The following is a 54,070-nucleotide window of genomic DNA, read 5'->3' as shown; positions in this document are numbered from 1 at the left end:
TACCAGTGCCTGGCCGGCCGGCGTCCCTTCGAGGGCGACAACCCGCTCGAGATCGCGATGAAGCACGTCCGCGAGGCTCCCCGGCCGCTGCCCGGCGACATCCCGCCCGCGGTGAGGGCGATCGTGGAGCGGGCGCTGGCGAAGGACCCGGCGCACCGCTGGCCGAGCGCCGCCGCGCTGGCCGCGGTGGCCCGCCAGGCCAAGGCGGCCCTGTCGCAGCAGGCGCGGACCGGTGGGCAGGCCCGCCCGATCTCCGCCGCGCCGGCCTCACCGGGCGCGCCGGTGGCCCGCGCGCAGGTCCCCACGGCCCCGCACCAGCAGCCGGCCCGGCCCTCTGCGGCGGCCCACCAGCCCCGCCCGCCGGCAACCGGGCAGGCCCGACCGCCGGTGGTGGCCCGACAGCCGCAGCCGCCCGGGCTCGCGCCGCGGCCGCCGGCCCAGACCCTGCCGCAGCCTCGACCGCCGGCCGGCGCGCCGGGCCAGACCCGCGGTGCGGCCGCCGTGCCGTCGGCACCGGGGCGCCCCGTCGGGTACGCCCCGGCGGTGACGAACGCCGCTCCGGCGCGTCGTTCCAGGTCAGGGATGGTGACTATCGCCATTCTGCTGGCCGTACTGGTTCTGGTCTGCTCCGGCGTGGTTTCCTACCTTGCGCGGCAGGGCGCGCTGACCGGTGATCCCGGCGCATACCGGCCGCTGAGTGTTCCGACCGGCGCGGTGAGCGCGGGCGGACGCGACGATCTGGCCCGGACGTCGTACCGTCGGGTGGTATGGCTCCGAACGGGTGGCGGCGAGACGACGACGAGCGAAGGACGACGAACGCGATGACAGCGCAGGCCCGCCTGCTCGGTGGCCGATATCAGGTCGGCGAGCTGCTCGGCTACGGCGGCATGGCCGAGGTGCACCGCGGTCGTGACCTTCGGCTCGGGCGGGACGTCGCGATCAAGATGCTCCGCGCCGACCTCGCCCGGGACGCCACGTTCCAGATGCGGTTCCGTCGGGAGGCGCAGAACGCCGCCTCGCTGAACCACCCGGCGATCGTGGCCGTCTACGACACCGGCGAGGAGACCGCCCCGACCGGCGAGACCCTGCCGTTCATCGTGATGGAGTTCGTCAACGGGCGGACCCTGAAGGAACTCCTCGGCGTCGAGAGCCGGTTGCAGCCGCGCCGGGCGCTGGAGATCTGCGCCGACATGTGCGCGGCGCTGGAGTTCAGCCACCGGCACGGGATCATCCACCGGGACGTCAAGCCGGGCAACGTGATGCTCACCCAGACCGGTCAGGTCAAGGTGATGGACTTCGGCATCGCCCGGGCGCTGGCCAGTGGCGCCACCACGATGACCCAGACCAGCGCGGTGATCGGCACGGCCCAGTACCTCTCGCCGGAGCAGGCCCGCGGCGAGGCCGTGGACGCCCGCTCCGACGTCTACGCCGCCGGCTGCGTGCTCTTCGAGCTGGTCTGCGGGCACCCGCCGTTCGTCGGCGACAGCCCGGTCAGCGTCGCCTACCAGCACGTACGGGAAGCCCCGCCGACGCCGAGCGACATCAACCCGGACGTCAACCCGGCGGTCGACGCGATCGTGCTCAAGGCGCTGTCGAAGAACCCGCTCAACCGCTACCAGAGCGCCGGCGAGATGCGGGCCGACCTGCTCCGGGCGGCCGCGGGCCGACCGGTGATGGCCACCCCGGTCATGCCGCAGGAGGAGACCGCGCACCTGGCGCCGGCTGCCGGGGCGGGGTACCCGACCCAGGTGGCGGGTGCGCCCACCCGGCAGATCCCGGCCCGGGTCGGCGACCCGCAGCGGCGCAAGAGCTCGGGCTGGGTGATCGCGGCCTTCGCGGCGCTCGGCGTGCTCGCGGTGATCGCGTTGGTCGCGGGCCTGCTGATGCAACAGAACAAGAAGGACGTCGAGCAAGTCGCGGTGCCGAACCTTGTCGGACAGCCGCAAGCGGCCGCCTTCACCGCACTCAACGACGCCGGTCTGGTGCCCGTCGCGGGCGAGCAGGTGCGCGCGGACAACTGCACGAAGGGGGCTGTCACCGGGCTGAACCCGCCCGCCGGCGTGAAGCTCGACCCCGGCACGAAGGTGTCGGTGAATGTCTGCGCCGGCAGGGAGCCGGTCACGATTCCGCCGGGCCTGACCAATTCGCCCTACGAGAACGTGAAGCAGCAGCTGGAGAGCCTCGGCCTCAGGGTCAGGCTTGAGGAGGACGAAACCAGCGCCAAGGGTGCTGGTGTGGTGATCAGCGTGGAGCCGCGTTCCGGCACCGAGGTTCCGGCGGGCTCCGAGGTGAAGGTCACCTACTCGAAGGGCAACGTCGTCCCCGTACCGAACGTGGTCGGTCTGACCAGGGAGGAGGCGGAGCAGCGACTCAAGGAAGCCGGGTTCAGGGTGAACACCGACCTGGGTGACGAGGCCAAGCCCGGGCAGGAGCCCGGCAGGGTGCTCAGCCAGGACCCGAAGGGTGGGGCCAAGAAGGCGAAGGGTACGAAGGTGACCATCGTCGTCAGCGTGCCCGCAGCCACCCAGGAGCCGACGTCGCCGACGGCCACGCCCACCGAACCCACTCCGACTCCGACCGGCGGCACCGGTACCGGCGGCGGCTTCCCGATCCCCACCACGCCCCCGGCCCGCCTCCCCGGCGAGTAACCGGCGCATCCAGACAGACCCACCCGGTCCCTGACAAGGGGACCGGGTCGAGGTCTTCGTGAGGCGATATCAGCTGGTGGCGAAGGCGGCGCGCCGCCGGGCGTCCACCTCGGCGGCCAGCTCCGGCGCGCGCTCCAGCGCCTCCGGGTGACCGCACGCGGCCAGCCAGTTCGCCAGCATCAGGTGGCCGCCCTCGGTGAGCACCGACTCCGGGTGGAACTGGACGCCCTCGATCGGCAGCGTGCGGTGCCGCATCGCCATCACCACGCCAGAGCCGGTCCAACCGGTGACCTCCAGCTCGTCCGGGAGCGTCTCGGGGAGCACCGCCAGCGAGTGGTACCGGGTCGCGGTGAACGGGTCGGGCAGGCCGGCCAGGACGCCGACCGAGTGGTGCCGGACCTCGGAGGTCTTGCCGTGCAGCAGCTCGGGTGCCCGGGTCACGGTGGCGCCGAACGCCTCACCGATCGCCTGGTGACCGAGGCAGACCCCGAAGATCGGCAGCTCGCCGGCGTACTGCCGGATGACGTCCAGGCAGATGCCGGCCCGGTCCGGGCTGCCCGGCCCCGGCGAGAGCAGGACGCCGGCCGCGCCGACCCGGCCTACCTCGGCCACGTCGATCTCGTCGTTGCGCCGGACCTCGCAGTCGACGCCGAGCTGGCCGAGGTACTGGACCAGGTTGAAGACGAACGAGTCGTAGTTGTCGATGACCAGGACACGCATGGGGCTCACTCGTTCGGGGAGGTCGGCGGGGTGTTGTTCTCGTCGGTGTCGTACGGCAGATCGTGCTCGTCGCCCGTGGGGGCGTCCTGGTCGACGCCGGAGTCCCCGCCGGGGGTGCCCGAGTCCTGGGTGACCTGCACGTCGTCGAAGGGCAGCAGCGGCTCGGCCCACGGGAAGACCACGTACCAGAGCAGCGCCACCGTGGCGGCGGCGAGCAGTACCGAGCCGATCAGCTTGCCGGCCAGGCCGAAGGGCAGCTTGCGCCAGATCCAGGAGTACATCGGGGTCCTCAGGCTCCCAGCTCCACCGGTCGTCCCGCCGACTTCGGCTGGCTGTGGTCCAGCTCGGCGTGCACGATCAGGCGCTGGTAGTTGTCGAACTTCGGGTTGCAGGTGGTGAGGGTGAGCAGCTTCCTCGTCGGCTTGGCGCCGGGATTCATCGGCACCGGCGCGACCACCTCGACCTGGTCCGGACGGACGATCCGGCTCTTGTAGACCTTGTAGATGTACCAGTCGGTCTGGCCCTCGACCACGATCACGTCGCCGTTGTTCAGCTCGTCCAACCGCCAGAAGGTGGCCCGGTTGCGGTGTCCGGCGACGGAGAAGTTGCCGACCTTCCCGGGCAGCGCGCTCTTCGGATAGTGGCCGGGGGCGTACCGGATGTCCTTCTGGGTGACGCCCTCGACGACCACCCAGCTCTTGTCCAGCTTGGGGATGTAGAGCCCGGCGATCGGCTTGCCCTCCACCACCTTCAGCGGCTTGGCCGCCGCCGTGGGCGACGGGCCGACGGTCGGGTCTCCGGTGGGGCCCCACGCCTGCGCCAACTGCTGGCTCAGGTCGTTCTGGTGGGCGTCGACGATCGCCGACTTGCCCCAGATCTCGTAGCTGGCGAAGAGGAGCACCACCAGACCGAAGGTGATCAGCAGCTCGCCGGTGATCCGGACGCCGGTGCGGATCCGGGAGGCGATGGTGGGCCGGGTCAGCTCCGAGTAGACGCTCTTGTACCCCTCGCCGGTCTGCTCGGGGCGGAGTTGGACCACCCGTTCGCCCCGGCGGGGCTGCGGCGGCTCGGCCGGCGGGGTGGGCTGGGTGCCGTCGGGCTTGGGGGTGGGTGGGACGGCGCCCATCAGCGCCGTCGAGTCCAGCGGCGGGTGCTGCGGCTGCGGCCGCCCGGTCACCGCAGGGATCACCGCGGTGGCCGCCGGGTCCGCGGGCCGCTCCGGGCCCCGGACTCCGGCCGCCGGCTGGCCGAGGTCGGGCGCGGCCGCCCGGGGTACGCCGTCGTAGGAGGCCGCGCGCGGGGTGCCGGCGCCTTCCGGCGTGGCCGTCCGGGGTGTGCCGTCGTAGGAGGCCGAACGCGGAACGGCGACACCCTCCGGCCGGGTCGGCCGGAGCGGGGCGTCATCACGCGACGGCGTGCGGGTCGGTCCGTCGTCCGCCGTGCCGGATCGCACGCCACCCTCCGGGGCTGCCGACGACGAGCCGGGGCGGGCGGCACCGTGGGCCGGGGCGGTTGGCCGGTCGGTGACCCGGGGGATGAACGCGGTGGGCGCCTCGACGGGCGCGGCGGGGCGTACCCCGGCGGGTGGCTGCTGCTCGGCTCGGATCGGCGCGGACCCGCGACCCGGCGCAGCGGGGCGGTCGGGACCGGCCGACGGGCCCGGCGCGGCGGGCGTACGCCGGACGGCCGGCGGACCGGCGGGCGGCTGCGTGGGCGGCGTCGCGGCCGGCGCGGGAGGCTGCGTGGCCGGCGTGGCCAGCGGCGTGGTCGGTGCCGGCGGTCGGGACGCGGCGTTGCCCGGCTTGCCCGGCCACGCGGGCGGCGCGGGCCGGCTCGGTTCGGCCGGCGCGTCCGCCCGGAGGGTGCCACCGGCGCGCGACGGACCCGTCGGCTGCCCGGGACCGGAGTTCGGCGCGGTCGGGCGGCGCGTGGTGTCGGCGGGCGTCGGCGTGGGGCGCTGCGCGGGCGGCGCGTCGGCGGCCGGCGACCGGCGGGGCGGCAGTACCGGGTCGGGCCAGGGGCCGGTCGGGCCGGGGCCCCCCGGCGGGGTCGGCGCGGAGCGTTCGACCCGGGGGATGAAGGTGGTCTCGTCCTCGCTCTGGTCGCGGTGACGTGCGTCGCCGCCTTCCCGGGTCATCGGGGCACCGTCGCCGATCGCAGCGCCGTCGAGTCTTTGAAGGCGGGCACGGTCACCGTGGCGACGTTTTCCGAGTAGCCCAGCTTGTAGTGGTCGACCGCCTGCTTGAACAAACCGACTCCCTCAGAGCCGGCGAGGGCCTGCTGGAGGGCAGCGGGATCGCCGATTGCTACGATCTTGAACGGTGGGGAGTACACCCGGCCATGCAGCAGCAGGGTATTCCCGACGCAGCGTACCGCGCTGGTGGAGAGCACGCGGACGTCCATGATTGACATGGCCTCCGCGCCCCCGGCCCAGAGCGCGTTCACGACCGCCTGGACATCTCCCTGGTGGACGACCAGGTCGTCGTTGGTGGCACCTTTGGGCAGGGTCCCGTCGTCGCGTCGGGGCGCGTCGTTGAGCTCGACGATCACCCCGCGGCCGGTGAGCTCGGTGAAGCCGGCCGCCTCCTGGCTGGCCTCGGCGCGGTCCCGCTGCCCCTTGATCGGGCCGTCCGCGTCGGCCAGCGCGGCGGTCTGGCCCTCGACCTCCTCGCGCAGCCGGGCGGCCCGCAGCTCGCTCGCCGCGACCTGCTCCCGCCGGTCCTCGATGAGCTGGGTCAGGTGGGGTCGCCGGTCCTCGCGCAGGGCGGTGCCGCCGGCGGTGGTCGCGGTGGTGGTGAAGAGCAGCCCGGCCGCTGCGGCGATCATCGGCACCCCGATCGACCAGCCCGACCGTCGCTGCCGTCGACGCCGTGGCAGCAGGGCAGCGACCGCTCGCCGCATGGCCTTCTGCCAGGACGCGGCGCCGGATGTGTACTCCACCGAGCGTTCCTTCCCCGTCGTCTGGTTGCTGCCCGCCACGGCGCGGGCCGGCGTTTCCGTGCCCGCCCGGTCCACCCGTTCGGCGTCACTGCGTGCACCGGAGTGACCCCATTCGTGGCTTGGACGGCCCGTCGGGACTACGCTAGCTGTCGAACATTATTGGCCATGGACCGTCGCCCCCGCGCCCGGTTGTCAGGCCGGACGAGGTCGTCACCCCCTCTGGAGAGCGCCGTGCCCAAGTCTCAGGTCCGCAAGAAGAAGGTGTACACCCCGCCGACGGACGTGCGTCCGACGGCGACAGCGGCGACGCGCAAGCCTAGCCCGGTGTGGCTGCCGGCGACCGCCGTCGCGTTGATCGTGGGCGGCATCGGCTGGCTGGTCGTCTACTACCTCTCCGAGCAGGAGTACCCGGTCGCCTCGTGGGGCTACTGGAACCTGCTGGTCGGCTTCGGCGCGATGGTCGCCTCGCTGATCCTGCTCTCTCGCTGGCGCTGACCGCCCCCGGGCGCTGCACGGCACGATCCAGGTCACCTGACGCAACCCCTGCCCGGCGCCTCGGCGCCGGGCACCCTATGGTGTGCGCAGGGCGGCGTGGCCGGATGCGAGATGACTCACGTTACTGCTGGGTAACGTTGCGCGTAGGCTGCACTGCATGACCGAGCGGAGCGAGGTCATCGACCGGTCCGGTCACGGGTGCGGCAGCGGCGTCACGCCGGTCCCGCACTGACCCGGCCCCCGGTTGCCGAGCCGCTCGACCAGGCAGCAGACCGGGAGGCCAACTCGATGGGCAGCGTCCAGATCGTCACCACGATCCTCGCGGCCGCCATCACCGCCGTGGCGGTGTGGCTTGCGGTGCGTGCGGTCATGAAGATGACGGCAGTCATCCGACTGGGGCAACCCGCGCCGGAGCGGTTCACCGACAAGGGCGCCCGCACGAAGACCATGCTGGTGGAGACCCTCGGCCATACCCGCATGCTCAAGTGGAGCGTGGTGGGAGCGGCGCACTGGACCGTGATGGTCGGGTTCGTCGTGCTGTCGCTGCTGGTGCTCGAGGCGTACTTCGAGGTCGTCACCCCGGCCGGCGGGCTGCCGATCATCGGACACTGGACGATCTTCGGCCTGGCCACCGAGATCATCGGCGTGCTGGGCCTGGTCGGCATCCTGGTGCTGATGGCGATCCGGCTGCGCAACCGGCCGACCCGACCGGGCGGGCGCTCCCGGTTCACCGGCTCGACCATGTGGCAGGGCTACTTCGTCGAGTGGATCGTGCTGCTGGTCCTGATCTTCGGCTTCGTGATCCGGGGCTTCAAGGTCGCCACGGACCACTTCGAGTACCCGGTCTGGGCCACGCCGGTCAGCCACGCCGTGGGCGCGGTGCTGCCGGACTGGCAGGACGGCGCCAGCGTCGCCGCTCTCATCAAGATCATCATTTCGATGACCTGGCTCATCGTCATCTCGCTCAACGTCACCATGGGCGTCGCCTGGCACCGGTTCCTGGCCTTCCCCAACATCTTCTTCAAGCGCGAGCCGGCCAAGCCCGCCGGCTCCGGCCTCGGGGCGCTGCGCCCGATGATGAGCGAGGGCAAGCCGCTCGACTTCGAGGAGGCCGACCCGGAGAAGGACCAGTTCGGCGTCGCCCAGGTCGAGCAGTTCACCTGGAAGGGCCTGCTGGACTTCAGCACCTGCACCGAGTGCGGCCGCTGCCAGTCGCAGTGCCCGGCCTGGAACACCGGCAAGCCGCTCTCGCCGAAGCTGCTGATCCTGAGCCTCCGCGACCACGCGTACGCCAAGGCGCCGTACCTGCTGGCCGGCGGCGGCAAGGACCTGACCGGTGAGGAGAAGGCCACTCAGGCGCAGCTCGCCCACCTCGACGTGCTGTCGCTCGCCGAGGGTGACAAGCCGCTGATCGGCACGGCCGAGGAGGGCGGGGTCATCGACCCCGACGTGCTCTGGTCGTGCACCACCTGCGGCGCCTGCGTCGAGCAGTGCCCGGTCGACATCGAGCACGTCGACCACATCGTCGACATGCGCCGTTACCAGGTGCTGATCGAGTCGAGCTTCCCGTCCGAGGCCGGCGTCATGCTCCGCAACCTGGAGAACAAGGGCAACCCGTGGGGCGCCCCGCAGAACACCCGCGAGGACTGGACCAAGGGCCTGGACTTCGAGGTGCCCCGGGTCGGCGAGGTCGAGGACTTCGAGTACCTGTTCTGGGTCGGCTGCGCCGGCGCGTTCGAGGACCGGGCCAAGAAGACCACCCGGGCGGTGGCCACGCTGCTCAACGAGGCCGGCGTGAAGTTCGCCATTCTCGGCGAGGGTGAGACCTGCTCGGGCGACCCGGCCCGCCGGATCGGCAACGAGTTCGTCTTCCAGATGCTCGCCCAGCAGAACGTCGAGACCCTCAACGAGGCGTTCGAGGGGCGCGAGAAGGCCAAGCGCAAGATCGTCGCCACCTGCCCGCACTGCTTCAACACCCTCGGCAACGAGTACGGCCAGCTCGGCGGCGAGTTCGAGGTCGTGCACCACACCCAGCTCCTGGCCCACCTCGTCTCCACCGGCAAGCTCACCCCGGTGCAGCCGGTCGACGGTGGCGTGACCTACCACGACCCCTGCTACCTGGGCCGGCACAACCGGGTCTTCGCCGCCCCGCGCGAGGTGCTCGGCGACGCCATCGCCGGGGAGCTCACCGAGATGCCGCGCAACAGCGAGCGCTCCTTCTGCTGCGGCGCCGGCGGCGCCCGGATGTGGATGGAGGAGAAGATCGGCAAGCGGATCAACGTGGACCGGGTCGAGGAGGCCATGTCCACCGGGGCGAAGACGGTCGCCGTCGGCTGCCCGTTCTGCTCGACGATGCTCAACGACGGGGTCAACGGCAAGGGCGCCGACGAGGAGGTCGAGGTCATCGACGTGGCCAGCGTGCTGCTCCGCTCGGTCAAGCCGGACGCCCCGCAGGGCGAGAAGGAGGCCGAGCCGGTCGCCGGCTGAGGTCGTACCTTCGACGCGCGCACGCACGACGGCGGCGGCACCCACGAGGTGCCGCCGCCGTCGTCTGTCCAGGGGCGGGCGGGCGAACTTCTACCGCCGCGTGGCCCGTGGGACAATCTCGCTCATCGACGGACTCTTGCTCGGCACGCTGTTGCCCCTGGTCGGCTTCGTGCTGCTGACCGCCGGCAACGCGTTCTTCGTGGTCGCCGAGTTCGCCTTGGTCACCGTCGACCGCGCCGAGATCGACCGGCGGGCCGACGCCGGTGACAGCTCGGCGGCCACCGTACGCCGGGCGCTGCGCGAGCTTTCCTTCCAGCTCTCCGGTGCGCAGCTGGGCATCACCCTCACCGCGCTGCTCACCGGCTATCTCGCCGAGCCGGCGCTGGCCCGGCTCTTCACCCCGCTGCTGCGACCCCTGGGCGACGTCGAGCGGTTCAGCCCGCTGCTCGCCCTGGCCCTGGCCACGCTGATCTCGATGCTCTTCGGCGAGCTGGTGCCGAAGAACCTGGCGTTGGCCCGGCCGATGCCGACCGCGCTGGCCACCGCGGGGCCGATGCGGACCTTCGCCCGGACCTTCGGCTGGCTGATCCACGCCCTGAACGCCTCGGCGAACCGGCTGGTCCGCCAGCTCGGGGTGGAACCCCAGGAGGAGCTGGCCAGCGCCCGCTCCCCGGAGGAGCTGGGCCTGCTGGCGGCCATCTCGGCCCGGGCCGGGGCGCTCCCGCCGGACACCGCGATGCTGCTGCGCCGCACCATCCGCTTCGGCGACAAGCGGGCCGCCGAGGCGATGACCCCGCGGGTCGACGTGATCGCGCTGCGGGCCACCGCCACCGTCGCCGAGCTGCTGGAGGCGTCCCGGGCCACCGGGCGGACCCGCTTCCCGGTCTACGAGGAGACCCTGGACCTGGTCACCGGCGTCGCCGGGGTGCCCGACGCGCTCGGCGTGCCGCTGGCCCGCCGAGCTTCCACGACGGTCGCAGCGGTGGCCAGGGAGCCGGTGTACGTCCCGGAGAGCCTTGACCTCGACGGTGTCCTGGCCGCGCTGAAGGACGCCGGCGCCGACCTGGCCATCGTGGTCGACGAGTACGGCGGCACGGACGGCGTGGTGACCGTGGAGGACCTGGTCGAGGAGCTGGTGGGGGAGATCGCCGACGAGTTCGACCCGGCTGCCGTGGCGGACGCCGACGCGGCGGAGTTGACCGTGCCGGGCGGCGAGCGGACCGTTCTCGCCGACGGGGTGCTGCGCGAGGACGAGCTCGCCGAGCTGACCGGCTTCCGGCTGCCCGAGGGGCCGTACGAGACGCTGGCCGGGTTCCTGATGGCCCGGCTGGGTCACATCCCGGTGCCCGGCGAGACGGTCGAGGACTCCGGGTACGAGTTCACCGTCGTCGAGGTGGAGCGGCACCGGATCGAACAGGTCCGGGTGGTCCGCCCCGAGGAGCCGGACGGCGATGACTGAACTGCTCGTGGCGGTCGTCCTGCTGCTCGGCAACGGGTTCTTCGTGGGCAGCGAGTTCGCGCTGATCGCGTCCCGCCGTACGGCGGTGGAACCCCTCGCCGCGACCTCGAAGCGGGCCCGCTGGGCGCTGTCGGCGATGAACCAGATCCCGCTGATGATCGCCGGAGCGCAACTCGGCATCACCATCTGCTCGCTGGGCCTGGGCGCGATCGCCGAGCCGGCCCTGGCGCACCTGCTGGAGCCGGTCTTCCACGCGGTGGGACTGCCGGACGGCCTGGTGCACCCGATCTCCTTCCTGCTGGCCCTCGGCGTGGTGGTGTTCCTGCACACCGTGGTCGGCGAGATGGTGCCGAAGAACATCACGCTGGCCGGGCCGGAGACGTCAGCGCTCTGGCTCGGGCCGGCCATGCTGGCCTTCTGCGTGGCGACCAAGCCGCTGCTGGTGGCCATGAAGTGGGCGGCCCGGCTGGTGCTGCGGCTGTGGGGGGTGGAGGCGACGGAGGCGGTGAAGACGGTCTTCACCGCCGAGGAACTGGCCGGGCTGGTGTCCCAGGCGCGGACGGAGGGGCTGCTCGACGCGGAGGAGCACGCCCGGATCACCGGGGCGCTGGCGCTGCACCGGCGGACGGCCGCGGACGCCCTGCAACCCTGGTCCACGGTGACCACGGTGGCCGAGGACGTCTCGCCGGCGTCGCTGGAGGTGCTGGCCACCCGGACCGGCCGGTCGCGCTTCCCGGTGGTGCAGCGGTCGACCCGCCGGGTGCTGGGCTTCGTGCACGTCAAGGACGTCCTGGGGTACGCGGGGACGTCCCGCCGGGCACCGGTGCCCGCCGACGTCTACCGGCCGCTGGCGGTGGTGCCGCCGGACCGTACGCTGGCCGATCTGCTGCTGGCGATGCGCCGCGAGCGGCGGCACATGGTGCTGGTGAGCGACGGCCGGCGTCCGCTGGGTGTCGTCACGCTCGACGACGTATTGACCGCGATCGTTGGAAAATGAGCGAACACCCTTTGTGTGCAGCCGATTGCGCAGACAGGATGGAATGAAGACCCACCTTGATTCCGCTGCGTGACACCCCTAATGTTGCACCGGCCGCTGTGGGTCGTCTGCCTCCTTCTTCCCCCTAGCGAGGCGCCCGGCGGTCGGTTGCAAAGGAGTCGATGACCGGTGGCAACCATGCCCCCCCATCGTCAGCCCACCCGTCCGGCGGGCCTGCGCCGGGTCGTCCACCGCCTGCTCACCCTGGTCGCGGCGGTCGCCGTCGGCGCCGGGATGCTCGCCGTGCCGGCGCACGCCGCGCCCTCGCCGGAGGAGATCGAGGCGGCGATCGACAAGCAGTGGGAGCAGCTTGAGCCGACCATCGAGGACTACAACAAGGTCCGGGCCCAGCTCAAGGTCAACCGCAAGAAGGCCGCCGAGCTGCAGAAGAAGATCGAGCCGCTGGCGTTGCAGAGCGAGCTGGCGATGAACCAGGTCGGCGACCTTGCCTCGCGGTACTACATGACCGGCCCCTCGCAGGAGATCAGCGCGCTGCTGGTCAACACCCAGCCCGGCACGCTCGCCGAGCAGCTGACCATCCTGGACCGGCTCGCCGCGCAGCAACGCAAGCAGGTGGAGGGCGTCCTCGCGGTGCGCCGCAAGTACGACGGCGAGAAGAAGAAGCTCGACGCGCTGATCGCCGCCCAGGCCAAGCAGGAGAAGGACCTGGCGGCCAAGAAGACGAAGATCAACGCCGAGATCAAGCGGCTCCAGGCGTCGATGCCGAAGACCGTGGTCAAGGTAGCCGGCTGCCCGACCGTCGAGGGCGTGGTGAGCAGCGCCGCGCGCACCGCCATCCGGACAGCCTGCGCGCAGGTCGGCGACCCGTACGTCTGGGGCGCCACCGGGCCGAGCTCGTTCGACTGCTCCGGCCTCACCCAGTACGCCTACAAGGCGGCGGGGATCTACCTGACCCACTTCACCGGCGCCCAGTGGAGCGAGGGCAGGTCGGTGTCGCGTTCCGAGGCCCGCCCCGGCGACCTGGTCTTCTTCTTCAGCGACCTGCACCACGTCGGGTTGTACCTCGGCGACGGGCTGATGGTGCACGCGCCGCGGACCGGCAAGCCGGTCCAGGTGGCAAAGATCGCGTACATGCCCGTCGCGGGCTTCCGCCGGGTCACCTGACACCCGGTACGACGCACGAAGGGCCCCGGCACCGCCGGGGCCCTTTTCGCCATCTGCGCGTCGTCGACACGGAGTGTCACGGCCAGGCGGGTTGCGGATCGATAACGGTCGTCTCTACTCTGGTCATTCGTCGGCTGCCACAGGTCCGTCCAACCCGGGCGGTAACGGCCGGCACCGCCGAGTCGCCTCCGGGCGAGCCGGGGACCCAGGTACGCCGGGGTGAATCCGCAGCCACTGCGGTAGGGCGCTCCCTTCCCGCCCGAACCCGTCAGCTAACCCGGTAGGCGGTCACGGAAGAAGGAGCACGGAACCCGGTGGCACACCATGCCCCGCGGCCACCGTCGCGTCGGTCGACCCAGGTCGACCGGTGGACGGCTGCGCCGCGATCACGCTGGTCCCGCTTCACCACCGTCCTCGCCGCCCTGGCCGGGGTCGCGGTCGTTTTGACCGGCGGCGCCACCGCGGCGCACGCCGACCCGTCGGTCACCGAGATCGAGCGGCAGATCGACGAGGACTGGAACCGCCTCGAACCGATCATCGAGCAGCACAACGCCACCCGCCAGGACCTGGCCGTCAAGCGCCGGCAGGCCGACGCGCTGGCGCGGCGGATCGAACCCCTGCAACGCCAGGTCGACCTGGCGATGGACCAGGTCAGCGGGCTCGCCGTCGAGGCGTACAAGGGTGAGCACGTCTCCACGGTCAACGCGGTGCTGGGCAGCCGGTCGCCGAGCGACGTGGTGGCCGGCCTGGAACTGCTCGACCGGTTCGCCCGCCGCCAGCAGCAGGAGGTGCGCACCGTCGTCGAGCTGCGCGACCAGCTCGCCGCGAAGAAGAAGCCACTGGACGAGATGGTTGCCCAGCTGGCCCGGACCGAGGCGCAGCTCGCCGCCAAGAAGAAGCAGATCGACACCGAGATCGCCCGGCTCCAGAAGCTCCGGCTCAAGGTGTACGGCAGCGGTGGCGGCGGCCCGCTGCGCCCCGCCCCCTGCCCTGCCGGTTACCCGGGCGGCCCGGCCGGGATCGCGGTCAAGTTCGCCTGCGCCCAGATCGGCAAGATCTACGTCTGGGGGACCGCCGGCCCGGACCACTACGACTGCTCGGGCCTGACCATGGCCGCGTGGGCGAAGGCCGGTGTGTCGCTGCCGCACAACGCCCGGCAGCAGCGGGCGGTCACCGCGCGGATCGACCGGTCCGCGCTGCGTGCCGGCGACCTGGTCTTCTACTACGCCGACCTGCACCACGTCGGGATGTACGTCGGCGGGGGTTGGGTGGTGCACGCCTCTCAGTCCGGCGAGCCCATCAAGATGAAGCGCGTCGACGACGGCCCGATCAACAGCTACGGCCGGCCCGGCTGATCAATCGGCAAGGGGTTCCCGTCGAGCGGGGGCCCCTTGCCCGTCAGCGGGTGGGCCAGGTACGCCAGTGCTGCCAGGACCGGCTCGGGGTCGGGCCGCGCTGCCCCTGGTAGCGCGAGCCGTAGACCGCCGAACCGTACGGGTGCTCGGCCGGCGACGAGAGCCGGAAGATGCAGAGCTGGCCGATCTTCATGCCCGGCCAGAGGGTGATCGGCAGGTTCGCCACGTTCGACAGCTCCAGCGTCACGTGCCCGGAGAAGCCGGGGTCGATGAAGCCGGCGGTCGAGTGGGTGAGCAGGCCGAGCCGGCCCAGGCTGGACTTGCCCTCCAGCCGGCCCGCGAGCTGGTCGCCGAGGGAGATGACCTCCAGCGTGGAGGCGAGCACGAACTCCCCCGGGTGCAGGACGAACGGCTCGCCCTCCGGCACCTCGACCATGGAGGTCAGGTCGTCCTGCTGCACCGCCGGGTCGATGTGGGTGTAGAGGTGGTTGTTGAAGACCCGGAAGAGCCGGTCGAGGCGCACGTCGATGCTGGACGGTTGCACCAGCGTGGGCTCGAACGGCTCCAACCCGAGCGTTCCCGCCTTGATCTCGGTGACCAGGTCCCGGTCGGAGAGCAGCATCGGCACACCATATCGAAACGGTCCGGGCGATCTGCGCGTCGGACTGCGCATTCGTACACCTGTTCGATAGACTGTCCGCATGGCTTCCTGGTCCGACTTCGCCGCCGACGAGCCCCGCCTCGCCGATGGGATCCGCCTTCTCCTCCAGCAGTACGGGCCGGGCTTCGGCTACCTGGCCACCGTCCGCGCCGACGGTGGGCCCCGGGTGCACCCGGTCTGCCCGCTGATCACCGAGGACGGGCTCTACTGCTTCGTGGTCGACTCGCCCAAGCGCCGCGACCTCGAGCGCGACGGTCGTTACGCGCTCCACTCGTTCCCGCCGGAGGAGACCGACGACGAGGCGTACGTCGCCGGGCTAGCCCGGCCGGTCGTCGACCCCGTGCGGATGGCCCGGGTGGCCGAGATCGGTCGGGCCGCACCCCAGGTCGACTGGCGGCTCTTCGAGTTCAGCATCGACGTGGCGATGCTGACGCGGCGCGGCCACGGCGGCGCCTGGAGCCCCGAGGGTGGCCGGCCGGCCGTCCAGGTCTGGCTCGACCCGCGCGCCGCGCATCAGGTCGCCGACACCGGCGTACCCGATCAACGGCCGACCCGACGTGGCCGGCACGGCTTCGACACCCGCCGCACGGCCGCCTGACCCCACAAACCGCGGTGCCGGCCCCGCCGTGAGACGGAGCCGGCACCGGCGTGTTGTGGTGCTGGGTTTGTCAGGCCGCGCGGTAGGCGTTCCACGCGGTCAACATGCGGCTCGCCTGACCAGGGGTGAACTGGTACATGCACGAGTCGTAGGTGTAGTCCATGAAGTTGGTGATCGGGTCCAGGCCGGCCGCGGTGCAGGTGTCCCGACCGGTCGGGCACTGGAACGCCGCGGAACCCTCGGCCGGGGTGTCGTCGACGCTGTCACCCGAGCCGGAGCACCCACCCTGGAAGGTGTGGTAGAGGTTCAGCCAGTGGCCGATCTCGTGGGTGCCGGTGTCGCCCTGGTTGTAGTTGGTGGCGGTGCCACCGGGCAGCGACTCGCTCAGCACGACCACACCGTCCATGCTGTCGAGCTTGCGCTTCGGGAACGTGGCCCAGCCGAGCAGGTTGTCGCTGAGCTCACCCAGGTACATGTTCAAGGTGTTCTTGCCACCCTGGCGCAGCTGGGTCTTCATCGCCCGCTCGGCGCTGGAGCCCTGGACGATCGGGTACCACGCTGGGTTCGTCACCCGGTTGATGCTCTGGAGCTGGAAGCTGAAGGCGGTGGCGGCGCCGCCGGTGGCGCCGCTGTAGGCCTGGTTGAGCACGCTGATCTGGGACGTGATCAGCGAGTCCGGGATGTTGCCGCCGGCGCGGGTGCCGTCCCGCTGGATCACGTGCACCACGACCGGGACGGTCACCGTGGCGAGGGTGGTCGCGCCGGCGCCGGCGCGGAAGTTGGCCCGCTCACGAAGCGCGGTGGCGAGGTCCGCCTCGCGCTCGCGGACCTGCTTCGCGGTCAGCTCGTTGGGCTCGTGCTTGGCGATCCCGCCCTTCTTGATCCGGGCGTCCGAGTGGACGTCGGCCGGCTCGGCGCAGGAGGCTCCGCCGGGAGCGGCGGAGAAGGCGGAAGCAGCGGGAACGACGCCTACGGCAGCGGTGCTGAGCAGCAACGCGAGGGTCGTCGACGCGACACCGGCGGCACGCCGGGTCAGCAGGTTGGGACGGAGTCCCATGGGCCCACCTCTTTCTCGCGGCACGACAGGGGGTGTGTCGCACCGTGGCTGGGAACGTGGGGGTGACGTTACAACCCATCGACAGATTTGAGAACGGTCATATGTTGCCGTTGTGAAACTTTTGCACTGGGGCGGCTACCCTTCGGACTCCATCGACCACCGTGGGTCAGCGGCGGCGCGCCGGGGTACCTGGGTGCGCGGGCTCGGTGACCTCAGGTACAGTGGTGCCGCCTGCGGGTGTAGTTCAATGGCAGAACATCAGCTTCCCAAGCTGACAGTGCGGGTTCGATTCCCGTCACCCGCTCCACGATCGAGGCCCTGGTCAGGACGCGAGTCCCGGCCAGGGTCTTCGACGTTGCGCGTCGTACGCCGATGACCCCCCGGGGGCCCAGTCCTGGGCACCTACCCGGGCGGTTGACGTCGGAGACTTGGCCCGGGCCACGATGTGCGGGCTCACGGCGGAGATGGGCTTCGGGCAGAGGAGCGGTTAACCGGCAGCGCCAAGGGATACCGACAAGGACAGCGGCGACGGCAGGGCCAGCGATGAGAGCCGAGCACGGACTAACCTGACGCGGTGTCAATCGAGAGCAGCGAGTTCGAGGCCTGTCGGCGGCTTTTCACCTACCGTGCGGGCATCTGGCTCTACCGTTTGGCGATCCTCTTGACTGTTTTTCCGTTGCCGTTCCGGGCGGCGGGTGTGCGGCTGATGTCCCCACAGGGGGCGGCGACGATGGCTGCCGTTGGCGTCATCCTCGTGTTCGCCGGCCATCGTCTCGTTCTCCGCTCCCATCAACGAGCGGGGTACTTCGGCGACGGCTACGACCCGCTCCGGCCGCCGGGCGGCCTGGTTGCCCGAGACGTGTTCCGCCTGACGTTCTGGTAACCGCATCGGTGCGACCAGCCTGCGGTGGTTGTGCCGGGCTGGTGAGCCGAGCGGAACGACCTGGAACCGGTCTGCGGGCCCGTTGAGATGGGCGACGATGGCCAACTACGGTCAGCTCCCGGGCGTGGCGGCCAGCATGGCGACGCAGGTAAAACCAGGTCACTGCCGAGAGACTTCCGCCCATGTCCACACTTCCGAGACTGTCTGGCACCGTGACGGACGGGAGACCGACTGGGGGAGACATGAGCAAGAAGTGTCGATACATCGGTCCTCCCAGCGCGAAGGGGCCGTTCAGGAGTGCGCCTGAGCAGGCGGACCGCTTGACGCTGATTGACCGCTGGGGCAATTTCGTGCTGGATCATCCACCGATTTTCGTGTATCCCGGCGAGAGAATCTGGACCGAAGACGGCCGCCTCCTGGTGGTACAGCGGCTGGATGGGCGAGTGGACGCCTACCCCGGCTTCGTGAACCGCTGAACATCGCGACGTCCGGTCGTGCAGGGGGCTGCGGTGTGCCATTGGGCCAGGACGACAGTCCCAGCCGGGGCCATCGATGTTCCAGGTTCAGGGGTCATGCCGCGTGTCCTTCGCCTGCTCTTCACGGCTCCGATCAGCCAGCCCCGAAGCCCCGGAAGGTGCCAGGCTCGTCAACGCCGTTGGCGAAGCCCATGTTCGCCATGGTCAGGTTGCTGAACGTCTACGCGATCGGCAGCCGCCGCCGCTAAGCAGCGAGGCTCTTGACCATGAGGTGCTCCCGACGGATGCCGTCGGGCATGAGGTCGCCCAGCTCCCCTGTCTCCCGGAAGCCGTTCCGCCGGTAGAGCGCCCAGGCGTTCTTGTTGCCCTCCACCACGGCCAGCCGCAGCGTTCCCGCGCCCGCCTGCCGTGCCCACTGCTCGACCACACTCAGGAGATGGTCGCCCACGCCCCGGCCACGTCCCAGCGGCGCGACATACATCGAGATCAGCTCGACGACGCCCTCCTGACCGGCCGGCAGCCCACTGGCCATGCCGACGGGCTGCCCGTCGAGCATCGCCACGATGTTGTACGAGCCGGGGATGGCCAGCCGACCGCGCCAGCGTTCCTCACGGTCGCCGTCGCCCTGCCATTCCGCCAGCTGGGAACCGAATGCGTACGCCGCCTCCGTCAGCGCGGCGAGCCGCAGTTCCCGCCAGACCTTCCAGTCGCCCTCGGTGAGCACACGCGTCTCGATCACGCGGTAAGGCTGCCGCAGGTGCGGAAACCAGGCAACGCCGTTTCCGCTGATCCAGCGGGGGCCCGGCCCAGGACAGGCTTCCTCGCTGGGCCTCAGTCGTTGAGGTTGCTCCTTGCGCTCGTCGTACCCGCCCCTCAGCATCCTTGCTACGAGGCTCAGCACTGTCGGTACCTATCGGTAGCGTGCCGGCATGACGGAAATCGATGTGGAGAAGACCGCGCTGCACGAGTTTCTGACGTTTCAGCGGGCCAGCGTTCTGGCCATCCTGGCGGACCTCGACGAGGCCGCGCTACGCAAGCCCGTCCTCCCCTCGGGATGGACGCCACTGGGGCTGGTGGAACATCTCGGGTACGCGGAACGGCACTGGTTCCAGCAGATCTTCACCGGCTCGGCCGCGCCGCTGCCCTGGCCGGACGGCGATCACCCACCGCTCACCACGCCTCGCCCGCTGTCCCTCGTCTACGGCTTCTACCGCGACCAGTGCCGTATCTCGGACGAGACAATTGCCCTCACGCCGCTCACGGCCGCACCCGCCGGCAGGCATCCGGAGGAGCCACTGGCGTCGCAGACCACGGATCTGCGCCGGATCATGCTGCACATGATCGAGGAGACTGCCCGCCACGCCGGTCACCTGGACGCCGTCCGCGAGCTGATCGACGGGCGTACCGGCCTGGGGCCGCGATGATCAACGTGGAGACGCGCCGTGCCGGGGGGTCTACACCGCCTCCGCTGGACGGGGTCGCTCTCGCAGGTACTTTCGGGCACGTGGCACCGGGTCGTGTGCATACTGCGCCGGCATGCGGGAGGCGTGATCGGCACAGAATCGCCGAAGGGTCGACGTGATCGGTAGCAGCTCCCAGGGCGGGTGCGGCTCGTACTCCGCGGTGGCGCGCATCAGCTCGGGCAGCGGCGTCCAGCCGTCGTGGTCGAAGGCCCAGCGACCGTTGCTGATGATCACGTGACTGACGTAGGGCTCGCCGAGCTGACGTAGGCCCACGACGCCGAAACCGGCGGAGGCGTACCGCTCGACGGCGACAAAGGCGAGCACATGGCATGCGCCGGCGGCGAAGAACGCCTGGTCCGACCGCTGCCAGGACAGCAGTTGGTCGGCGCGTTCGGCCTGGGTGCGACGGAATTTGGCAGCAGGAGTGTAGGGCGTCCCCATGCCGGCAGTATCCGTCAAGCACCCACATCAGCGATCCTGGCCGCCGTCGCGGCGCTGACCTGTCGATGGGCGGGCGGGGGAGATTCAGCACCTACGGCGACTCCTGCAACGGCCATACCTCGACCACGCCGTGCGCGACGGCGCAGGGCGTACGCGACACGATGTCGATGGCCTCGGCCAGCGTCGCTGCTTCGACGACGGCGAACCCGGCTACGGGAAGGGAGGAGGACATGAATGGTCCGTCCGCCGTGGTCACCCCCGCGCCGTCGTGGTTCCGGACCTGCACGGGCGGGCCGGCGAGGCCCATCTCCACCCCGTCCTGCCGGAGGCGGGCGTCATGCGCGTGCGCCGTGTCCCGCACGGCTGCGTCGGTGCGGTCGTAGCCCGCTTGGTCGCCGTACCCGATGGTCACGAACCTCGCCACAGCAAACTCCTCCCGTTCAGCTTTGGTCGACCGACTCCATCATGTACGCCGGACGGCCCTGCCCCAGGTGCCTCGCCGCCTGCGACCGGGCCGGCTTCCCGGCCACGCGTCGACCTGTCACCGGGTGACGGTGGGCCCGCCACCGCTGCCCCGGTCGTCGAGCACCAGCGGGGCGCGCCCGCCTACCGCGTAGCGGATGTGCGTGACCTGCGGCGTGTGGATGACCCGGGTCGGCGTCAGCTCGACCGCCTCCTTCTCGCCGAGGTCGAGGTCCGCGTCGAACAGCCGCAGCCCGGTCCCGAGCACGACCGGTACGACATGCAGCTCCAACTCGTCGAGCAGGCCGGCCTTGAGCACCTGGCGCACCAGGCTTCCGCCGCCGGCCACCGCGACGTCCCGGCCGCCCGCCACGGCGCGCGCCTGTTCGACGGCGCTCGCCACCCCATCGGTGACGTAGGTGAAGCTGGTGCCACCTCGGCGCATCAGCGGCTCCCGGGGACGGTGGGTGACCACGAAGACCGGCGCGCGGAAGGGCGGCTCCTCACCCCAGGGCACCTCACCGCCGTCGGCCATCCGGCGCCCCATGACGTACGCCCCGGCCGCCCCGAACGACTCGGCGATGACGTCGGAGTTCGTGTCCTGGTCCCCGCCGGCGAAGCCCTGCCGCTCTCGCCACGCTGCCGCGTCGGTCACCCAGCGGGTGACCCGGAAGAATTTCGCGCTCTCCGCCGAATCCATCCAGTCGCCATCGCCGGTGTGCCGTGGACCGGCGTAGAAACCGTCCACCGACACGGACAGCTGTGCGGTCACCTTCGTCATCAGGCACGTTCCTCTCCGTCAGGCGACACCCGTCCGGTTGCCGGCTCACTCAGGGATCGGAGCCGACAAGGCAAACGCCGACCAGAATCCGCTGTGATGACGATCACATTATGTCGTCGCCAGGTGGAAGGGGGCACGGCCGAGGGCGGGGCATCGGGTCGAAGAGCGCCAGTTCATCCGGAGTGGGGCGCTCCCGTTGGAAGAACTCCCACGCCTGCTCGAATTCCTCGTCGGTGATCCGGAAGGCCCCGGCCGGCAGGGCCGCGTTCCGCCTGCTCAGCCGATCGCGCAGTTCCCGCCTGGAGGGTTCCAGCAGGCACAGCACCACCCGGGCCCCGAGCGACTGAGCCACGGAGCGGTAACGGTCCCGCTCCTCCATCGCCCACAGCCCCCAGTCGAGGACGACGTTGGCACCGAGTGTCAGCACCCGGAGCGCCGTCGACCACTGGAGTCGTTCCACGCGATCCCGGAGGGCGTCGAGCTCCACCTCGGACGATTCGGGATGCAGCTCCCGGAGCCACTCGTCGGCGGTGAGTCGCAGGGCGTGCTGCTCCCGCTCCAGGCGCCGGGCGAGAGTCGTCTTCCCGCTGCCCTGGATGCCGCAGGTCAAGAAGAGGGTAGCCACCAGCGGACCGTACCGGCAGAGCGCTGCGCCGGCTCCAGCAGTCGCGCCGTTGGCGGTGCCTCCTACCCCTCGGCGAGTCGGTGCAGGAGAGCCAGATCCGCGCGGTCGATCTCCCGGGGCTCGTATCCGCTGTGGAACAGCACCTGTTGGTCGACCGAGATGCAGTGCACCGGGCGGCCCGCCACCACCCCACGCGTGAAGCCTTCCCTCGGCCAGCGGAAACTGCCGCCGTCCAGTCCGGCCTGGTGACCGTCGCCGGCCTCGTCGAAGGCCAGCGGGTGGAGATCCACCCGGCCGCGTCCCTCGGCGACCACCTCCACCCGGACCGGCCGCCAGTCGGTCTCGATGACGTAGCCCAGCTGGCCGAGGGCACTCAACGCGGCGGCTTCGTGCTCCTCGGCGACGGCCAGGTCCAGGTCGCGGTGCGGCCGGGTCTGCCGCCCGACCAGCGCGTCGACACCCCACCCGCCGCTGATCCAGGCCGGGCAGCCGGCGGCGGCGAGGGCGTCCAGCACGGTGTGGACCTCGTCGGAGTCCATGTCGGTGGCGTCGATCATGTCGACCTGTCTACCGGGCCGGGGGGCCCAGGGCCAGCGGAAATGCCGCGGCCCCGGCCAGGGCGGCGGACTGGCGGGGCGGCCGTCAGCGCGGAGCCTGGTCCTGCGGATACCAGCGCAGCTCCACCACGTTCCCGTCCGGGTCGCGGACGTAGACCGAGGTGGCCGAGCCCCGCGCGCCGAACCGCCGCACCGGCCCCTCGATCACGTCGAGGTCGCCGGACGGGATCAGCGACTCCCAGTCGAGCGGGGCGACGACCAGGCAGAAATGGTCCACGTTCGAGTCGCCCCGTTGGCCGTGGACCAGGTCGATGATGCTGCCGGCGTCGATGCGTACCGAGGGGAAGGGCACCCGGCCCGCGCGCCACTCGTCGACCCGGACCGGGGCCAGGCCGAGCGGGCCGGTGTAGAACGCCAGGGACCGCTCCACGTCGGCGACGGTCAGCACCAGGTGGTCGAATCCGGTCACCCGCACGCTGCTCACGCCGCCTCCCGGTCGTACGCCTGGCGGAGCCAGTCGGTGAACAGGGCCGCGTCGACCTCCGCCACCGTGCGCAGCTTGACCGAGGCCATCGACCGGGCGCCGGCCACCAGTCGGCCGGACGGGTCGGTCACCCCCTGGCCGCGCCACAGCCCCAGGGTCAGGTACGCCGGGTACGCCTTGAGCAGGCAGACCGGCCGCTGCCCCGGCCGTTCGCCGAGCCTCCAGACCGGGTGACCGTGCCACATTGCCCCGGCAGCGCCCGGCAGCGCCGCGTCGATGATCGGCAGCAGCTTCGCCCCGATCTCCCGCATCGGCTCGTCGAGCCCGCTCAGATACTCCTCCACCGTGGACATCGCTTCTCCTGTCGTTCACCTGCCGCCGAGATGCGGTACGTCCAGCCTGCTGGCGGCGGGAACCCGGACCAAGACCCGATCGGACTACGATCGTTGAACCGGATTCAACGACGGGAGCGCCAGCGTGCTGGAGCGGCACGAGGTCGACACCTTCCTGACCCTCGCCGAGGAGCTGCACTTCGGGCGGACGGCGGAGACGCTGGGGGTCACCACCGGGCGGATCAGCCACGTGGTGCGGAAGCTGGAACGGCGGATCGGCGCGCCGCTGTTCGCGCGGACCAGCCGCGTCGTCCGGCTCACCCCGATCGGCCACCGGCTCGCCGACGACCTGCGCCCGCTCGTCGCCGGCATGGACGAGGCGGTGCGGCGGGCCGTCGAGGCCGGCCGGGGCGTCACCGGCGAGCTGCGGGTGGCCTTCCTCGGCGAGTGGACGGCGCCGGTGCTGCTCCGAGCGGTCAGCCTGTTCACCGCCCGCCACCCGGACTGCGTGGTGCACGTCCACGAGGCGCAGTTGACCAACTCCCGGGCCAGCCTGCTGGACGGTTCGATCGACGTGCTGATCGCCTCGTACCCCTTCGACGGCATGGCAAACGGCCCGGCGCTGATCTCCGAGGCCCGGCTGCTCGCGGTGCCGGCCGGGCATCCGCTGGCCGCCGCCGGGTCGGTCTCCCTGGAGGTGCTCGGCGACCATCCGGTGGTGCAGTACCCGGCGGCCACCTCGGCGGAGTTCAAGCGGGACCGCACCCCGGAGCGGACCCCGTCCGGCCGGCCGGTGCCGAAGGGGCCGGTCGGTGCCACCTTCTCGGAGCTGCTCTCCCTGGTCGCGCTGGGTCGGGGCGTGCTGCCGGTGGGCGAGTTGACCCGCCGCTACCACGCCCGGCCGGATCTGGCGTACGTGCCGATCCACGACGCGCCGCCGATCCTGCGCGGCCCGGTCTGGTTGGCGACCAACACCACCGAGCGGGTACGCGAGTTCGTTCGCGCCGCCGCCGACGCGGCCGAACAGGGGTGACCGGTGCGATGCGGGTGATGGACGAGATCCGGGCCCTGGTCGGGGCGATCGACCCGCTGGACGATCTGGAGGCCGCGCACCGCGCGGAGTGCCTCGACTGGCTCGGGCGCACCGACGACGTCTTCCGCCGGGCGAAGCCGCGCACGCCGTCCCCGCACCTGGTCGCATACTTCCTGCTCCGGGATCCGGCGGACGGCGCGGTGCTGCTGGTCGACCACCGCAACGCCGGATTGTGGCTGCCCACCGGCGGTCACGTCGAGCCCGGCGAGCACCCGGCGGCGACCGTACGCCGGGAGGTGGTGGAGGAGCTGGGCGTGCCCGCGGTCTTCGCGCCGGAGCCCGGCGAGCGCCCGCTCTTCCTGACAATCACCCCGACGGTCGGGCCGCCGGCGGACCGGCACGTCGACGTGAGCCTCTGGTACGTGCTGGCGGGCCGGCGCGACCAGCCGCTCACCCCGGACCCGGGTGAGTTCCGCGCCGTGCGCTGGTGGACACCGGCCGAGGTGCTGGCGGCGGACCCCCGCACGCTGGACCCGCACCTGCCCCGGATGCTGGCGAAACTGGCCGCCGGCTGACGGGCTGACCGGCTCGGCGGGTGCGGCGGCGCAGCCGGGAGCGTCCGCCGCGGGTCGTAGGCTGCCGATCATGCGGATTGGCATCGTGATCCTTCCCGACCAGCGCTGGTCGGAGTCGCAGCACCGGTGGCGGCAGGCGGACGACTGGGGCTTCGACCACGCCTGGACCTACGACCACCTGGGCTGGCGGGACCTCGTCGACGGGCCGTGGTTCGACTCGATGGCCACGCTGACCGCCGCGGCGACGGTCACCTCGCGGATCCGGCTCGGCACCCTGGTCGCCTCACCGAACTTCCGGCACCCGGCGGCCTTCGCCCGGCAGATCACCGCGCTCGACGACGTCTCCGGCGGCCGGGTGCTGCTCGGTCTCGGCGCGGGCGGCATCGGCTTCGACTCTGCGGTGCTCGGCGGCGAGACGCTGCCGCCGCGGCAGCGGGTGGACCGGTTCGCCGAGTTCACCGAGCTGCTCGATCTGATCCTGCGGGAGGACGGCACCACCTGGCGGGGCGAGTGGTTCGCCGCGGTGGACGCCCGCAACAACCCGGGATGCGTGCAGACGCCCCGGGTGCCCTTCGTGGTGGCGTCCAACGGTCCCCGCTCGATGCGGCTGGTCGCCCGGTTCGGCCAGGGCTGGGTCACCACCGGCATCGGCGGTGACGACATGGCGGCCTGGTGGGACGGGGTGGCCGAGGTGTCCGCCCGACTCGACACCACCCTGGCGGAGGCCGGCCGCGACCCGGCCACGCTGCCCCGCTACCTGTCCCTGGACGCGGCGCCGGTCTTCTCGCTGAGCAGCGCCGACTTCTTCGCCGAGCAGGTCGCCCGGGCGGCGGCCCTGGGCTTCACCGACGTGATCACGCACTGGCCCCGGGCCAGCAGTTGGTACGCCGGCGACGAGGCGGTGCTGGTCGACGTCGCGACCCGCCTGCTGCCGGAGCTGCGTACGGCGTGATCGTCAGGTGCTGAGGTCTCCGCCGGCGATGCCGCTGTCGCCGGCGGAGACCAGCCGGAAGCGGAGGCAGGCGATCTCGGTGTCGTCGGTGACCGGGGTGCCGACCCGCGCCCAGAAGGCGGCGTGCCCCTCCCGCCACTCCTCGATGGATCGGTCACCCTCCCCTTCGGAGCGGGCGAACTCCCAGGGGACGTCGGCGAAGCGGACCACCTCCAGCCCGGTGATCTCGACGACCCCGATCAGGGTGTCGTGGTCGTCCACCAGGGCCAGCCGCTCGCCGACGTGCTCGAGCTCCTCGCCCTCCTCGGCGTACTCGGTGAGCAGCCCGGCGGTGGCGGTCTTCACTCCGGCGAGCACGAGCGTGTTGAGGTTGGCACGCACCGGCCCGGGGGTGCCGAGGGCGAGCGTGCGGAGTCCACCGATCCGAGGCCACATGCCGCCGACGCTACCCGCGTGGGTGATCACCGTCGCGACATTTGGTCGCCCCCCACGCTCGAGGGTGCGCGGCTACCGTGAGGGGCGACGACAGGAGGCGACGATGGCAGACCGGCGTGCCGTGCTCATTCCCGGCAAGGGCTACGACACCCGCTTTCCGCTCTTCGCCTACACGGGCGAGGCACTGCGCCGGGGCGGCTTCACCGTCCAGGAAGTCTCCTGGCAGGTGCCCGACCGGTTCGGGTCCGACCGGGACGGGCTCGCCGCGGCGATGGACTGGGTGGTCGAGCAGGTGACACCGGCCCTGACCGGGCCGGCGGAGCTGCTGGTCGGCAAGTCGCTGGGCTCGATGGCCGCCCCGCTCGCCGCCGACCGCGGCCTGTCGGCGGTCTGGCTCACCCCGCTGTTGCACCTGCCCTGGGTGGTCGACGCGCTCAGCCGGGCCACTGCGCCGTTCCTGCTGGTCGGCGGCACCGCCGACCGGGTGTGGGACGGTGAGTTGGCCCGCCGCCTCACCCCGCACGTGCTGGAGATCCCCGACGCCGACCACGGGATGATGGTGCCCGGCCCGCTGGCCCGCTCGGCCGAGGTGCTGGGTCGGGTCTGCACCGCCGTGGAGGAGTTCGTTCAGATCAGCTGACCGGCCAGGCCGGCGGCGGCGAGCACCCGTTCGTCCCCGGTCAGGGTGTGTGCGTCGAGCACCGCGTCGGCCAGCTTGACCACGTGCGCGTCGCCGTGCCGGGCGGCCCGGGCGAAGACCTCCGCCGGGGCGCCGGCCGCCACCGCCGGCATCCGGGCGCCGTTGGCCGGGGCGTACACGGCGGTCACCGCTGCGGTGGCCGACCAGGCCGCGGCGAGGCTGGGCGCCCAGAGCACCGGGTCGAGGGCGGGCAGGGTACGCAGCACCGCCGTCGGCGCGGTCACCGCGTGCACCAGCATCACCGCGTTCGCGTGCCCGAACCGCAGGTAGTCCAACGCGGCCCGGTGCACGAGGGTGACCAGGCCCCGTTCCGCGGCGGCGGGCGTCCGCGCGGGGCGCAGCGCCGCGAGCGCACCCTCCCATTCGGGTACGTCCCGCAGCCGGCCCAGCCGGGCCACGATGCCCCCGGTACGGTCGGCGATCCGGGGCAGCGCGGCCAGCGCGGCGGCGACGTCCGGCGTCCCGTCCGGGTCCCCCGAGCGTGCGGCGCTCGCGAGGCCGTCGTCGTGCCGGTGCCGGTCGCCGGCCGGATCGTGGCGCCACGGGTCGGCGGCGCCCGGTACGGGTTGCCAGCGGGCCGCCCAGTAGCCGAGCGCCTGCCCCAGTTCGGCCAGCCGGTCCGGCGCCGGGCCGTCCTCGCGCAGTACCCGGACGGCGTGCCCGACCCGGATCACCCCGTGGGTGGCCCCGGCGGCGATCCCCGGCAGCAGTCGCGGCCACCACTCGCCCAGCACCTCCTGCCAGGGCCGTTCGCGCAGCTCACGGTCGAAGTGGGTGAGCCAGTCGCCGGCCCGCTTCGGGTCGCCGAGCGCGTCCCGCCAGTCCTCGATCGGCCGGAGGCCGCGGGGCAGCTCGTCGAGCCGCCGGAGGTAGTCGTCCAGCCAGCGGTGCACGCTCCGGTCGTGGCCGTGGCGGACCAGTGCCTCGACCGCCATCGGCCCGTGGTTGGAGAGCCAGCCCTCGAACTCCGGGCCGGTGCGGTGCAGCCGTCGGTACGCCTCGTCCAGGATGCCGTCGTTCATGGGTCGATCCTGGAACCTGAAGTTCGGTTGAGGTCAACCGTGCAGTCGGTCGGCGGTCAGCAGGCCGCGTACGCCCAGCTCGGTGGCCACGTCGGGCGGGCAGTCGACGACGATCGCGGCGGCGCCCACCCAGTGCGCCCCGCGGGCCGCGCAGATCTCCCGGATCGCCCGGACCTGCGCCCCGGTGGCCACCCAGTCGTCCACCATCAGCACCCGGTCTCCGGCACCGAGCCGGCGGTCGGCCACGGCCAGGTCGACCTGGCGGCCACGGAAGTCCGGTGGGCTCTGCGCCCAGGTCAGCGGCCCGACCGGCAGTCTCCCGTCGCCCGGCTTGTGGGCGGGGACGAAGCCCACCCCGAGCGCGGTGGCGGCGAGCGGGCCGAGCAGCAGCCCGGTGACGGCCGGGGCGACCACCACCGTCGGCGCGGCCGTCCGGAAGGGCGCGACCAGGGCGCTCCCGAGCCCGGCCAGCACCTCCGGGTCCCGCCACCAGCCCGACGTGTCGCTGACCAGGTGGCTGCTGCCGGGGCCGGTGTCGACCCAGCGGAACAGTTCCACGAGACGTTCGCACAGCTCAGTGGCCATCCGCCCATCTTCGCCGACGAATGCCACCGGTGGCATTCTGGGCCGTACGGCCCAGCACGCCTCGGATGATCGGCTACACGTATCACTGCAATTCGGGCGATACCTACATGATCACGTTGACGTCGGAAGTGCTTCTCTCGTTACGGTCCGACCCGATTTGCTCATTGACGAAAGGACCCGGCCGGTGGCTGGCAGGCACTCCCGTACCCGCATGTTCTCCTCGCCGGCCGGCATCGCCGCCACCGCGGCGGTCGGCGTGGCGCTGGCCGTCGGCGGCACCGTCGGCGCGGTGCAGCTCACCTCGAGCGACGCGGGGACCCCGGCCGTGGCCGAGGCGGTGCCCAGCGCCGTCACCCCGAGCGCCACCGCCGCGTCGCCGACCCCGAGCGCCAGCCCGACGCTCTCCCCGAGCGCGAGCCCCTCGCCGACCGTCACCGCCAGCCCGAAGGCGACCCGGACCCAGGCGGCCTCCCGGAGCAGGACCCGCACCGCCACGCCGAAGCCCTCCGCCACCACCAGGAAGGCCGAGCCGAAGAGCACCGTCGTGGAGAGCGGCTCCTGCGGCGCGTCCTTCTACGACGAGGGCCAGATGACGGCCAACGGCGAGACCTTCAACCCGGACGAGCTGACCGCCGCGCACAAGACGCTGCCGTTCAACACCCGGGTCCGGGTCACCAACCCGGACAACGGCAAGTCCGTCACGGTCCGGATCAACGACCGTGGGCCGTACATCGACGGCCGCTGCATCGACCTGTCCCGGGCCGCCTTCGAGGCGATCGCCTCGGTCGACCTCGGTGAGCTGACCGTCACGTACGAGGTGCTCGGCTGACGGTGATCGGACCGCGGTGGTGACCCGCCCGGTCAGAACACCCTCGGACGACGGGTCAGGTTCATTCCCGGGTTCACGTCCATCAGGCATGCTGTCCCTCGTACGTACGCATGCCTTTCAGTCGGGCCGCGGCCCGCTGAGCCCCGCGTCCCGCGCCGGTGTCGGCGCGGCCCTCGGTCTGCTCGCGATCGTGTCGGCGGTCGAGCTGGCCGACGGCGGCACGGCCCACTACGTCGCGCTGATGATGATCGCGCCGATCCTGGCCGCCGGCTTCGCCTCCTGGCGGGTGGTGCTCGGGGTGGGGCTGGTCGCGCTCGCCGTCGGGGCGGCCTTCGCCCTCGCCGAGCCCGCCGCGTCGGTGACCACCGGGGTGGACCTCGCGGGCATTGCCGCCGCCGCCCTGGTCGCGGCCGGGGTGGCGGGGGTACGGCAGCGCCAGGCCGAACGGATCGCCGAGCTGTCGAAGCTGGCGTCGGTGGCCCAGCAGGCGGTGCTGCGCCCGCTCGGCCCGCAGGTGGGCACCCTCGCCGTCGCCGCCCGCTACATCTCCTCGACGGCCACCGCCGAGATCGGCGGCGACCTGTACGAGGCGATCGACACCCCGTACGGCGTCCGCATGATCATCGGGGATGTCCGGGGCAAGGGGCTGGACGCGGTCCGGCTGGCCAGCATCGTGCTGGGGTCGTACCGGCACGTGGCGTTCGAGCGGGCCGACCTGCGGGCGGTGGTGACCGACCTGGACCGGGCGGTGGCCCGCAACGTGGGCGACGAGGACTTCGTCACCGCCGCGCTGGTCGAGGAGCGGGGTGGGACGCTGACCATCGTCAACTGCGGGCACCCGGCACCGCTGCTGCTGCGTCGGGGCGCGGTGATCCCGCTCGAGCCGCCCGCGCCGGCCCCGCCGCTCGGGTTCATGCCGGTGGTCCGGCCCCGGGTGGAGCGGTTGGAGCCGGGTGACCGGCTGTTGCTCTTCACCGACGGGCTCGGCGAGGCGCGGCGGGAGGGTGAGTTCTTCCCCACCGCCGACCGGGCCTGGCGGTTGCTGGGCCACGGCACGGTCGGCGACGGCCTGGCCTCGCTGGAGACCGCGCTGGTCGAGTGGGTGCACGGCCGGCTCGACGACGACATCGCCCTGGTGCTGATGGAATACACCGGCCCGCGCAGCGGCGCGACCGTGCCGGTGCCCAGCTGGGAGGTCGGCGCGGCGGAGAGCTGACCCCGCCCGTAAGCCGAACCGCAGGTGTGTAATCGCTGTCACTTCGGTGATCGGCTTGTCGTTGGCTACCGGCGAGTAATACAGTCGGGGTTACTGATCGGTAACACCTGTCCGGAAGCGGGGCCAGCGAGCATGACCCACTACAAGAGCAACCTTCGGGACCTCGAGTTCAATCTGTTCGAGGTCTTCGGGGCGGACCGGACGTTCGGCCAGGAGCCGTACACGGAACTGGACGTCGACACCGCCCGCAGCTTCCTCTCCGAGGTCGACCGCCTGGCCCGCGAGGACCTCGCGGCCAGCTACACGGACAGCGACCGCAACCCGCCGGTCTTCGACCCGGCGACGCACACCGCGCCGCTGCCGGAGTCGTTCAAGAAGTCGTACCAGGCGTTCATGGACTCCGAGTTCTGGCGGCTGGACCTCCCCGAGGCGCTCGGCGGCACCAACGCCCCGCGCGCGCTCTGGTGGTCGATCGCCGAGCTGGTGCTCGGCGCCAACGCGCCGATCTGGATGTACTCCTCCGGCCCGTCCTTCGCGCACGTGCTCGACGTCGAGGGCACCGAGCAGCAGAAGAAGTGGGCCCGGCTCTTCATCGACAAGCAGTGGGGCTCGACCATGGTGCTCACCGAGCCGGACGCCGGCTCGGACGTGGGCGCCGGCCGCACCCGCGCGGTGCAGCAGCCGGACGGCTCCTGGCACATCGAGGGCGTGAAGCGCTTCATCACCTCCGGTGAGCACGACCTGAGCGACAACATCGTCCACTACGTGCTGGCCCGCCCGGTCGGCGTCGAGGGCGTCGGCGGCCCGGGCACCAAGGGCCTGTCGCTCTTCGTGGTGCCGAAGTTCCACTTCGACGAGAACACCGGCGAGCTGGGCGAGCGCAACGGCGTCTTCGCCACGAACGTCGAGCACAAGATGGGCCTGAAGGTCTCCAACACCTGCGAGGTGACCTTCGGCGAGCACGGCGTACCGGCCAAGGGCTGGCTGCTGGGCGAGAAGCACGACGGCATCCGGCAGATGTTCATGATCATCGAGTACGCCCGGATGATGGTCGGCACCAAGGCGATCGCCACCCTCTCCACCGGCTACCTGAACGCCCTGGAGTACGCGAAGAACCGGGTGCAGGGCGCCGACCTGATCCAGCAGGCCGACAAGACCGCGCCGCGGGTGACCATCACCCACCACCCGGACGTGCGCCGCTCGCTGCTACTGCAGAAGTCGTACGCCGAGGGCCTGCGCGCCCTGGTCTGCTACACCGCCTCCTGGCAGGACAAGGTGGCCATCGCCGAGGCCGCCGGTGACGAGAAGGCGATCAAGCTGGCCAAGCGGGTCAACGACCTGCTCCTGCCGCTGGTCAAGGGCGTCGGCTCCGAGCGGGCGTACGAACTGCTCGGCCACGAGGCGCTGCAGACCTTCGGCGGCTCCGGCTTCCTCCAGGACTACCCCCTGGAGCAGTACGTCCGGGACGCGAAGATCGACACCCTCTACGAGGGCACCACCGCGATCCAGAGCCTCGACCTGATCTTCCGGAAGATCGTCCGGGACAACGGCAAGGCCCTGATGGCGGTCGCCGGCGAGATCCAGGAGTTCATCGCCTCCGAGGCCGGCAACGGCCAGCTCAAGGAGGAGCGTCAGGCGCTCGGTAAGGCGCTCGGCGAGATCCAGAACATTCTCGGCACGATGACCGGCTGGCTCGGTGAGGCGCAGAGCGGCGACACCCGCGCCCTCTACAAGGTCGGCCTGAGCAGCCGCCGCTTCCTGCTGGCCATCGGCGACCTGGTCGTCGGCTGGCTGCTCCAGAAGCAGGCCGACGTGGCGCTCAAGGCGCTGGCCGGCGAGGTCTCCGCCGCCGACAAGGCGTTCTACACCGGCAAGGTGGCCGCCGTCGTATATCCGCCGCGCCCGGCCGGGTAGGCGGGCCGCCTGACGGGTAACCGTCGCGGACCACGTCAGGGCACGCCCAAGGGCCACCGCACGGGGGAGTGCAGCGCACATGGGCATTGGTAGTGGCATCTTTCTCATCGCGCTGGGCGCGATCATGACCTTCGCGATCCGGGCCAACGTCTGGTGGATCGACCTGCGCGCGGTCGGCTGGGTCTTCATCCTGGCCGGTCTCGCCGTCCTGCTCACCACGCTCTGGTTCTGGCAGGACCGGCGCAAGCGGGCCCGCACGCTGATCGTGGAGGAGAACCGGCTCTCCCATCCGACCGCGATGATGCCCCCGCCGCCGGACCCGCCGCCGCCCACCGCACCACCCTCCTGATCCTCGGGCGGCGGCGGTCAGCCCCGGGCGGTGTGCCGGTCGACGATCGGCGCGCCGCCCGTCGCCAGTTCCGCCCACGGCATCCCGAGGCGGTGCACCACCAGGTCGGTGGTGCGCAGCCCGTCCGGGTCCGCCCGCTCCGGGTCGAGCAGGGCGGAGAGCAGCGAGATGCCCGGGTTGTGGGCGATCAGCAGCACCGTGCGAGGCGTCGGGTCGACGGTCCGGACCAGCTTCAGCAGGTCGTCCGGGTGCGCCTCGTACGCGGCTGCCTCGTAGCGCACCGCCGGGGTGGACCCCGTCGGCCCGCCCTCCGGAGGGGAACCCGTCATGCCCAGGGCCACGTCGTGCCAGGTCTGCCGGGTGCGCCGGGCCGCCGAGCAGAGCACCACGTCGGGCAGGATCGCGTGCCGGGCCAGCCAGGCCCCGGCGGCGGCCGCGTCGGCGTGCCCCCGTGCGGTCAGCCGGCGTTCCAGGTCCGGATCGCCTCCGGCGGGCTGTTCGGCCTTGGCGTGCCGAAGCAGCACGAGTGTCCTGGTCTCGGCATGGGCGTCGGTCATGTGCCCAGCTTGCCTGATTGACGATCGGAGCGTCTGGGTAAGTCGATGGATGCCGCTCGCTCATCGATGGCCGCGGTGGAAACGCCAGCTGACAGCCAGGGAGGCGACGTCATGGGCATCGGTGCCAGTATCTTCCTCATCGCGCTGGGTGCGATCTTCGCGTTCGCCGTGGAGGCCGACCTGGGGTGGCTCAACCTCAACGTGGTCGGCTGGGTGCTGATGCTCGCTGGCGTCGCCGGCCTGCTCACCACCCTCTACTTCTGGAACACCCGTCGGCGGACCGTCGTCGCCACCCCGGTGCGCGAGGACCGGGTCGTGGCCGACCGGGTCGTCCCGGTCCAGGACGACCGGGTGGTCCGGGAGGAGTACCGCGAGGTGCGCCGCCCCGGTTACCCGGCCTGATCCACCCCCGTACGACGCAGGGCCCCGCAACGGCGCGGGGCCCTGCGTCCGTCTCGGCTCAGGCGAAGAGCGCGAAGTAGATGGCGATGTGGTGGCAGATCGCGGCGAGCAGCGTGCACGCGTGGAAGAACTCGTGGTGGCCGAAGACGGTGGGCCACGGGTTGGGCCGACGCAGCGCGTAGAAGACCGCGCCGGCGCTGTAGGCCGCCCCGCCGACGGCGAGCAGCACCAGGGCGGTGACGCCGCCGGAGTGCAGGATCTGCGGCAGCATCGCCACCGACACCCAGCCGAGCGCCAGGTAGAGCGGCGCGGAGACCCAGCGCGGCGCGTGCGGCCAGATCATCTTCACCGCCACGCCGGCCAGCGCCCCGCCCCAGACGATGCTGAGCATGATCGTCGCCAGCCGCCGGTCGAGCAGCAGGACGCAGAACGGCGTGTACGTGCCGGCGATGAACACGAAGATCATCGAATGGTCCATCCGGCGCATGATCTGGTAGCCCCGCTCCGACCACACCCGCCGGTGGTAGAGCGCGCTGGTGCCGAAGAGGCCGCAGACGGTCAGGCTGTAGATCAGGCAGCTGACCAGCGGTGCCCAGCCCGGCCGGGTGGCCGCGACGGAACACAGGACGATGCCGCACAGCAGGGCGACGAAGAACGCGTAGGTGTGCAGCCAGCCGCGCATCCGCGGCTTGCCGAGGTCGACCGGCTTGAGTCGAAGCCGTGCGGAGGTGGTCACGCACCTAGGTTACGGCACCGTAGGTTACCTGCAGGTAGTGCGGCTTGTCACCCACCCGTACAGGTCCACCGGCCCTGCCGCAGCCATCGATCGGGGAGTATGGCGGGATGCGGATCCGACCCGTCGGCCGGCACGCCCTGCTGCTGGACTGCGACGACCCCGACCAGGTGGAGGCGTGGCGGGCCGAGCTGTGGCGGCGCCGCGACGCCGGCGAGCTGATCGCCGTCGAGATCGTCCCGGCCGCGGCGACGGTGCTGCTCGACGGCGTACCGGACCCCGGGTCGACCGCCGCGCGGATCGCCCGCTGGACGCCCCGACCCGCCACCTCCACGGCCGCCGCCGGAGCGGTCGAGGTGCCCACCGTGTACGACGGGGAGGACCTGCCCGTCGTCGCCGGGCACTGGGGGACGGACGTGGCGGCGGTCGTCGACCGGCTCGCTCGCACCGAGTTCCGGGTCGCGTTCTGCGGGTTCGCGCCCGGGTTCGCGTACCTGGCCGGGCTGCCGCCCGAATGCGCGGTGCCCCGACGGGCCACCCCCCGCCCCCGGGTGCCGGCCGGCGCGGTGGCCCTCGCCGGCCGGTACGCCGGGATCTATCCCACCGCCTCGCCGGGCGGCTGGCAGCTGGTCGGGCGGACCGGGCTGACCCTGTTCGACGTGCGCGCCGACCAGCCCGCCCGGCTGGCCCCCGGCACCCGGGTCCGGCTGGTGTGCCGCGAGCGCGACGAGTGAGCGGGCCCGCCTTCCTCGAGGTGCTTCGGGCCGGCCCGCTCACCACCGTCCAGGACCTCGGCCGCCCCGGGTTCGCGCACCTCGGCGTGCCCCGGTCCGGCGCGCTCGACCCGGCCGCGCTGGCGCTGGCCAACCGGCTGGTCGGCAACCCCGAATCCGTCGCCGGCCTGGAGGTCACCCTGACCGGCTGCGTGCTGCGTCCCACCCGGGCGGTCACCGTGGCGCTCGTCGGGGCCGACGCGGACGTCCGGGTCGGTACCCGCCCAGGCGACCTGGGCCGACCGCTGGCGGTGCCGGCCGGCGTGGAGCTGAGGCTCGGCCCGCCCCGCGCCGGGCTGCGTACCTGGCTCGCCGTCGACGGCGGGATCGCCGTCGAGCCGGTGCTCGGCAGCCGGGCCACCGACACCCTCTCCGGACTCGGCCCGTCCCCGGTCCGCGACGGCGACCTGCTGCCGCTCGGCCCGTGGCCCGGGCCGCCCGCGCCGGTCGACGTCACCGTCGTCCCGCCGGTGCCCGGCGAGGTGCGGCTGGCCGTACGACCCGGACCGCGCGCCGACTGGTTCACCGCCGGCGCGCTCGACACGCTGCTGACCACCGCGTACACGGTCAGCCCGGTGAGCAACCGGGTGGGCGCCCGGCTGGTCGGCGCGGTGCTGACCCGCGCGGTCGCCGGAGAGCTGCCCAGCGAGGGCGTGGTGCTCGGCGCGGTGCAGGTGCCGGCGGACGGCCAACCGCTGATCTTCCTGGCCGACCACCCCACCACCGGCGGGTACCCGGTCATCGCGGTGGTGGACGACGTGACCGGGCTCGCGCAGGCCCGGCCAGGGACTACGGTGAGATTCCATGGACCTCAACGCTGACCTCGGCGAGGGATTCGGCATCTGGCGGCTCGGCGACGACGAGGCGCTGCTCGACCTGGTCACCTCCGCCAACGTCGCCTGCGGGTTCCACGGCGGGGACCCGTCCACCATGCGTCGGGTCTGCGCCGCAGCCGGCGAACGCGGGGTAGCCGTCGGTGCCCAGGTCGGCTACCGGGACCTCGCCGGCTTCGGCCGCCGGCACATCGCGTACGCCTTCACCGAGCTGCGCGACGAGGCCACCTATCAGCTCGGCGCGCTGGACGCCTTCTGCCGGCTCTTCGGCACCCGGGTCCGCTACCTCAAACCGCACGGCGCGCTCTACCACGCCGCGGCCGTCGACGAGTCCCAGGCCGCCGCCCTGGTCGCCGCCGTCGCCGGGTACGACGACCAACTGCCCATCCTCTGCGCGCCCGGGTCGAAGCTCGCCCAGCTCGCCGTCGGCGCCGGGCTGCGGGTGGTCGCCGAGGGTTTCGCCGACCGGGGCTACCTGCCCAACGGCACGCTGGTGCCCCGGACCGCGCTCGGCGCGCTGGTCACCGACGCGGAGGAGGTGGCCAACCGGGCGGTCCGGATGGCCACCGAACACACCGTGGTCGCGGTCGACGGCACCGTCGTGCCGTGCGCGGTCGGGTCGATCTGCCTGCACGGCGACACCCCGGGCGCGGTCGCCTCGGCGGCGCTCGTCCGGGCCGCCCTGATCGACGCCGGCGTCACCCCGAAACCGTTCACCTGAATTCCGCCCGCCCGGTAAACGAATCATCGTGCCGGTGCGTGAAGGAGACGTGCAGCGAGAACGGGCGGAGTTCGCGGACTTCTACCACCACGGCCGGGACGACTGCCTGCGCGCCGTGCTGGCGGTCACCGGCGACCGCGTCCTGGCCGAGGATCTGGTCGCCGAGGCGTACGCCCGGGCCTGGGCCTCCTGGCGGAAACTGCACGACCATCCCGCGCCGACCGCCTGGGTCGTCCGGACCGCGCTGAACCTGCGGATCTCCTGGTGGCGGCGCAGTCGGCGCGAGGTGGCGTTGGACGGCCGCGACCGGTGCCAACCCCCGGATGAGTCGGCCGGGATGGACCGGGCGCTGCTGACGGTGCTGCGCGGACTGCCCAAGCGGCAGCGGGAGGTGGTCGTGCTGCGGATCTGGCTGGACCTGGACGCCCGCACCGTCGGCGAGGTCCTCGGCATCTCACCGGCGACCGTCGGAGCCCACCTGTCCCGTGCCGTCGCGACCCTGCGGACGCACCTCGTGTCCGTGCGGGGATTGGGAGCGGTCCATGAATGACGACGATGTGCTGCGCGCGGTGCGACGCACGCTCACCGACGTGCGGATGGCACACCCGGTCGACGCCATCGCGCGCCGGGGCCGGACCCGCCGCCGCAACCGGGCCCTGCTCACCGCCACCGGCGCCGGTCTCGCCGCCGTGTCGGCCGTCATGCTGGTGGCTCCGTGGGCCGGCCGGTCACCCGCGCCCGCCCCGGCGTACCCGCCGGCCCCGGCACTCCCGGCGACCCCGACGCCGACGGCGCCCCCGAGATCGCCGGACGACCCCCTCTACAAGCCGCCGCCCGGCACCGCAACCGAACCGCCGCTCAACGTGGTGAAGGCCAGCGGCGACGGCACCGTACGGGTCGACCTGTACCAGCCCAGGGGTGCCGAGGCCGTCGAGCGGGAGCTGCGCGCGGCGGGCGTACCAGCGGTCGTCGACTTCATCCCCGTCGGCCAGCGCTGCGCCGGGACCCGGTACGACGACGCCGCGCCAGTCGAAACCCAGGCCGACCTGATCACCGTCCCCCAGCCGCAACCGGCCGAGCCGGCCCTCACCTTCGTCGTGCACCCCGAGGTGCTCAGGAAGGGCTGGACCGTCGTGCTGGAACCCACCTACCAGCCCCTCAGCGACGGCCGGACCGCCTTCACCGGGGTCCGGGCCGCCGTCGCCACCGGCCCCGTCCGGGACTGCGCGTTGACCAGCGCGCCGCCCCGGTGAACCGGCCCCCGGTCAGGCGTCCATGCCGCGCAGGACCAGCGGCACCCGGCTCGCGCCGCCGTCCACCACCCGTACCGGGACGCCCCAGTCCTGCCGGGTCAGGTGGCAGGCGGCGTGCTCGACGTCGGCGTCACAGGTGGCCGCCTGCGCCGTCACCTGGAGCACGCCCTCGGCCACCGCACCGTCGATGACCAGCCGGCGGGACAGGTCGGTGGTGGTGCCGGCCCCCTCCATCAGCAGCTCCGGCGGCGAGGCGGAGACCATCAGGCGGGTGGACGGGCCGTACGTGTCGTCGAGCTTCTGCCCGGGCGCGGGTGTGAAGATCACGTCGAGGGTCAGCTCGCCCGGCGCGACGTCCGTCGGCTTGCGCTCCATCCGGTGCCGGGGGCCGTCGACCGTGCTCGCCCCCGCCGCGGAGAGCGCACCCGGGGCCAGCCGGGTCAGCCGGTGCGCGGCCGACTCGACCATGAGCACCTCGCCCTCGGCGGTCAGCACCAGGTCGCTCGGCTCGGCCAGGCCGTCGGCCACCGTGCCGACCTGGTTGGTCTCCGGGTCGAAGCGGCGCACCGCGCCGTTGTAGGTGTCCGCGATCAGCACCGAACCGTCCGGCAGCGCACAGACTCCGAGCGGGTGCTGGAGCAGCGCCCGGTCGGCCGGACCGTCGACGTGGCCGAAGTCGAAGAGCCCCTGCCCGACAGCGGTGCCCAGCACTCCGTTCTCCACGTACCGGATCGCGCTGGTCTCACTGTCGGCCACCCAGAGCCGGGCGCCGTCGGCCGAGACCGACAGGCCGGACGGCTGCGCCATCCACGCCTCGGACAGCGGACCGTCGCGCAGCGCCTCCACGGTGGTACCCGCGTACATGCCGGCGGTCCGCCGGATCGGGTCGAACCACCAGAGCTGGTGGATGCCGGCCATCGCGATGACGACCTTGTCGTCGTACCAGGCGAGATCCCAGGGGGAGGAGAGGTCGACCGAGAGCGCGTCGTGCGCGTGGTCGTCGACCGTCGATCGCCACTGCCGGCCGGTGCCGGCGACGGTCACCACCTCGCCGGTCGCCAGCCGTACGCCGCGCAGCAGGTGGTTGACGGTGTCCGCGACCAGCACGTCGTAGCCGGCGACCTCGGCGGCGTGCGCGGGGAGCAGGCAGAGCCCCTGCGGCTCCGAGAAGGAGGCCGCCTCCGCCGGGCCGTCGGTGCGACCGCGCTCGCCGGAGCCGATCCGGCGGACCAGCTTCTCCCCGTCCGGGGCCAGCTCGACCAGGGAGTGCCGGGCCGAGTCGGAGACCAGCAGGTTGCCGCCGTCGAGCAGCACGGCCTTGCCGGGGAAACGCAGGACCGTCTCCGGCTCCGCGGGCGGGACGTACGGGCCGTCGCCGCGGTGCAGGGTGCCCTTCGCCTCGTGCGTGGCGATCAGGTCGTCGACCAGCCGGGCCAGCCCCTCGGCGTGCCCCTCGCCGGCCATGGTGGCCACCACGTAGCCCTCCGGGTCGACCACCGACAGGGTCGGCCAGGCCTTCGCCGCGTACTGCTGCCACATGTCCAGCTCGGGGTCGTCCAGCACCGGGTGGTGCACCCCGTACCGCTCGACGGCCGCGGCCAGCGCGTCCGGGTCCTTCTCGTGCTCGAACTTCGGCGAGTGCACGCCGACCACGACAAGCACGTCGACGTACTTCTCCTCGAGCGGGCGCAGCTCGTCGAGCACGTGCAGGCAGTTGATGCAGCAGAAGGTCCAAAAATCCAGCAGGACGATCTTGCCGCGCAGGTCGGCGAGCTTCAGTTCCCGCCCACCGGTGTTCAGCCAGCCCCGACCGCGCAGCTCGGGGGCCCGTACTCGTGCGCTCATGGCCCCAGTCTGCCGGATGGCGGGCCGCCGACCGGCCGGGACCCGGCGCGGGGTCGATCACACGCGACGGCGGGGCCACGGATCACCGTGGCCCCGCCGTCGGAGCTGCTTACTTCGCCGCCGCCGGCTTCAGGCAGAGCACCCGGTCGGCGCCGTCACCCGGCAGCACCACATGCGGCTGGGTCGGATCGGCGCACTTCTCCTTGGCGTCGACCTTGGAGACCACCGTGAAGGAGCCCTGCTCACCGCAGTTCGCCGCGCTCGCCCCGTTGCCGGACTGCTTGACGCAGGAGCCGACGGCCGGATTGAACGCGGCCGGCTCGTCGTCCCCGCCGACCATGCCGAGCAGGCTGAGCAGACCGAGCGGCACGGCCAGGATCAGCACCGCCGCGACCAGCACGATGGCGAGCACCCTGCCGTTGCGGACCTTCGGCACCGGCTGCTCGGCCTTCGGTTCGGCGTCCGGCTTGAACGCGTCGAAGCGTCCCTGGTCCGACTCGGGCGCCGGATCGTGCGGCCACCCGCCCGGACCGGACTGGCCGCCCGGACCGGGGAAGGGCTGACCGGCCGGCGGGAACTGCTGGCCGGCGGGCGGGAACTGCTGGCCGGCGGCCGGGAACGGCGACGGGACACCGCCGTGCGCGGGGTCGTGGGCCGGGTGGCCGTACCCCGGGACACCGCCAGCGGGCGGGCCACCGGCAACCGGACCGCCGAACTGCTCCGCCGGCCGTTCGGCCGGGCTGTGCGGGCGGGTGCCGTTCATCGGCCGGTTGTTGCTCGCCGGGTCGGCGAAGGCCGGGATGGCGCCCGGGAAGGAGGCGGGCGGCGCGGCCGGCGAGCCGGGCGGGGCAGCGGAGGGCACCTCGCCGCCGAAGGCGTGCGGAGCGTCCGGCCGCTCGTCGAAGCGACCCCGGTCCTGGTCGTCGAACCGGCCCCGGTCGTGGTCGTCGTGGCGCTGGTGCGGGATGTGCTCCGGCTGCTCCTCGACCGGCTCGTCCGCCTCGGGGCGGGCGGGCCGGCCGTACACCCGGGGCTGCGGGGCGGGCGTGCCGCCCGGTCGCAGCGCCTGGTCGGTCGGAGGCATCACTCGGCTGGCCAGCGGCACCGAGGCGCTCGCCGAGGCCCGGCCGGCCGCCGAGTCCGCGCCGTCGGCCACCGGTACGGAGGCCCGCCCGGCGCCGTCGGACTCCGGCGACACACGGGGCCCGGGCACCACGGGAACGGCCGGCGACTCCGGCTCCTCCGTCGGACCCCAGCCCGCCCCGGCGGCGGGGCGCTCCGGCTCGTAGCCGGCACCGTCCCGGCCGTGGGGCTCGAAGCCCGCCTGCTCGCCCGGGTGGCCGAACTGGGCCGGCGGGGCGAAGTCGGCCGGCGGGGCGAAGTCGGCCGGCGGGGCGGCGGCCAGGCTGGCGCCCGGAACCCGCTGCTCCTGCGGCGGCAGCGGGACGGCGTTGGCCGGCGAGATGCCGGGGGCCGGCCCCGGCTGGTAGACGGGCTGGTCCTCCGAGCGCTCCGGCTCCCAGGCCTCCTCGGCCGGGCGCTGCCCAGGCTCCGCGCCGGCACGGCCCCACGCCTCGTCGGCCGACCACGGCTGGGCGTCCGGTACGGCCGGTCGCTCGGCACCGGCCCACTGCGGCGGGTTGTCGGTGGTGGTGCCCCAGGCGGGCGGCCCGTCGGGGGTGGCGACGGATGCGGTCGCCCGGGCGGGTTGCTCCGGCGGCGTCCAGTTGCCCTGCTCCGGACGCTCCTCCTGCGGCGGTACGGCAGCCGCGCCCCAGGCCCCGGCACGCGGCGCGGCCGGCCATTCCTGGCCCTGCTGGGCGTCGTCGCGCTGGTCGTCCCGGGCCGCGCCGGTGCCCCAGGCGTCCGGGGCCTGCTGCTGCTCGGGCGGGTCCCAGCGAGACGGCGCCGGCTCCTCCGCGGCGGCCCACGGCTGCTGCGGACGGTCGTCCTGCTGCTCGGCGGGCCAGCCGCCGGAGCGGGCGGCCTCGTCCTGCTGGCCGGTGGCCCAGCCGCCGGAGCGGGCCGGGTCGTCCTCAGTGGACCAGCCGTTGTTCACGGGAGCGTCGGCCTGGGGGACCTTCGCCGCGCCGCGCGCACCGGTGTCGGGCTGCGCCCACCCGGGTGCCGCCTCCGACTGCTGCGGCACCGGTACCGATGCGCGGCCGGCGCTGCGGGGGGCCTCGTCCTGGGTGGAGGGTGCGGCGGCGTTCCAGCCGCCCGAGCGGGCCGGGTCGTCCTGCTCGGCGGCGTGCCAGCCGGCCGAGGTGGCCGGATCCTGCTGGCCGCCGGCCTGCCAGCCGCCGTGGTGGGCGGCGTTGTTCTGCTCCTGGCCGGCGGCGCCGGTGTCCCAGCCGCCGGAGCGGGCCGGGTCGTCCTGGGTGGAGTTCGGCCAGCCGCCGTTGCTCGTGGCACCGTCCTGCGGGGCCGAGTGCCAACCGCCGGAGCGTTCGGCGGCGGCTTCGTGCGGGGTGGTGGCCGTGCCCCAGCCGTTGGTGCCGGCGGCCTGCTCCGGCTGCGCCGGGGTCCAACCGCCGGAGGTGGCCGGATCGGCCGGCGCGGGCCAGCCGTTGTTGGCCGGCGCGGCGTCGGGCTGCGGCACCCGGGCGGCACCACGGGCGCCGGACTCGGGCTGCGCCCACGCCGGGGCGGCCGGCTCGGCCTGCGCCCAGCTGGGCTGCGCCGGTTCGCCCTGTGCGGCGGAGGGCCCCGCAGCGGCGGCCCAGGCGTTGGCGGGCCGGTCGGCCTGCGCTGCCCAGGCGGGCTGCGGCGGGCCGCTCGGCGTACCCCACTGGCCGGGCTGCGCCGGCTCGCCCTGCGGTGGCACCGGCGCGGCGCCCCAGGTCGCGGGCTGATCGGGAGCCGCGCCCCAGGCGGGGGCGGACGGGTTCGGTCGGCCGGTGGGGGGCGGTGGCGCCCAGCCGAGGTCCGGGGCGGCGGCGCCGTACCCGGTGTCCTGTTGCGGCTGTCGGTCGCCGTACGGCGCCGGTCCACCGGCGCCCGGCGGCACCTCGTCCGGCTCCTGGCCGGGGCGGTGCGGGCCCTCGGACGTCATGGGTGCGCCTCCTCCATCACATGTCGGCCGCCGACGCCGTCCGGTCCGGTCGGCTGGGTCGCCGAACGCTCCGGCGGATCGGCCGTGGCTCCCCGCACCGTATCCGGTGCGCGCGGGTGGCTACCGGGGAGCACCGGCCGTCACTCCGCGTCGCCGGACGGTGTCGATCGGCCGTCATCCGGCCGATCGCGTCGCGGGTCGACGGGTGGCGACCGTGCCCCACCGTACCGGGCGTCGGGTCGAGGTGGAATCCCGGTCTCGGGGCCCTGGAACGCCGACGACCCGCCCGGTGCCCGGGCGGGTCGTCGATCTGGAGGAGAGGAGAAGAGTCGGGTGGCGTCAGCCCATGCGACGCTGGGCGATCGCGAGGATCTCCTCGCGGACCGCCGGCGAGTTGGCGGAACGCAGCGCGTGCTCGATGGCGCGGGCACGGCGGTTGGCGTCGCGGCGGGTGCGGATTCGCTCGATCATGCTCATGGTGGTCTCTCCTCCGGCTATTCGGTTGTCAGCCCCTGATGTCTCTATTTAAGCGCAAGACGAGCCCAACTTCCATCGATTATTAGGTGAGCTGAACCACGGACCTAAGGATCGTAGGTCAAAGGGGTTCTGAACCGAAGGTTCGATCGCCCGAACGGACTACGGCCGGCGTGCCGGGCGTGAACCCGTGCACACCGGCCGTAGCGGGTGCGGTGGACTGTCACGTCCAGGCGAGCAGCGCCGCCTCCGGGTCGGCGAGGAAGTCGCCGATGTCGCGCAGGAACCTCGAACCCAGCTCCCCGTCGATGATCCGGTGATCGAACGACAGGCCCAGCGTGGTGACCTGGCGCGGCTTGACCTTGCCCTTGTGCACCCAGGGCATCTCCCGGACCGCGCCGAAGGCCAGGATCGCCGACTCGCCCGGGGGCAGGATCGGCGTACCGGTGTCGACGCCGAAGACCCCGACGTTGGTGATCGTCAGCGTGCCGCCGGACATGTCGGCCGGGGAGGTCTTCCCCGCCTTCGCCGTCTGCACCAGGCCCGTCATCGCGTCCGCCAGCTCACGCAGCGAGAGCCGGCCGGCGTCCTTGATGTTCGGCACGATCAGGCCACGCTCGGTGGCCGCCGCGATGCCCAGGTTGACGTAGTCCTTGACCACGATCTCGTCGCCGGCCCAGGTCGAGTTGACCATCGGGTGCCGCCTGACCGCCAGCAGCACGGCCTTCGCGACCAGCAGCAGCGGCGAGACCCGTACGTCGCGCCACTCCCGCCGCTCGCGCAGCCGGTCCAGGGCCTTCATCGCCCGGGTCACGTCGACGGTCAGGAACTCCGTCACGTGCGGGGCGGTGAACGCCGAGCGGGACATGTTCTCGGCGGTGAGCTTGCGTACCCCCTTGACCGGGATGCGCTGCTCGCGGTCCGCGCCGAAGCTCGCGACGGCCGCGACCGGCGCCGCGACCGTCAGCGGCTCGGCCGCCGCCGGGGCCGTGCCCACCGCCCGCTGTACGTCCTCCCGGGTGATCGAGCCCAGCGGGCCCGAGCCGGTCAGGGTGGCCAGGTCGACGCCGAGGTCCTTGGCGAGCTTGCGCACCGGCGGCTTGGCGAGCACCAGCCCGCCGGCCCGCACGTTGCCGTTCGGTGCCGGAGTGGACGCCACCGGAGCGGGCGCCACCGGAGCCGGAGCCGCCTGGACCGGCGCGGCCGGGGTCGCCGGGGCCTGGGCCGGCACGTCGCCCTTGCGGGGGCGCCGCTTCGCCGCCGTGGTCCGCGGGCCGTAACCGACCAGCACGGCGGTACGCCCACCCGGGGCGGGACCACCGATCAGGCCCGGCTCGATCGCGCCCTCGGCCGGGGCCACCTCGACCGCGGCCAGCGACGCCGCCGACGGGGTGGGCAGCGCCGACGCCGGCGCGCCGGTCGTCGACTCCTCGATCGGGCCGGCGCCCGGGTCGGTGTCGATCGCGATGATCGGCGTACCGACCTCGACCGTGGTGCCCTCCGGCTGGAAGATCGCCTGCACCTGACCGGCCCACTTCGCCGGGATCTCGACGGCCGCCTTCGCCGTCTCCACCTCGACGATCGGCTGGTTCAGCTCGATGACGTCGCCCACCTTGACCAGCCAGGCGAGGATCTCGCCCTCGGTCAGACCCTCACCCAGGTCGGGGAGGTTGAACTCCTTGATCCGTGACATGCCGCTCACCAGCCGAAGGTGCGGTCGACGGCGTCGAGCACCCGGTCGAGGTCCGGCAGGTACTCCTCCTCCACCCGGGAGGCCGGGTAGGGGGTGTCGAAGCCGGTGACGCGCAGCACCGGGGACTCCAGGGAGTAGAAGCACTCCTCGGTGATCCGGGCCGCGATCTCCGAGCCCAGGCCCAGGTTGCCCGGGGCCTCGTGGACGACCACGCAGCGGCCGGTGCGCTTCACCGACTCGTACGCGGCGGTCAGGTCCAGCGGGGAGAGCGTGCGCAGGTCGATGACCTCCAGCTCCCGACCGTCCTCGGCGGCGGCGGTGGCCGCGTCCAGGCAGGTCCGCACCATCGGTCCGTACGCCAGCACGGTGGCATCGGCGCCCGGCCGGGCCACCCGGGCCGAGTGCAGCGGGTACGCCGCGTCCAGCGGGGCGTCCAGCTCGACCTGGCCCTTCTCCCAGTAGCGCCGCTTCGGCTCCAGGAAGACGATCGGGTCGTCCGAAGCGATGGCCTGCTGGATCATCGTGTACGCGTCCTGCGGGTTCGCGCAGGTGACGACCTTGAGGCCGGCGGTGTGCGCGAAGTACGCCTCGGGCGACTCGGAGTGGTGCTCGACGGCGCCGATGCCACCGCCGTAGGGGATCCGGATGACCATCGGGATCCGGACCTTGCCCTGCGAGCGGTAGTGCATCTTCGCCACCTGCGACACGATCTGGTCGTACGCGGGGTAGACGAAGCCGTCGAACTGGATCTCGCAGACCGGGCGGAAGCCGCGGATGGCCAGGCCGACCGCGGTGCCGATGATGCCGGACTCGGCCAGCGGGGTGTCGATGACCCGCTGGTCGCCGAAGTCCTTCTGGAGCCCGTCGGTGATCCGGAAGACGCCGCCGAGCTTGCCGACGTCCTCGCCCATGATGACGACCTTCGGGTCGTTCTCCAGGGCCTTGCGCAGACCGGTGTTGAGGGCCTTGCCGAGGGTGAGCGTCTCCGTGGCCATCAGTGGGCGCTCCCCTCGAACGACTCCATGTACTTGCTGAACTTCGCCCGCTGCTCGTCGAGCTCGGGGGACCCGTTGGGGTAGACGTGGTCGAACATCGTCACCGGCTCCGGGTTGGGCATGGCGAGCACCCGCTCGCGCAGGTGCACCGACTCGGTGCGGGCCTGCTCGTCGACGGACGCGAAGAAGTCCGCGTCGGCGATCTGCTGCTTGGTCAGGAACGCCTTCATCCGGGCGATCGGGTCCTTGGCCTGCCAGGCCTCGACCTCGCTGGCGATCCGGTAGCGGGTCGGGTCGTCGGAGGTGGTGTGCGCCCCCATCCGGTAGGTGTACGCCTCGATCAGGCTGGGGCCCTGGCCGAGCCGGGCGTTGTCCAGCGCGTGCCGGGTCACCGCGTACGACGCGAGCACGTCGTTGCCGTCCACCCGGACGCCGGGGAAGCCGAAGCCGCCGGCGCGCTGGTAGAGCGGGACGCGGGTCTGCCGCTCGAGCGGCTCGGAGATCGCGTACTGGTTGTTCTGGCAGAAGAACACCAGCGGGGCGTTGAAGACGCTGGCCCAGACGAACGCCTCGTTGACGTCGCCCTGGCTGGTGGCGCCGTCGCCGAAGTAGGCGATCACCGCCTCGCCGTCCTCGGTGCCGGTCTTGCCGTCCATGTGGACGCCCATGGCGTAGCCGGTCGCGTGCAGGGTCTGCGCCCCGATCACGATCGTGTACATGTTGAACTTGAACTCGTTGGGGTCCCAGCCGCCCTGGTCGACGCCGCGGAACAGGCCGAGCGGCATGATCGGGTCGATGCCTCGGCAGTAGAGGACGCCGTGCTCCCGGTAGGTCGGGAAGGCCATGTCCTGGGTACGCAGCGCGCGCCCGGAGCCGACCTGTGCCGCCTCCTGGCCGAGCAGGCTGGCCCAGAGGCCCAGCTCGCCCTGGCGCTGCAGCGCAGTCGCCTCGGCGTCCAGCTTGCGGACCAGCACGAGGTCGCGGTACAGCCCGCGGTACTCCTCGTCGGTGAAGTCGACGCGGTACTCGGTCCCGTCGGGGCCGGTCGCGCTCTCGATCCGCTCACCGTCGGCGGTGAGCAGCTGTACGAGTTCCGGCTCGCCCGCCGGGGCGGTGCGCTTGGACCGCGGTGCGGCCCGCCGGCCGCGGCTGGTGACCGCGGGGTCGCCCTTTGCCATCCGTCTCTCCCTGTCGTCTCTGCGCCGGCGCCGGGGGTGACCGGTCCGCGCAAATGGTGCGCCGGCCCGGCCGGTGCCGGGCTGGTCCGTGGCGGCCGCGCCTAGCCCTGGTGAGGGTTGCCGCGCGACCTGAGCCGGATTCGTGGGGCGAACCCGGATCGGGAGCGCCGGCGCCCAACCACGCCTGCCGCGGGGTGCGCGGAGGTGCGGCTGCTTTGCCGTCGTGCCTGAATGATTGCAGAGGAGGTGAGCGGGCCCACAGTATGGCCTCCTCCCCCCGCCTGGTTCCGTCTGCTTAGTGACGCATCGAGGGATTTGTCGCTTGGAAGATTCACCGCGACGGACATTTTGTGTGTCGACACGCTGTGCTCACTGGTGAACTGAGCGTCACTGGTTCAAGCTGACGGGGGTCAGATTGAGGGCGTTAGAGGCCTTTGTCTGGTTATGCAGCGCGGCTGGCCGACGTCCGTGCCGACGACGAGGAGTGTGCGTGTCCGAGACAGCCGAGGGTCCCGTCGCTCCGCTGCTCGGCCGGCATCCGCCCGGCCCCGCGTACCGGCGGATGATCGGCTCGCACCGGGCTCCCGGCTCGGACGGTCCCGGCCGGGGCTACCTGTTCACCGTCGCCCTGCTCGCCGGCACGGCGTCGATGCCGATCCTCGCCGCCATCAGCGCCGGCTCGGCCACCGTGGGCAGCGCGCTGCCCGACGGGCGTACCCCGTTCCTGCCCACCCCCTCCGTCGGACCGGTGATCGTGACGGTGCCCGCCACCGGTCAGCCGGCCCTTTCGCCGACCGGCCCGGGGGCACCCGTGCCCCGGCAGCCGAGCGACGGCGACCCACTGCCGCCCGGCACCCCGTTCCTGCCGCTGCCCGTGGCCGCCCCGGTGCCCCCGCGCCCGGATGAGCCGGGGGCGGCCCGGCCGCGCGTTCCCACCCCGCCGCCGACGTCCTCGTCCGGCCCCACCCCGACGTCCTCGCCCGAGCCCACGCCGACGGACCCGGCCGACCCCACGCCGACCACCCCGCCCGACCCCACGCCGACGGACCCGCCCCTCCCGGCCCGCCGACCCGGCCCGGCCCCGCTGCCGACCCGTCCCGTGCCGACCCGACCGCCGACCGTCCCGCCGGCTGGCCCCACGCCCGGTCCCACCGTGACGGTCACCCTGGTCCCGAGCGCGAGTCCCCGGGCCACCGCCACCACCATCCCCACCCGGCTGCCGGGCCGGCCGGTGTGACCCGCCACGACGGGCACACTGCGGACGGTACGGTGACGGGCGACGCCGGCTGACCGACCCGACGTGCCGACGTGCCGGCCGGGGCCACGCCGGTCGTACGCCGCCGGGATTCCGGGTCGTCCGTCGGCGGTGCCGGCTCGGTGGGGACGGATCGGGGACGGGGCGCTGGACACGATCGACGGCGGCGGTGGCCGTGGCGGCATCCGCCCGCTCGTCCCGCCCGGACCGGCGACCCGGCTGGCCCGGCTGGTCACCGAGGTGACCGCGCCCGCCGTGCTGGTCACCGCGCTCACCGTCGCGGTCGCCTGGCACGGCGCCGGCGGCCCGCACGGGCTGGCGTGGGGACTGCTCGCCACCGTCTTCGCCAGCGGCATCCCGTTCGCGTACATCGTCGGCTCGGTCCGGCGCGGGCGCCTGACCGACCATCACGTCGGGCTCCGTGAGCAGCGGCGCGTACCCCTGCTCTTCGGTCTCGCCTCGGCGGCCGCAGGCCTGGCGCTGCTCGCCGCGCTCGGCGCCCCGCGCCCGGTGCTGGCCCTGGTCGCCGCCGGGGTGGTCGGCCTGGTGGTGGCCGTGACGGTCAGCCACTGGTGGAAGATGTCGATCCACTCCGCGGTGGCGACCGGCACGGTGGTGGTGCTGGCGCTGACCTTCGGCCCGCGGCTGCTGGTCGTCGCGCCGCTGCTACCCGTGGTCGGCTGGGCCCGGGTGCGGCTGCGCGACCACACGGTGGCGCAGGTTGTCGTCGGCGGCGCCGTGGGTGGCCTGGTCGCCGGGGTGGTCTTCGCCGCCCTCGGCTAGACCCGGCCGCCGGGCGGAGCGAGTCGCCCTCGGCTAGGCCGGCTCCCCGGGCCGGAGCATCGGCGGGTGCAGCAGGGTGGCCGGTCCGCGCCGGAAGAGCTGCGCGGGGCGGCCGCGCTCGCCCTCGGTGGCGCGGCCGGCCGGCACCACGAAGCCCGGGGTGCCGGTCACCTTGCGGTGGAAGTTGCGCGGGTCGAGCCTGACGCCCCACACCGTCTCGTAGACCGCGCGGAGCTGGGCGACGGTGAACTCGGGCGGGCAGAACGCGGTGGCCAGCGGGGTGTACTCCAGCTTGGCGCGGGCGCGTTCCAGGCCGTCGGCCACGATCCGGTCGTGGTCGAAGGCGAGCTGACCGGGGGCGAGCCGGGCGACCGGCAGCCAGTCGGCCGAGGCGGCGTCGGTGCCGGCCACCGGTGTGGGCAGGTCGGGCAGGAGCGCCAGCCAGGCCACCGTGACCACCCGGCCGCGCGGGTCACGGTCCGGCCGGCCGTACGTGCCGAGCTGTTCCAGGTGGCCGGCCGGCTCGGGCAGCCCGGTCTCCTCGGTCAGCTCGCGGACGGCGGCGTCGGGCAGGTCCTCGTCGATGTGGACGAAGCCGCCGGGCAGCGCCCAGCGCCCCCGGTACGGGGGGATGCCACGACGCACCAGCAGCAGGTGCAGGGCGTCGGAACGCACGGTGAGCACCACCAGATCGACCGTCACCGCGAACGACGGGTACTCCGCCATCTCTTTATCACCACCTTGACGATAACCTAGCAGAGTGTTTATCGTCGGCTAGACGAAAAAGGGGAGGGCGACAACCATGGCCGATGTGACGAGGCGGTTCTTCCTGCGCCACCTGCGCGGGACCCCGACCAACTGGGTACGGCTGCACGTGGGCGGGCGGGTCCGCCGGGAGGGGATCGGGCAGTCCTTCTGGTACCGGCCGCTCACCGCCGTGCTCAGCGAGGTCCCGGTGGACGACCGGGAGCTGCCGCTGCTCTTCCACGCCCGTACCGGCGACTTCGCCGACATCACCGTCCAGGCCACTGTGACCTACCGGGTGGCCGACCCGGCACTCGCCGCCGGCCGGCTCGACTTCTCGGTCGACCCGCGCACCGGCAAGGCCCGCTCCCGCCCGCTCGACCAGGTCGCCACGCTCCTCGCCGAGCTGGCCCAGCAGCCCGCCCTCGACCTGCTCGCCCGGGTGCCCCTCGCCGAGGCGCTCACCACGGTCTCCCCGGTCCGCGAGGCGGTCTCCGCCGCGCTCGGCGCCGAGCCCCGGCTGGCCGACATCGGCGTCGCCGTGGTCAGCGCCCGGGTGGTGGCGATCCGGCCCGAGCCCGAGCTGGAACGGGCCCTGCAGACACCCACCCGGGAGGCGGTCCAGGTGCAGGCCGACCGGGCCACCTACGCCCGCCGGGCGCAGGCCGTCGAGCAGGAACGCACCATCGCCGAGAACGAGCTCCAGAACAAGATCGAGCTGGCCCGCCGCGAGCAGCAGCTCGTCGAACAGCACGGCGCCAACACCCGCCGCCGGGCCGAGCTGGACGCCTCCGCCGAGCTGGCCACCGCCCAGGGCAAGGCCGAGCGGGAGAAGGTCGCCAACGCGGCCGCCGCCGAACGGGCCCGGGTGCTCGCCACCGCCGAGGCGGAGAAGGACCGCCTGCTCGCCGCCGGCACCGCCGACAAGGAGCGGGCGCTCGCCGCCGCCAAGGCCGACACGGTACGCGCCGTCGGTGCCGCCGAGGCCGAGGCGGAGGCGGCCAAGCTGGCCGCGTACGCCGAACTGCCGCCCGCGGTGCTGCGCGCGCTGACCGTCCGCGACCTGGCCGGCCAGCTTCCGCAGATCGGCCAGCTCACCGTCACCCCGGACCTGCTCACCGACCTGGTCGGCCGGCTGGCCGGGTCGACCGCCGCCGACCGGTGAGCGCGACCCTGCACCCCCGGGTCGTCGTGGTACGCCGCCGCAGCGAGCTGGAGGAACTGCTGGGCCGGCACGGCACCCGGGCCGCCGCCGGTTGGTACCTGCGCGAGCGGGGCCGGGACCTGACCGAGGTGGTGGCCCGGCACGACGCCCTCCAGGCGGCGCTGACCACCGTCGCGGCCGCCGTGCCGGCCGACTGGCGGCGCGGCACCGTGGACCGCGACGACCTGCCCCGGTTCCTCTTCGGGCCGGAGGACGTGGTGGTCGCCGTCGGTCCGGACGGGCTGGTCGCCAACGTGGCCAAGTACCTGGCCGGGCAGCCGGTGATCGGGGTCGACCCGGAACCGGGCCGCAACGCGGGGGTGCTGGTCCGCTGGACCGCCGATCAGGTGGCGGCGCTGCTTCCGGCGACCGTCGCCGGGGCGGCGCCGGTCCGCCGGCGGGCCATGGTCCGCGCCGCCCTCGACGACGGGCAGGAGCTGGTCGGCCTCAACGAGGTGTACGTCGGCCACAGCTCCCACCAGTCCGCCCGCTACCTGCTCGCCGTGGCCGACGGCGGGCGGACCCGGCGGGAACGGCACTCCTCCTCCGGGGTGGTGGTGGGCAGCGGTACGGGGGCGACCGGCTGGTGCGCGTCCATCGCGCGCAATCGTCCGGGAACGCCGCCCCCGCCCGCCCCGGAGGAGGAGGCGCTCTGCTGGTACGTCCGGGAGGCGTGGCCCTCCCCGGTCACCGGCGCGGACCTGGTGGCCGGGCGGCTGGCCGCCGCCGACACCCTCGAACTGACCGCCGAGTCCGACGGCCTGGTGGTCTTCGCCGACGGCCTGGAGACCGACCGGATCGCGCTGCGCTGGGGGCAGCGGGTACGCGTCGGCGTCGCCCCCGGCCGGCTCACCCTGGTCGAGCCGTGACCCGGATCGGCCCCGGCCCGGGAGCGCGACCGGCGCCGACGGATCAGGGGGTGTCGTCGCCCAGGCGCTGCCGGTTCGCCTCGATCCAGGCGTCCAGTGCCGCCGGGTCGTCCGGGTCCACCCCGTCCGCCATCAGCTGGGCGACCGCCGCGGTGGCCGGGCTGCGCCGTTCACCGGTGCTGTAGAGCCGGGCGAACTCCGGCACCAGCTCCTCGATCGCCTCGTCGGTCTGCCGGCCGGCCCGCTCCGGCAGCCCCCGCCGCCGGGCCGCGTACGCCGCCCAGGCGCGCAGCACCCGGGGCAGCATCGCGGCGTCGTCCATGTCCAGCACGGCGCGCCGGTGCACCCAGTCCAGCAGGAACAGGCCGGCCACCGCCGGGCTCCACCGCATCGGGTCGGCGTCCGGGAAGCTCGCCGCGTGGTCGAAGAGCAGGCTGAGGCAGAAGTGCAGCGAGGCCAGCTCGGCGTCGTCATCCAGCTGGGCCAGCCCGAAGCGGGCGGCCTCCGGCGAGGCGAGGAAGGCGCGGACCAGTTCGGTGCGCTCGTCGCCGCCGAGCGGCTCGGCGTCCCAGCTCGTGGTGTCGGCGGGCGCGCCGGGCAGCAGCGCCAGCCGGGCACCCACCAGCGCCCGGTCGGTGGCGAGCGAGCCCTCGGCGGGCAACTCGCCCAGATCGTCGGTGACCGCCAGGTGCCGGCTCACCTCGCCGTGCATCCGGGCCGGGTCCTCCTCGCGGAACCAGGTCAGGTCGTCCGCGGCGCACATCTGCCGGACCTGTTCCAGGATCCGCTCGGCGGGACCGCCGACGAAGACGTCCTTGGTGATGCCGATGTTGTGGTCGACCAGCGCGACCAGGGCGTGCTCGGGGCCGCCGGTGGCGTCGTCGTAGGCGAAGGTGGCCAGGTAGGAGGTCTGGTCGCCGTACACGTCGCCGTAGGACCAGACGCCCGTGAGGTGGACCCGACCGAGCTGGCCGGACCAGGCGGGCGCCTGGGTGCCCGGGCGGACCTTCGCCGCGCCCTCGGCGTCCGGCACCAGCGCGGCGAAGACTGAGCGGATGGTGGTGGCGGCGGCCGTGCGGCGGCGCGACGTGGCGGCCAGGAACCCGGAGACGAACTCGCGCACCGCGGTTTCCCGGTCCGTCTCCGCGATCGCGTAGACGCTGCCGAGCAGCGCGGTGCCGAGCATCTCCGCGTCGAGCGCGGTGTCCAGCCTGGTCACGTCGCGTGCGGCCTGGAGCACCGCGTCGTAGGGGGTCTGTGGCGTGGCCATGGACCGACCCTACGCCGCCACCGGGCTTCCGGCGCCAGCCCTCAGCGGCCGGCGTCCCGCAGCGCGTCCCGGGCCTGGCCGTACCGCTCCAGGACCGCGCGGACCGGGGTGACCACGTACGCCCCGCCGACCTCGGCCACCGCGGTGGTCAGGCGTCTCTCGGCCCGCTGCCGGGCCCGCCGGGCAGCCCACCGGATCACCGGTCGGGTGGCCGCCGCCACCAGCAGCCCGGCGAGCAGCCCGCCGAGGAGCAGCAGGGTGGGCAGCGGCACCTCGCCGACCAGCGGGTATTCCAGCTCGGGCAGGCCGAGGGCGCGCAGCGCGTAGCCGAGCGCCAGCCAACCGAGGCCGGCCAGGGCGGCGAGGGTGACCAGCCACTGGAGGGCACCGACGATCCGCCACCAGATCGGCCGCCGATCCATCCCCAGGTCGGTGCCGGCGACCGCGCGGTCCAGCGCGTCCGGCAGGTCGGCGAGGCGGGAGCGGGCGGCGGCGGTGACCGCGGCGGGCCAGGGTGCGGGAAGCTCCGCACCGGTCCGGTCGGCGACCGCGCGGATCGCCAGCCCGAGGGCGGACCGCTGGGCGGCCGTCGGGTCGGGCACCGAGGTGGCCGCGACCAGGCTCTCCTCCGGCCGGTCCGGATCGGTGGCCGGCCCGGGCAGGTGCAGCCGGCGCAGTGGGTCGGGCCGCAGCTTGCGCAAACCGCGCACCAGCGGCCAGCCGGTGGTGCCGCCGGCG

At 73.1% G+C, this 54,070-nt stretch carries 57 protein-coding genes, 1 tRNA gene, 1 pseudogene and 1 riboswitch (2 of these 60 cut by a window edge); of the genes and pseudogenes, 31 read left to right on the top strand and 28 right to left on the bottom strand.

Translation table 11 applies throughout. The features are described 5' to 3' along the window. Both AC5RWQ_RS04315 and pknB read left to right on the top strand, forming a co-directional pair. On the top strand, positions 1 to 825 hold the 3' portion of the coding sequence (locus AC5RWQ_RS04315; RefSeq protein WP_494281429.1) for a serine/threonine-protein kinase. 603 nt of this gene lie to the left of the window's left edge; 825 of the gene's 1,428 nt are visible here — the last part of the coding sequence; its start codon lies off the left edge, out of view; the stop codon is at positions 823 to 825. Continuing rightward, the gene (gene pknB, locus AC5RWQ_RS04310; protein ID WP_494281428.1) at positions 822 to 2,648 is read left to right on the top strand and encodes a Stk1 family PASTA domain-containing Ser/Thr kinase; all 1,827 of its coding nucleotides are present in this window, start codon (positions 822 to 824) and stop codon (positions 2,646 to 2,648) included. Before AC5RWQ_RS04315 ends, pknB begins: the two co-directional genes overlap by 4 nt. A 69-nt stretch (positions 2,649 to 2,717) precedes the next feature. Here pknB and AC5RWQ_RS04305 read toward each other — a convergent pair whose 3' ends face one another. Genes AC5RWQ_RS04305 through AC5RWQ_RS04290 form a run of 4 tightly spaced genes read right to left on the bottom strand, consistent with a single transcriptional unit; the run spans position 2,718 to position 6,308 of the window. Next, positions 2,718 to 3,368, bottom strand: a complete 651-nt coding sequence (locus tag AC5RWQ_RS04305; protein ID WP_494281427.1) for an aminodeoxychorismate/anthranilate synthase component II — start codon at positions 3,366 to 3,368, stop codon at positions 2,718 to 2,720. 5 nt (positions 3,369 to 3,373) lie between these two features. After that, positions 3,374 to 3,649 carry a hypothetical protein gene (locus tag AC5RWQ_RS04300; protein ID WP_494281426.1) on the bottom strand — a complete coding sequence of 92 codons (276 nt, stop codon included), beginning with the start codon at positions 3,647 to 3,649 and terminating at the stop codon, positions 3,374 to 3,376. 8 nt (positions 3,650 to 3,657) lie between these two features. Beyond that, positions 3,658 to 5,505, bottom strand: coding sequence for a class E sortase (locus AC5RWQ_RS04295; RefSeq protein WP_494281425.1), 1,848 nt, complete (start codon positions 5,503 to 5,505; stop codon positions 3,658 to 3,660). Beyond that, a complete protein-coding gene (locus AC5RWQ_RS04290; protein WP_494281424.1) occupies positions 5,502 to 6,308 on the bottom strand; it encodes a DUF881 domain-containing protein in 807 nt (268 codons plus the stop codon). The genes AC5RWQ_RS04295 and AC5RWQ_RS04290 overlap by 4 nt, the downstream gene beginning before the upstream one ends. A gap of 231 nt (positions 6,309 to 6,539) precedes the next feature. Between AC5RWQ_RS04290 and AC5RWQ_RS04285 the strand changes: the two genes are divergently transcribed. The 6 genes from AC5RWQ_RS04285 to AC5RWQ_RS04260 all read left to right on the top strand — a co-directional run bounded on the left by AC5RWQ_RS04285 (position 6,540) and on the right by AC5RWQ_RS04260 (position 14,265). Beyond that, a complete protein-coding gene (locus tag AC5RWQ_RS04285) occupies positions 6,540 to 6,803 on the top strand; it encodes a cell division protein CrgA (protein ID WP_334493286.1) in 264 nt (87 codons plus the stop codon). Between the two features lie 288 nt (positions 6,804 to 7,091). After that, positions 7,092 to 9,290 carry a (Fe-S)-binding protein gene (locus AC5RWQ_RS04280; protein WP_494281624.1) on the top strand — a complete coding sequence of 733 codons (2,199 nt, stop codon included), beginning with the start codon at positions 7,092 to 7,094 and terminating at the stop codon, positions 9,288 to 9,290. A gap of 151 nt (positions 9,291 to 9,441) precedes the next feature. After that, the gene (locus AC5RWQ_RS04275; protein ID WP_494281623.1) at positions 9,442 to 10,749 is read left to right on the top strand and encodes a hemolysin family protein; all 1,308 of its coding nucleotides are present in this window, start codon (positions 9,442 to 9,444) and stop codon (positions 10,747 to 10,749) included. Further along, the gene (locus AC5RWQ_RS04270) at positions 10,742 to 11,746 is read left to right on the top strand and encodes a hemolysin family protein (protein ID WP_494281423.1); all 1,005 of its coding nucleotides are present in this window, start codon (positions 10,742 to 10,744) and stop codon (positions 11,744 to 11,746) included. Before AC5RWQ_RS04275 ends, AC5RWQ_RS04270 begins: the two co-directional genes overlap by 8 nt. A 168-nt stretch (positions 11,747 to 11,914) precedes the next feature. Beyond that, positions 11,915 to 12,910 (top strand): C40 family peptidase, encoded by a 996-nt coding sequence (locus AC5RWQ_RS04265; RefSeq protein WP_494281422.1) that lies wholly within the window; start codon positions 11,915 to 11,917, stop codon positions 12,908 to 12,910. A 165-nt stretch (positions 12,911 to 13,075) separates the two neighbouring features. Next, a riboswitch (cyclic di-AMP (ydaO/yuaA leader) is annotated at positions 13,076 to 13,212 on the top strand. Between the two features lie 12 nt (positions 13,213 to 13,224). Continuing rightward, positions 13,225 to 14,265 (top strand): C40 family peptidase, encoded by a 1,041-nt coding sequence (locus tag AC5RWQ_RS04260; RefSeq protein WP_494281421.1) that lies wholly within the window; start codon positions 13,225 to 13,227, stop codon positions 14,263 to 14,265. 43 nt (positions 14,266 to 14,308) lie between these two features. Here the strand turns inward: AC5RWQ_RS04260 and dcd are convergent, their stop codons facing one another. Continuing rightward, a complete protein-coding gene (gene dcd, locus AC5RWQ_RS04255) occupies positions 14,309 to 14,887 on the bottom strand; it encodes a dCTP deaminase (RefSeq protein ID WP_494281420.1) in 579 nt (192 codons plus the stop codon). A 79-nt stretch (positions 14,888 to 14,966) separates the two neighbouring features. Here dcd and AC5RWQ_RS04250 point away from each other — a divergent pair, with 79 nt between their 5' ends. Next, positions 14,967 to 15,524: a pyridoxamine 5'-phosphate oxidase family protein gene (locus AC5RWQ_RS04250; protein WP_494281419.1), complete on the top strand. Its 558-nt coding sequence runs from the start codon at positions 14,967 to 14,969 to the stop codon at positions 15,522 to 15,524. A gap of 70 nt (positions 15,525 to 15,594) precedes the next feature. On the opposite strand, the gene AC5RWQ_RS04245 is transcribed toward AC5RWQ_RS04250, so the two are convergent. Then, the gene (locus AC5RWQ_RS04245) at positions 15,595 to 16,581 is read right to left on the bottom strand and encodes a zinc metalloprotease (RefSeq protein WP_494281418.1); all 987 of its coding nucleotides are present in this window, start codon (positions 16,579 to 16,581) and stop codon (positions 15,595 to 15,597) included. Positions 16,582 to 16,814: 233 nt separating this feature from the next. On the opposite strand from AC5RWQ_RS04245, the gene AC5RWQ_RS04240 reads away from it, so the two are divergent. The 3 genes from AC5RWQ_RS04240 (at position 16,815) to AC5RWQ_RS04230 (ending at position 17,940) form a co-directional block, all read left to right on the top strand. Continuing rightward, positions 16,815 to 16,888: transfer RNA gene (locus tag AC5RWQ_RS04240), tRNA-Gly, on the top strand. 267 nt (positions 16,889 to 17,155) lie between these two features. After that, the gene (locus tag AC5RWQ_RS04235) at positions 17,156 to 17,464 is read left to right on the top strand and encodes a hypothetical protein (RefSeq protein ID WP_494281417.1); all 309 of its coding nucleotides are present in this window, start codon (positions 17,156 to 17,158) and stop codon (positions 17,462 to 17,464) included. Positions 17,465 to 17,784: 320 nt separating this feature from the next. Then, entirely contained in the window at positions 17,785 to 17,940 is a 156-nt protein-coding gene (locus tag AC5RWQ_RS04230) for a hypothetical protein (RefSeq protein ID WP_494281416.1), read from the top strand. Positions 17,941 to 18,184: 244 nt separating this feature from the next. On the opposite strand, the gene AC5RWQ_RS04225 is transcribed toward AC5RWQ_RS04230, so the two are convergent. Beyond that, a complete protein-coding gene (locus AC5RWQ_RS04225) occupies positions 18,185 to 18,679 on the bottom strand; it encodes a GNAT family N-acetyltransferase (protein WP_494281415.1) in 495 nt (164 codons plus the stop codon). Between the two features lie 190 nt (positions 18,680 to 18,869). On the opposite strand from AC5RWQ_RS04225, the gene AC5RWQ_RS04220 reads away from it, so the two are divergent. Next, positions 18,870 to 19,364 (top strand): DinB family protein, encoded by a 495-nt coding sequence (locus tag AC5RWQ_RS04220; protein WP_494281414.1) that lies wholly within the window; start codon positions 18,870 to 18,872, stop codon positions 19,362 to 19,364. Between the two features lie 30 nt (positions 19,365 to 19,394). Here AC5RWQ_RS04220 and AC5RWQ_RS04215 read toward each other — a convergent pair whose 3' ends face one another. The 7 genes from AC5RWQ_RS04215 to AC5RWQ_RS04185 all read right to left on the bottom strand — a co-directional run bounded on the left by AC5RWQ_RS04215 (position 19,395) and on the right by AC5RWQ_RS04185 (position 23,106). Further along, positions 19,395 to 19,844 carry a hypothetical protein gene (locus AC5RWQ_RS04215; protein ID WP_494281413.1) on the bottom strand — a complete coding sequence of 150 codons (450 nt, stop codon included), beginning with the start codon at positions 19,842 to 19,844 and terminating at the stop codon, positions 19,395 to 19,397. A gap of 91 nt (positions 19,845 to 19,935) precedes the next feature. Then, positions 19,936 to 20,268 (bottom strand): YciI family protein, encoded by a 333-nt coding sequence (locus tag AC5RWQ_RS04210; protein ID WP_494281412.1) that lies wholly within the window; start codon positions 20,266 to 20,268, stop codon positions 19,936 to 19,938. Between the two features lie 117 nt (positions 20,269 to 20,385). Continuing rightward, positions 20,386 to 21,087, bottom strand: coding sequence for a dihydrofolate reductase family protein (locus tag AC5RWQ_RS04205; RefSeq protein WP_494281411.1), 702 nt, complete (start codon positions 21,085 to 21,087; stop codon positions 20,386 to 20,388). A gap of 103 nt (positions 21,088 to 21,190) precedes the next feature. Continuing rightward, positions 21,191 to 21,712 carry a P-loop nucleotide/nucleoside kinase family protein gene (locus AC5RWQ_RS04200; protein ID WP_494281410.1) on the bottom strand — a complete coding sequence of 174 codons (522 nt, stop codon included), beginning with the start codon at positions 21,710 to 21,712 and terminating at the stop codon, positions 21,191 to 21,193. Positions 21,713 to 21,774: 62 nt separating this feature from the next. Continuing rightward, positions 21,775 to 22,269: a nucleotidyltransferase domain-containing protein gene (locus AC5RWQ_RS04195; protein ID WP_494281409.1), complete on the bottom strand. Its 495-nt coding sequence runs from the start codon at positions 22,267 to 22,269 to the stop codon at positions 21,775 to 21,777. A gap of 85 nt (positions 22,270 to 22,354) precedes the next feature. Then, positions 22,355 to 22,753: a VOC family protein gene (locus AC5RWQ_RS04190; protein WP_494281408.1), complete on the bottom strand. Its 399-nt coding sequence runs from the start codon at positions 22,751 to 22,753 to the stop codon at positions 22,355 to 22,357. Beyond that, positions 22,750 to 23,106 carry a DUF1801 domain-containing protein gene (locus AC5RWQ_RS04185; RefSeq protein ID WP_494281407.1) on the bottom strand — a complete coding sequence of 119 codons (357 nt, stop codon included), beginning with the start codon at positions 23,104 to 23,106 and terminating at the stop codon, positions 22,750 to 22,752. The genes AC5RWQ_RS04190 and AC5RWQ_RS04185 overlap by 4 nt, the downstream gene beginning before the upstream one ends. 124 nt (positions 23,107 to 23,230) lie before the next feature. On the opposite strand from AC5RWQ_RS04185, the gene AC5RWQ_RS04180 reads away from it, so the two are divergent. The 3 genes from AC5RWQ_RS04180 (at position 23,231) to AC5RWQ_RS04170 (ending at position 25,645) form a co-directional block, all read left to right on the top strand. Continuing rightward, positions 23,231 to 24,118, top strand: a complete 888-nt coding sequence (locus AC5RWQ_RS04180; RefSeq protein ID WP_494281406.1) for a LysR family transcriptional regulator — start codon at positions 23,231 to 23,233, stop codon at positions 24,116 to 24,118. Between the two features lie 17 nt (positions 24,119 to 24,135). Then, positions 24,136 to 24,693 (top strand): NUDIX hydrolase, encoded by a 558-nt coding sequence (locus AC5RWQ_RS04175; protein WP_494281405.1) that lies wholly within the window; start codon positions 24,136 to 24,138, stop codon positions 24,691 to 24,693. A 70-nt stretch (positions 24,694 to 24,763) separates the two neighbouring features. Then, positions 24,764 to 25,645 carry an LLM class flavin-dependent oxidoreductase gene (locus AC5RWQ_RS04170; RefSeq protein WP_494281404.1) on the top strand — a complete coding sequence of 294 codons (882 nt, stop codon included), beginning with the start codon at positions 24,764 to 24,766 and terminating at the stop codon, positions 25,643 to 25,645. Between the two features lie 3 nt (positions 25,646 to 25,648). Here AC5RWQ_RS04170 and AC5RWQ_RS04165 read toward each other — a convergent pair whose 3' ends face one another. Continuing rightward, on the bottom strand, positions 25,649 to 26,080 hold the full coding sequence (locus AC5RWQ_RS04165) for an ASCH domain-containing protein (RefSeq protein WP_494281403.1): 432 nt from the start codon (positions 26,078 to 26,080) through the stop codon (positions 25,649 to 25,651). A 103-nt stretch (positions 26,081 to 26,183) separates the two neighbouring features. Here AC5RWQ_RS04165 and AC5RWQ_RS04160 point away from each other — a divergent pair, with 103 nt between their 5' ends. Next, positions 26,184 to 26,720, top strand: a complete 537-nt coding sequence (locus tag AC5RWQ_RS04160) for an alpha/beta fold hydrolase (RefSeq protein ID WP_494281402.1) — start codon at positions 26,184 to 26,186, stop codon at positions 26,718 to 26,720. Here the strand turns inward: AC5RWQ_RS04160 and AC5RWQ_RS04155 are convergent. Beyond that, on the bottom strand, positions 26,708 to 27,802 hold the full coding sequence (locus tag AC5RWQ_RS04155) for a questin oxidase family protein (protein ID WP_494281401.1): 1,095 nt from the start codon (positions 27,800 to 27,802) through the stop codon (positions 26,708 to 26,710). The genes AC5RWQ_RS04160 and AC5RWQ_RS04155 overlap by 13 nt on opposite strands. A 33-nt stretch (positions 27,803 to 27,835) precedes the next feature. After that, positions 27,836 to 28,387, bottom strand: a complete 552-nt coding sequence (locus AC5RWQ_RS04150; RefSeq protein ID WP_494281400.1) for a phosphoribosyltransferase — start codon at positions 28,385 to 28,387, stop codon at positions 27,836 to 27,838. Positions 28,388 to 28,571: 184 nt separating this feature from the next. Between AC5RWQ_RS04150 and AC5RWQ_RS04145 the strand changes: the two genes are divergently transcribed. From AC5RWQ_RS04145 to AC5RWQ_RS04130, 4 genes and pseudogenes are all read left to right on the top strand, one after another. Next, positions 28,572 to 29,216, top strand: a complete 645-nt coding sequence (locus tag AC5RWQ_RS04145; protein ID WP_494281399.1) for a septal ring lytic transglycosylase RlpA family protein — start codon at positions 28,572 to 28,574, stop codon at positions 29,214 to 29,216. Between the two features lie 88 nt (positions 29,217 to 29,304). Next, entirely contained in the window at positions 29,305 to 30,432 is a 1,128-nt protein-coding gene (locus AC5RWQ_RS04140) for a PP2C family protein-serine/threonine phosphatase (protein WP_494281398.1), read from the top strand. Positions 30,433 to 30,564: 132 nt separating this feature from the next. Continuing rightward, positions 30,565 to 32,316: pseudogene (locus tag AC5RWQ_RS04135) on the top strand (acyl-CoA dehydrogenase); the annotation flags it as partial. 109 nt (positions 32,317 to 32,425) lie between these two features. Beyond that, entirely contained in the window at positions 32,426 to 32,695 is a 270-nt protein-coding gene (locus AC5RWQ_RS04130; protein WP_067300694.1) for a DUF6458 family protein, read from the top strand. Positions 32,696 to 32,712: 17 nt separating this feature from the next. On the opposite strand, the gene AC5RWQ_RS04125 is transcribed toward AC5RWQ_RS04130, so the two are convergent. Next, on the bottom strand, positions 32,713 to 33,252 hold the full coding sequence (locus AC5RWQ_RS04125; protein WP_494281397.1) for a SixA phosphatase family protein: 540 nt from the start codon (positions 33,250 to 33,252) through the stop codon (positions 32,713 to 32,715). 111 nt (positions 33,253 to 33,363) lie between these two features. On the opposite strand from AC5RWQ_RS04125, the gene AC5RWQ_RS04120 reads away from it, so the two are divergent. Further along, complete coding sequence (locus AC5RWQ_RS04120) at positions 33,364 to 33,654, top strand: DUF6458 family protein (RefSeq protein WP_334486780.1); 291 nt, start codon at positions 33,364 to 33,366, stop codon at positions 33,652 to 33,654. Positions 33,655 to 33,712: 58 nt separating this feature from the next. Here AC5RWQ_RS04120 and trhA read toward each other — a convergent pair whose 3' ends face one another. Then, a complete protein-coding gene (gene trhA / locus AC5RWQ_RS04115; RefSeq protein WP_494281396.1) occupies positions 33,713 to 34,390 on the bottom strand; it encodes a PAQR family membrane homeostasis protein TrhA in 678 nt (225 codons plus the stop codon). A gap of 107 nt (positions 34,391 to 34,497) precedes the next feature. Between trhA and AC5RWQ_RS04110 the strand changes: the two genes are divergently transcribed. The 5 genes from AC5RWQ_RS04110 to AC5RWQ_RS04090 are packed head-to-tail and all read left to right on the top strand — an operon-like array spanning position 34,498 to position 37,967. After that, a complete protein-coding gene (locus AC5RWQ_RS04110) occupies positions 34,498 to 35,121 on the top strand; it encodes a 5-oxoprolinase subunit B family protein (protein ID WP_494281395.1) in 624 nt (207 codons plus the stop codon). Continuing rightward, entirely contained in the window at positions 35,007 to 35,981 is a 975-nt protein-coding gene (locus AC5RWQ_RS04105; protein ID WP_494281622.1) for a 5-oxoprolinase subunit C family protein, read from the top strand. Before AC5RWQ_RS04110 ends, AC5RWQ_RS04105 begins: the two co-directional genes overlap by 115 nt. Beyond that, on the top strand, positions 35,965 to 36,714 hold the full coding sequence (locus AC5RWQ_RS04100; protein WP_494281394.1) for a LamB/YcsF family protein: 750 nt from the start codon (positions 35,965 to 35,967) through the stop codon (positions 36,712 to 36,714). The genes AC5RWQ_RS04105 and AC5RWQ_RS04100 overlap by 17 nt, the downstream gene beginning before the upstream one ends. Positions 36,715 to 36,748: 34 nt before the next feature. Beyond that, on the top strand, positions 36,749 to 37,264 hold the full coding sequence (locus AC5RWQ_RS04095) for an RNA polymerase sigma factor (protein WP_494281393.1): 516 nt from the start codon (positions 36,749 to 36,751) through the stop codon (positions 37,262 to 37,264). Continuing rightward, positions 37,257 to 37,967 (top strand): hypothetical protein, encoded by a 711-nt coding sequence (locus tag AC5RWQ_RS04090; RefSeq protein ID WP_494281392.1) that lies wholly within the window; start codon positions 37,257 to 37,259, stop codon positions 37,965 to 37,967. The genes AC5RWQ_RS04095 and AC5RWQ_RS04090 overlap by 8 nt, the downstream gene beginning before the upstream one ends. 12 nt (positions 37,968 to 37,979) lie before the next feature. On the opposite strand, the gene AC5RWQ_RS04085 is transcribed toward AC5RWQ_RS04090, so the two are convergent. From AC5RWQ_RS04085 to pdhA, 6 genes are all read right to left on the bottom strand, one after another. After that, on the bottom strand, positions 37,980 to 39,812 hold the full coding sequence (locus AC5RWQ_RS04085) for an NHL domain-containing thioredoxin family protein (RefSeq protein ID WP_494281391.1): 1,833 nt from the start codon (positions 39,810 to 39,812) through the stop codon (positions 37,980 to 37,982). A 109-nt stretch (positions 39,813 to 39,921) separates the two neighbouring features. After that, positions 39,922 to 42,867 (bottom strand): LppU/SCO3897 family protein, encoded by a 2,946-nt coding sequence (locus AC5RWQ_RS04080; protein ID WP_494281390.1) that lies wholly within the window; start codon positions 42,865 to 42,867, stop codon positions 39,922 to 39,924. 339 nt (positions 42,868 to 43,206) lie between these two features. Continuing rightward, complete coding sequence (locus tag AC5RWQ_RS04075) at positions 43,207 to 43,344, bottom strand: hypothetical protein (protein ID WP_334486763.1); 138 nt, start codon at positions 43,342 to 43,344, stop codon at positions 43,207 to 43,209. 220 nt (positions 43,345 to 43,564) lie between these two features. Continuing rightward, entirely contained in the window at positions 43,565 to 45,034 is a 1,470-nt protein-coding gene (locus AC5RWQ_RS04070; RefSeq protein ID WP_494281621.1) for a dihydrolipoamide acetyltransferase family protein, read from the bottom strand. Positions 45,035 to 45,039: 5 nt separating this feature from the next. Further along, complete coding sequence (locus AC5RWQ_RS04065) at positions 45,040 to 46,029, bottom strand: alpha-ketoacid dehydrogenase subunit beta (RefSeq protein ID WP_334486760.1); 990 nt, start codon at positions 46,027 to 46,029, stop codon at positions 45,040 to 45,042. Further along, complete coding sequence (gene pdhA / locus AC5RWQ_RS04060) at positions 46,029 to 47,207, bottom strand: pyruvate dehydrogenase (acetyl-transferring) E1 component subunit alpha (RefSeq protein ID WP_494281389.1); 1,179 nt, start codon at positions 47,205 to 47,207, stop codon at positions 46,029 to 46,031. The genes AC5RWQ_RS04065 and pdhA overlap by 1 nt, the downstream gene beginning before the upstream one ends. Positions 47,208 to 47,697: 490 nt before the next feature. Between pdhA and AC5RWQ_RS04055 the strand changes: the two genes are divergently transcribed. Both AC5RWQ_RS04055 and AC5RWQ_RS04050 read left to right on the top strand, forming a co-directional pair. Then, on the top strand, positions 47,698 to 48,444 hold the full coding sequence (locus tag AC5RWQ_RS04055) for a hypothetical protein (RefSeq protein WP_494281388.1): 747 nt from the start codon (positions 47,698 to 47,700) through the stop codon (positions 48,442 to 48,444). Positions 48,445 to 48,645: 201 nt separating this feature from the next. Next, a complete protein-coding gene (locus AC5RWQ_RS04050) occupies positions 48,646 to 49,245 on the top strand; it encodes a phosphoesterase PA-phosphatase (RefSeq protein WP_494281620.1) in 600 nt (199 codons plus the stop codon). A 33-nt stretch (positions 49,246 to 49,278) separates the two neighbouring features. Here the strand turns inward: AC5RWQ_RS04050 and AC5RWQ_RS04045 are convergent, their stop codons facing one another. Next, positions 49,279 to 49,971 carry an NUDIX hydrolase gene (locus AC5RWQ_RS04045; RefSeq protein ID WP_494281387.1) on the bottom strand — a complete coding sequence of 231 codons (693 nt, stop codon included), beginning with the start codon at positions 49,969 to 49,971 and terminating at the stop codon, positions 49,279 to 49,281. 76 nt (positions 49,972 to 50,047) lie between these two features. On the opposite strand from AC5RWQ_RS04045, the gene AC5RWQ_RS04040 reads away from it, so the two are divergent. Together AC5RWQ_RS04040 and AC5RWQ_RS04035 are read left to right on the top strand one after the other, a co-directional pair. Then, positions 50,048 to 51,154 carry an SPFH domain-containing protein gene (locus tag AC5RWQ_RS04040; RefSeq protein ID WP_494281386.1) on the top strand — a complete coding sequence of 369 codons (1,107 nt, stop codon included), beginning with the start codon at positions 50,048 to 50,050 and terminating at the stop codon, positions 51,152 to 51,154. Further along, positions 51,151 to 52,062 carry a hypothetical protein gene (locus tag AC5RWQ_RS04035; protein WP_494281385.1) on the top strand — a complete coding sequence of 304 codons (912 nt, stop codon included), beginning with the start codon at positions 51,151 to 51,153 and terminating at the stop codon, positions 52,060 to 52,062. Before AC5RWQ_RS04040 ends, AC5RWQ_RS04035 begins: the two co-directional genes overlap by 4 nt. 43 nt (positions 52,063 to 52,105) lie before the next feature. On the opposite strand, the gene AC5RWQ_RS04030 is transcribed toward AC5RWQ_RS04035, so the two are convergent. Continuing rightward, complete coding sequence (locus tag AC5RWQ_RS04030) at positions 52,106 to 53,332, bottom strand: hypothetical protein (RefSeq protein ID WP_494281384.1); 1,227 nt, start codon at positions 53,330 to 53,332, stop codon at positions 52,106 to 52,108. A 41-nt stretch (positions 53,333 to 53,373) separates the two neighbouring features. After that, positions 53,374 to 54,070, bottom strand: partial view of a GTPase gene (locus AC5RWQ_RS04025; RefSeq protein ID WP_494281619.1) — the 3' portion only. It continues 965 nt past the right edge of the window; only the last 697 of its 1,662 coding nucleotides appear in the window; its start codon lies off the right edge, out of view; the stop codon is at positions 53,374 to 53,376.

Source organism: Micromonospora sp. BS32, assembly GCF_059089345.1.
Note: the sequence above shows the minus strand (reverse complement) of the source record. Positions and strands in the feature narration are given on the sequence as shown.

Bases quoted from the DNA above. Each gene is read 5' to 3' on its own strand.
- AC5RWQ_RS04125 (WP_494281397.1), bottom strand. From the start codon at position 33,252: ATGACCGACGCCCATGCCGAGACCAGGACACTCGTGCTGCTTCGGCAC.
- AC5RWQ_RS04045 (WP_494281387.1), bottom strand. From the start codon at position 49,971: ATGGCGGAGTACCCGTCGTTCGCGGTGACGGTCGATCTGGTGGTGCTC.
- AC5RWQ_RS04090 (WP_494281392.1), top strand. From the start codon at position 37,257: ATGAATGACGACGATGTGCTGCGCGCGGTGCGACGCACGCTCACCGAC.
- AC5RWQ_RS04160 (WP_494281402.1), top strand. From the start codon at position 26,184: ATGGCAGACCGGCGTGCCGTGCTCATTCCCGGCAAGGGCTACGACACC.
- AC5RWQ_RS04065 (WP_334486760.1), bottom strand. From the start codon at position 46,029: ATGGCCACGGAGACGCTCACCCTCGGCAAGGCCCTCAACACCGGTCTG.
- AC5RWQ_RS04155 (WP_494281401.1), bottom strand. From the start codon at position 27,802: ATGAACGACGGCATCCTGGACGAGGCGTACCGACGGCTGCACCGCACC.
- AC5RWQ_RS04185 (WP_494281407.1), bottom strand. From the start codon at position 23,106: ATGTCCACGGTGGAGGAGTATCTGAGCGGGCTCGACGAGCCGATGCGG.
- AC5RWQ_RS04075 (WP_334486763.1), bottom strand. From the start codon at position 43,344: ATGAGCATGATCGAGCGAATCCGCACCCGCCGCGACGCCAACCGCCGT.
- AC5RWQ_RS04080 (WP_494281390.1), bottom strand. From the start codon at position 42,867: ATGACGTCCGAGGGCCCGCACCGCCCCGGCCAGGAGCCGGACGAGGTG.
- AC5RWQ_RS04085 (WP_494281391.1), bottom strand. From the start codon at position 39,812: ATGAGCGCACGAGTACGGGCCCCCGAGCTGCGCGGTCGGGGCTGGCTG.
- AC5RWQ_RS04305 (WP_494281427.1), bottom strand. From the start codon at position 3,368: ATGCGTGTCCTGGTCATCGACAACTACGACTCGTTCGTCTTCAACCTG.
- pdhA (WP_494281389.1), bottom strand. From the start codon at position 47,207: ATGGCAAAGGGCGACCCCGCGGTCACCAGCCGCGGCCGGCGGGCCGCA.
- pknB (WP_494281428.1), top strand. From the start codon at position 822: ATGACAGCGCAGGCCCGCCTGCTCGGTGGCCGATATCAGGTCGGCGAG.
- AC5RWQ_RS04295 (WP_494281425.1), bottom strand. From the start codon at position 5,505: ATGACCCGGGAAGGCGGCGACGCACGTCACCGCGACCAGAGCGAGGAC.
- AC5RWQ_RS04205 (WP_494281411.1), bottom strand. From the start codon at position 21,087: ATGACGAAGGTGACCGCACAGCTGTCCGTGTCGGTGGACGGTTTCTAC.
- AC5RWQ_RS04130 (WP_067300694.1), top strand. From the start codon at position 32,426: ATGGGCATTGGTAGTGGCATCTTTCTCATCGCGCTGGGCGCGATCATG.
- AC5RWQ_RS04220 (WP_494281414.1), top strand. From the start codon at position 18,870: ATGACGGAAATCGATGTGGAGAAGACCGCGCTGCACGAGTTTCTGACG.
- AC5RWQ_RS04165 (WP_494281403.1), bottom strand. From the start codon at position 26,080: ATGTGGCCTCGGATCGGTGGACTCCGCACGCTCGCCCTCGGCACCCCC.
- AC5RWQ_RS04030 (WP_494281384.1), bottom strand. From the start codon at position 53,332: ATGGCCACGCCACAGACCCCCTACGACGCGGTGCTCCAGGCCGCACGC.
- dcd (WP_494281420.1), bottom strand. From the start codon at position 14,887: ATGCTGCTCTCCGACCGGGACCTGGTCACCGAGATCAAGGCGGGAACG.
- AC5RWQ_RS04120 (WP_334486780.1), top strand. From the start codon at position 33,364: ATGGGCATCGGTGCCAGTATCTTCCTCATCGCGCTGGGTGCGATCTTC.
- AC5RWQ_RS04040 (WP_494281386.1), top strand. From the start codon at position 50,048: ATGGCCGATGTGACGAGGCGGTTCTTCCTGCGCCACCTGCGCGGGACC.
- AC5RWQ_RS04110 (WP_494281395.1), top strand. From the start codon at position 34,498: ATGCGGATCCGACCCGTCGGCCGGCACGCCCTGCTGCTGGACTGCGAC.
- AC5RWQ_RS04170 (WP_494281404.1), top strand. From the start codon at position 24,764: ATGCGGATTGGCATCGTGATCCTTCCCGACCAGCGCTGGTCGGAGTCG.
- AC5RWQ_RS04215 (WP_494281413.1), bottom strand. From the start codon at position 19,844: ATGGGGACGCCCTACACTCCTGCTGCCAAATTCCGTCGCACCCAGGCC.
- AC5RWQ_RS04150 (WP_494281400.1), bottom strand. From the start codon at position 28,387: ATGGCCACTGAGCTGTGCGAACGTCTCGTGGAACTGTTCCGCTGGGTC.
- AC5RWQ_RS04100 (WP_494281394.1), top strand. From the start codon at position 35,965: ATGGACCTCAACGCTGACCTCGGCGAGGGATTCGGCATCTGGCGGCTC.
- AC5RWQ_RS04140 (WP_494281398.1), top strand. From the start codon at position 29,305: ATGCTGTCCCTCGTACGTACGCATGCCTTTCAGTCGGGCCGCGGCCCG.
- AC5RWQ_RS04195 (WP_494281409.1), bottom strand. From the start codon at position 22,269: ATGATCGACGCCACCGACATGGACTCCGACGAGGTCCACACCGTGCTG.
- AC5RWQ_RS04280 (WP_494281624.1), top strand. From the start codon at position 7,092: ATGGGCAGCGTCCAGATCGTCACCACGATCCTCGCGGCCGCCATCACC.
- AC5RWQ_RS04270 (WP_494281423.1), top strand. From the start codon at position 10,742: ATGACTGAACTGCTCGTGGCGGTCGTCCTGCTGCTCGGCAACGGGTTC.
- AC5RWQ_RS04070 (WP_494281621.1), bottom strand. From the start codon at position 45,034: ATGTCACGGATCAAGGAGTTCAACCTCCCCGACCTGGGTGAGGGTCTG.
- AC5RWQ_RS04300 (WP_494281426.1), bottom strand. From the start codon at position 3,649: ATGTACTCCTGGATCTGGCGCAAGCTGCCCTTCGGCCTGGCCGGCAAG.
- AC5RWQ_RS04245 (WP_494281418.1), bottom strand. From the start codon at position 16,581: ATGGGACTCCGTCCCAACCTGCTGACCCGGCGTGCCGCCGGTGTCGCG.
- AC5RWQ_RS04250 (WP_494281419.1), top strand. From the start codon at position 14,967: ATGGCTTCCTGGTCCGACTTCGCCGCCGACGAGCCCCGCCTCGCCGAT.
- AC5RWQ_RS04175 (WP_494281405.1), top strand. From the start codon at position 24,136: ATGGACGAGATCCGGGCCCTGGTCGGGGCGATCGACCCGCTGGACGAT.